The 57,671-nt window shown below is 62.1% G+C and carries 53 protein-coding genes, 2 pseudogenes and 1 other annotated feature (2 of these 56 cut by a window edge); of the genes and pseudogenes, 18 read left to right on the top strand and 37 right to left on the bottom strand.

Translation table 11 applies throughout. The annotated features are described in order from the left end of the window. Positions 1-780, bottom strand: a pseudogene (locus tag SALB1_RS08010) (IS3 family transposase) (it extends 149 nt beyond the left edge of the window). Then, positions 386-502 (bottom strand) — a sequence feature (AL1L pseudoknot). (Overlaps the previous pseudogene by 117 nt.) A gap of 117 nt (positions 781-897) precedes the next feature. Here SALB1_RS08010 and SALB1_RS08005 point away from each other — a divergent pair. Both SALB1_RS08005 and SALB1_RS08000 read left to right on the top strand, forming a co-directional pair. Then, positions 898-1,794 (top strand): haloalkane dehalogenase, encoded by an 897-nt coding sequence (locus SALB1_RS08005; protein WP_109993386.1) that lies wholly within the window; start codon positions 898-900, stop codon positions 1,792-1,794. Positions 1,795-2,497: 703 nt separating this feature from the next. Then, entirely contained in the window at positions 2,498-3,499 is a 1,002-nt protein-coding gene (locus SALB1_RS08000; protein ID WP_370453252.1) for a sodium:calcium antiporter, read from the top strand. Positions 3,500-3,932: 433 nt separating this feature from the next. Here the strand turns inward: SALB1_RS08000 and SALB1_RS19020 are convergent, their stop codons facing one another. The 6 genes from SALB1_RS19020 to SALB1_RS07970 all read right to left on the bottom strand — a co-directional run bounded on the left by SALB1_RS19020 (position 3,933) and on the right by SALB1_RS07970 (position 8,006). Then, complete coding sequence (locus tag SALB1_RS19020) at positions 3,933-4,331, bottom strand: GFA family protein (protein ID WP_158590677.1); 399 nt, start codon at positions 4,329-4,331, stop codon at positions 3,933-3,935. Then, complete coding sequence (locus SALB1_RS07990; RefSeq protein WP_109993383.1) at positions 4,328-4,735, bottom strand: GFA family protein; 408 nt, start codon at positions 4,733-4,735, stop codon at positions 4,328-4,330. The genes SALB1_RS19020 and SALB1_RS07990 overlap by 4 nt, the downstream gene beginning before the upstream one ends. A 10-nt stretch (positions 4,736-4,745) precedes the next feature. Further along, on the bottom strand, positions 4,746-5,390 hold the full coding sequence (locus tag SALB1_RS07985; RefSeq protein ID WP_109993382.1) for a LysE family translocator: 645 nt from the start codon (positions 5,388-5,390) through the stop codon (positions 4,746-4,748). A 6-nt stretch (positions 5,391-5,396) separates the two neighbouring features. After that, positions 5,397-6,032: a hypothetical protein gene (locus SALB1_RS07980; protein WP_109993381.1), complete on the bottom strand. Its 636-nt coding sequence runs from the start codon at positions 6,030-6,032 to the stop codon at positions 5,397-5,399. A gap of 158 nt (positions 6,033-6,190) precedes the next feature. After that, positions 6,191-7,381, bottom strand: coding sequence for a putative hydroxymethylpyrimidine transporter CytX (cytX, locus tag SALB1_RS07975; RefSeq protein WP_158590676.1), 1,191 nt, complete (start codon positions 7,379-7,381; stop codon positions 6,191-6,193). A 52-nt stretch (positions 7,382-7,433) separates the two neighbouring features. After that, positions 7,434-8,006, bottom strand: a complete 573-nt coding sequence (locus tag SALB1_RS07970; RefSeq protein WP_109995338.1) for a helix-turn-helix domain-containing protein — start codon at positions 8,004-8,006, stop codon at positions 7,434-7,436. A gap of 95 nt (positions 8,007-8,101) precedes the next feature. Here SALB1_RS07970 and SALB1_RS07965 point away from each other — a divergent pair, with 95 nt between their 5' ends. The 3 genes from SALB1_RS07965 (at position 8,102) to SALB1_RS07955 (ending at position 11,067) form a co-directional block, all read left to right on the top strand. Beyond that, positions 8,102-9,004, top strand: coding sequence for an EamA family transporter (locus tag SALB1_RS07965; protein ID WP_109993379.1), 903 nt, complete (start codon positions 8,102-8,104; stop codon positions 9,002-9,004). A gap of 169 nt (positions 9,005-9,173) precedes the next feature. After that, complete coding sequence (locus tag SALB1_RS07960) at positions 9,174-10,523, top strand: arylsulfotransferase family protein (protein WP_109993378.1); 1,350 nt, start codon at positions 9,174-9,176, stop codon at positions 10,521-10,523. Next, a complete protein-coding gene (locus SALB1_RS07955; protein ID WP_109993377.1) occupies positions 10,513-11,067 on the top strand; it encodes a cysteine hydrolase family protein in 555 nt (184 codons plus the stop codon). Before SALB1_RS07960 ends, SALB1_RS07955 begins: the two co-directional genes overlap by 11 nt. Before the next feature lie 7 nt (positions 11,068-11,074). Here SALB1_RS07955 and SALB1_RS07950 read toward each other — a convergent pair whose 3' ends face one another. From SALB1_RS07950 to SALB1_RS07920, 7 genes are all read right to left on the bottom strand, one after another. Next, entirely contained in the window at positions 11,075-11,560 is a 486-nt protein-coding gene (locus SALB1_RS07950) for a GNAT family N-acetyltransferase (protein WP_109993376.1), read from the bottom strand. 158 nt (positions 11,561-11,718) lie between these two features. After that, positions 11,719-13,140 carry an amidase gene (locus SALB1_RS07945; protein WP_109993375.1) on the bottom strand — a complete coding sequence of 474 codons (1,422 nt, stop codon included), beginning with the start codon at positions 13,138-13,140 and terminating at the stop codon, positions 11,719-11,721. Between the two features lie 203 nt (positions 13,141-13,343). Next, complete coding sequence (locus SALB1_RS07940) at positions 13,344-14,264, bottom strand: oxygenase MpaB family protein (protein ID WP_370453251.1); 921 nt, start codon at positions 14,262-14,264, stop codon at positions 13,344-13,346. A gap of 307 nt (positions 14,265-14,571) precedes the next feature. Further along, complete coding sequence (locus tag SALB1_RS07935) at positions 14,572-16,341, bottom strand: methyl-accepting chemotaxis protein (protein WP_158590675.1); 1,770 nt, start codon at positions 16,339-16,341, stop codon at positions 14,572-14,574. Positions 16,342-17,177: 836 nt separating this feature from the next. Continuing rightward, the gene (gene mgrA / locus SALB1_RS07930; protein WP_109993372.1) at positions 17,178-18,206 is read right to left on the bottom strand and encodes an L-glyceraldehyde 3-phosphate reductase; all 1,029 of its coding nucleotides are present in this window, start codon (positions 18,204-18,206) and stop codon (positions 17,178-17,180) included. 242 nt (positions 18,207-18,448) lie between these two features. Beyond that, a complete protein-coding gene (locus SALB1_RS07925) occupies positions 18,449-19,066 on the bottom strand; it encodes a PEP-CTERM sorting domain-containing protein (RefSeq protein ID WP_109993371.1) in 618 nt (205 codons plus the stop codon). 531 nt (positions 19,067-19,597) lie between these two features. Then, complete coding sequence (locus tag SALB1_RS07920) at positions 19,598-20,155, bottom strand: hypothetical protein (protein WP_109993370.1); 558 nt, start codon at positions 20,153-20,155, stop codon at positions 19,598-19,600. A 226-nt stretch (positions 20,156-20,381) separates the two neighbouring features. Between SALB1_RS07920 and SALB1_RS07915 the strand changes: the two genes are divergently transcribed. Further along, positions 20,382-20,822, top strand: coding sequence for a potassium channel family protein (locus tag SALB1_RS07915; RefSeq protein WP_109993369.1), 441 nt, complete (start codon positions 20,382-20,384; stop codon positions 20,820-20,822). Between the two features lie 174 nt (positions 20,823-20,996). Continuing rightward, the gene (locus tag SALB1_RS07910; protein WP_109993368.1) at positions 20,997-21,437 is read left to right on the top strand and encodes a hypothetical protein; all 441 of its coding nucleotides are present in this window, start codon (positions 20,997-20,999) and stop codon (positions 21,435-21,437) included. Positions 21,438-21,554: 117 nt separating this feature from the next. Here SALB1_RS07910 and SALB1_RS07905 read toward each other — a convergent pair whose 3' ends face one another. The 5 genes from SALB1_RS07905 to SALB1_RS07885 all read right to left on the bottom strand — a co-directional run bounded on the left by SALB1_RS07905 (position 21,555) and on the right by SALB1_RS07885 (position 27,512). After that, a complete protein-coding gene (locus tag SALB1_RS07905; RefSeq protein ID WP_109995337.1) occupies positions 21,555-22,220 on the bottom strand; it encodes a VC0807 family protein in 666 nt (221 codons plus the stop codon). Between the two features lie 307 nt (positions 22,221-22,527). Beyond that, complete coding sequence (locus SALB1_RS07900) at positions 22,528-23,211, bottom strand: hypothetical protein (RefSeq protein ID WP_145961278.1); 684 nt, start codon at positions 23,209-23,211, stop codon at positions 22,528-22,530. A gap of 158 nt (positions 23,212-23,369) precedes the next feature. Continuing rightward, positions 23,370-24,905 carry a hypothetical protein gene (locus tag SALB1_RS07895; protein WP_109993366.1) on the bottom strand — a complete coding sequence of 512 codons (1,536 nt, stop codon included), beginning with the start codon at positions 24,903-24,905 and terminating at the stop codon, positions 23,370-23,372. 1 nt (position 24,906) lies between these two features. Further along, positions 24,907-26,433 carry an OmpA family protein gene (locus SALB1_RS07890; protein ID WP_109993365.1) on the bottom strand — a complete coding sequence of 509 codons (1,527 nt, stop codon included), beginning with the start codon at positions 26,431-26,433 and terminating at the stop codon, positions 24,907-24,909. Between the two features lie 473 nt (positions 26,434-26,906). Further along, entirely contained in the window at positions 26,907-27,512 is a 606-nt protein-coding gene (locus SALB1_RS07885) for a cysteine hydrolase family protein (RefSeq protein WP_109993364.1), read from the bottom strand. Positions 27,513-27,626: 114 nt separating this feature from the next. Between SALB1_RS07885 and SALB1_RS07880 the strand changes: the two genes are divergently transcribed. Together SALB1_RS07880 and SALB1_RS19170 are read left to right on the top strand one after the other, a co-directional pair. Further along, entirely contained in the window at positions 27,627-28,493 is an 867-nt protein-coding gene (locus SALB1_RS07880; protein ID WP_109993363.1) for a LysR family transcriptional regulator, read from the top strand. Positions 28,494-28,556: 63 nt separating this feature from the next. Then, positions 28,557-28,781, top strand: a complete 225-nt coding sequence (locus tag SALB1_RS19170; protein WP_222843062.1) for a hypothetical protein — start codon at positions 28,557-28,559, stop codon at positions 28,779-28,781. Between the two features lie 59 nt (positions 28,782-28,840). Here SALB1_RS19170 and SALB1_RS07875 read toward each other — a convergent pair whose 3' ends face one another. The 6 genes and pseudogenes from SALB1_RS07875 to SALB1_RS07850 all read right to left on the bottom strand — a co-directional run bounded on the left by SALB1_RS07875 (position 28,841) and on the right by SALB1_RS07850 (position 34,950). Next, positions 28,841-31,150, bottom strand: a complete 2,310-nt coding sequence (locus SALB1_RS07875) for a bifunctional diguanylate cyclase/phosphodiesterase (RefSeq protein WP_109993362.1) — start codon at positions 31,148-31,150, stop codon at positions 28,841-28,843. Then, positions 31,131-32,576, bottom strand: a complete 1,446-nt coding sequence (locus SALB1_RS07870) for an ATPase domain-containing protein (protein WP_199678730.1) — start codon at positions 32,574-32,576, stop codon at positions 31,131-31,133. The genes SALB1_RS07875 and SALB1_RS07870 overlap by 20 nt, the downstream gene beginning before the upstream one ends. Positions 32,577-32,960: 384 nt before the next feature. Next, positions 32,961-33,239, bottom strand: a complete 279-nt coding sequence (locus SALB1_RS07865; RefSeq protein WP_109993360.1) for a response regulator transcription factor — start codon at positions 33,237-33,239, stop codon at positions 32,961-32,963. 375 nt (positions 33,240-33,614) lie between these two features. Then, positions 33,615-33,806, bottom strand: a pseudogene (locus SALB1_RS07860) (Rrf2 family transcriptional regulator); the annotation flags it as partial. 168 nt (positions 33,807-33,974) lie between these two features. Next, complete coding sequence (locus tag SALB1_RS07855) at positions 33,975-34,289, bottom strand: NIPSNAP family protein (RefSeq protein WP_109993359.1); 315 nt, start codon at positions 34,287-34,289, stop codon at positions 33,975-33,977. A 70-nt stretch (positions 34,290-34,359) separates the two neighbouring features. Next, positions 34,360-34,950 (bottom strand): LysE family translocator, encoded by a 591-nt coding sequence (locus tag SALB1_RS07850; protein ID WP_109993358.1) that lies wholly within the window; start codon positions 34,948-34,950, stop codon positions 34,360-34,362. Between the two features lie 117 nt (positions 34,951-35,067). On the opposite strand from SALB1_RS07850, the gene SALB1_RS07845 reads away from it, so the two are divergent. Then, the gene (locus tag SALB1_RS07845) at positions 35,068-35,925 is read left to right on the top strand and encodes a LysR family transcriptional regulator (RefSeq protein WP_109993357.1); all 858 of its coding nucleotides are present in this window, start codon (positions 35,068-35,070) and stop codon (positions 35,923-35,925) included. Between the two features lie 168 nt (positions 35,926-36,093). Here SALB1_RS07845 and SALB1_RS07840 read toward each other — a convergent pair whose 3' ends face one another. From SALB1_RS07840 to SALB1_RS07820, 5 genes are all read right to left on the bottom strand, one after another. Beyond that, a complete protein-coding gene (locus SALB1_RS07840; RefSeq protein WP_109993356.1) occupies positions 36,094-37,338 on the bottom strand; it encodes a mechanosensitive ion channel family protein in 1,245 nt (414 codons plus the stop codon). A 659-nt stretch (positions 37,339-37,997) separates the two neighbouring features. After that, positions 37,998-39,527, bottom strand: a complete 1,530-nt coding sequence (locus SALB1_RS07835) for an alpha-N-arabinofuranosidase (protein WP_109993355.1) — start codon at positions 39,525-39,527, stop codon at positions 37,998-38,000. A 53-nt stretch (positions 39,528-39,580) separates the two neighbouring features. After that, entirely contained in the window at positions 39,581-40,408 is an 828-nt protein-coding gene (locus tag SALB1_RS07830) for a carbohydrate ABC transporter permease (protein ID WP_109993354.1), read from the bottom strand. Continuing rightward, positions 40,405-41,235 carry a carbohydrate ABC transporter permease gene (locus tag SALB1_RS07825; protein ID WP_370453250.1) on the bottom strand — a complete coding sequence of 277 codons (831 nt, stop codon included), beginning with the start codon at positions 41,233-41,235 and terminating at the stop codon, positions 40,405-40,407. Before SALB1_RS07825 ends, SALB1_RS07830 begins: the two co-directional genes overlap by 4 nt. 153 nt (positions 41,236-41,388) lie before the next feature. Next, positions 41,389-42,681, bottom strand: a complete 1,293-nt coding sequence (locus SALB1_RS07820) for an extracellular solute-binding protein (protein WP_158590674.1) — start codon at positions 42,679-42,681, stop codon at positions 41,389-41,391. Positions 42,682-42,716: 35 nt separating this feature from the next. Between SALB1_RS07820 and SALB1_RS18735 the strand changes: the two genes are divergently transcribed. Continuing rightward, positions 42,717-43,082, top strand: a complete 366-nt coding sequence (locus SALB1_RS18735; RefSeq protein WP_145961276.1) for a hypothetical protein — start codon at positions 42,717-42,719, stop codon at positions 43,080-43,082. Positions 43,083-43,780: 698 nt separating this feature from the next. Here SALB1_RS18735 and SALB1_RS07815 read toward each other — a convergent pair. Both SALB1_RS07815 and SALB1_RS07810 read right to left on the bottom strand, forming a co-directional pair. Further along, positions 43,781-44,650, bottom strand: coding sequence for an SDR family oxidoreductase (locus tag SALB1_RS07815; protein WP_109993351.1), 870 nt, complete (start codon positions 44,648-44,650; stop codon positions 43,781-43,783). 31 nt (positions 44,651-44,681) lie between these two features. Next, the gene (locus SALB1_RS07810) at positions 44,682-45,617 is read right to left on the bottom strand and encodes an NADP-dependent oxidoreductase (RefSeq protein WP_109993350.1); all 936 of its coding nucleotides are present in this window, start codon (positions 45,615-45,617) and stop codon (positions 44,682-44,684) included. Between the two features lie 103 nt (positions 45,618-45,720). Here SALB1_RS07810 and SALB1_RS07805 point away from each other — a divergent pair, with 103 nt between their 5' ends. The 4 genes from SALB1_RS07805 to SALB1_RS07790 all read left to right on the top strand — a co-directional run bounded on the left by SALB1_RS07805 (position 45,721) and on the right by SALB1_RS07790 (position 49,308). Further along, a complete protein-coding gene (locus tag SALB1_RS07805) occupies positions 45,721-46,596 on the top strand; it encodes a LysR family transcriptional regulator (protein ID WP_109993349.1) in 876 nt (291 codons plus the stop codon). Positions 46,597-46,848: 252 nt separating this feature from the next. Then, positions 46,849-47,586 carry an AraC family transcriptional regulator gene (locus SALB1_RS07800; RefSeq protein ID WP_158590673.1) on the top strand — a complete coding sequence of 246 codons (738 nt, stop codon included), beginning with the start codon at positions 46,849-46,851 and terminating at the stop codon, positions 47,584-47,586. Between the two features lie 79 nt (positions 47,587-47,665). Continuing rightward, the gene (locus tag SALB1_RS07795; protein ID WP_109993347.1) at positions 47,666-48,379 is read left to right on the top strand and encodes a class I SAM-dependent methyltransferase; all 714 of its coding nucleotides are present in this window, start codon (positions 47,666-47,668) and stop codon (positions 48,377-48,379) included. Then, on the top strand, positions 48,376-49,308 hold the full coding sequence (locus SALB1_RS07790) for a DMT family transporter (protein WP_158590672.1): 933 nt from the start codon (positions 48,376-48,378) through the stop codon (positions 49,306-49,308). The genes SALB1_RS07795 and SALB1_RS07790 overlap by 4 nt, the downstream gene beginning before the upstream one ends. Positions 49,309-50,406: 1,098 nt before the next feature. On the opposite strand, the gene SALB1_RS07785 is transcribed toward SALB1_RS07790, so the two are convergent. Further along, positions 50,407-51,777: an MFS transporter gene (locus SALB1_RS07785; RefSeq protein WP_109993345.1), complete on the bottom strand. Its 1,371-nt coding sequence runs from the start codon at positions 51,775-51,777 to the stop codon at positions 50,407-50,409. Between the two features lie 4 nt (positions 51,778-51,781). Between SALB1_RS07785 and SALB1_RS07780 the strand changes: the two genes are divergently transcribed. After that, positions 51,782-52,693, top strand: a complete 912-nt coding sequence (locus SALB1_RS07780) for a DUF998 domain-containing protein (RefSeq protein ID WP_158590671.1) — start codon at positions 51,782-51,784, stop codon at positions 52,691-52,693. 134 nt (positions 52,694-52,827) lie between these two features. Here the strand turns inward: SALB1_RS07780 and SALB1_RS19475 are convergent, their stop codons facing one another. The 3 genes from SALB1_RS19475 to SALB1_RS07765 all read right to left on the bottom strand — a co-directional run bounded on the left by SALB1_RS19475 (position 52,828) and on the right by SALB1_RS07765 (position 55,508). Beyond that, positions 52,828-53,499, bottom strand: coding sequence for a transposase (locus SALB1_RS19475; RefSeq protein WP_109993344.1), 672 nt, complete (start codon positions 53,497-53,499; stop codon positions 52,828-52,830). An 84-nt stretch (positions 53,500-53,583) separates the two neighbouring features. After that, complete coding sequence (locus SALB1_RS07770) at positions 53,584-54,567, bottom strand: alpha/beta hydrolase (protein WP_109993343.1); 984 nt, start codon at positions 54,565-54,567, stop codon at positions 53,584-53,586. Next, positions 54,564-55,508, bottom strand: coding sequence for an MBL fold metallo-hydrolase (locus tag SALB1_RS07765; RefSeq protein ID WP_109993342.1), 945 nt, complete (start codon positions 55,506-55,508; stop codon positions 54,564-54,566). The genes SALB1_RS07770 and SALB1_RS07765 overlap by 4 nt, the downstream gene beginning before the upstream one ends. Positions 55,509-55,582: 74 nt before the next feature. Here SALB1_RS07765 and SALB1_RS07760 point away from each other — a divergent pair, with 74 nt between their 5' ends. Then, complete coding sequence (locus tag SALB1_RS07760; RefSeq protein WP_179950719.1) at positions 55,583-56,581, top strand: LysR family transcriptional regulator; 999 nt, start codon at positions 55,583-55,585, stop codon at positions 56,579-56,581. 185 nt (positions 56,582-56,766) lie between these two features. On the opposite strand, the gene SALB1_RS07755 is transcribed toward SALB1_RS07760, so the two are convergent. Next, the gene (locus SALB1_RS07755) at positions 56,767-57,357 is read right to left on the bottom strand and encodes a glutathione binding-like protein (protein WP_109995335.1); all 591 of its coding nucleotides are present in this window, start codon (positions 57,355-57,357) and stop codon (positions 56,767-56,769) included. A gap of 125 nt (positions 57,358-57,482) precedes the next feature. Here SALB1_RS07755 and SALB1_RS19865 point away from each other — a divergent pair, with 125 nt between their 5' ends. Next, a protein-coding gene (locus SALB1_RS19865; RefSeq protein ID WP_109993341.1) for a helix-turn-helix domain-containing protein crosses the window boundary here: on the top strand, positions 57,483-57,671 show its 5' portion. The gene runs 183 nt beyond the window's last position; 189 of the gene's 372 nt are visible here — the first part of the coding sequence; it begins with the start codon at positions 57,483-57,485; its stop codon lies beyond the right edge, outside the window.

The following is a 57,671-nucleotide window of genomic DNA, read 5'->3' as shown; positions in this document are numbered from 1 at the left end:
GCCACGGCCCGTCGTGCTGACGGATGACTTCCGTCTTGGACAGGCCGATCTCGGTCTCGGCCAGCGCGTTATCATATGAACTGAAGTCACGCTGGGCGCAATCGGCCGGGCTCGGTTGATCGGGGTCGGCAGCGGTCATTTTCGGCCTGCACCCGCGCACAGCGCCTTGCAAGCCCATCTGACGCATCAGACGCTCGACCGGGCACAGAAGAGCCACCGGCCCATCCTCACGCCACAACTGCCGCCAGACTTTGCGGGCGCCATAGACGCAACGATTGGCCGCCCAGACCTGCTGGATCGCGTCGCGCAAAGCGCTCGCGCGTTGATCGCGGTTCGAACGGCGAGCCGGGTCGGTTTGCCGGGCCTCGGCGGCATCGTAGGTCGACGGTGCGATCGGCAGCACACGGCAGATCGGCCCAACAACGTAGACCCCGCGATAATCGTCGATGAACGGCACCATCACTTGTGCAGGCGGTCGAGGCCCTATTGGGCAAAATACGCCGAGGCCTTTTGCCGGATCTCATTGGCCCGTTTCAACTGACGGTTCTCACGCTCAAGCGCCTTGATGCGCTCGCGCTCCTCCGTGGTCTGGCCATCGCGCATCCCGCGGTCCCGCTCGGCCTCGCGAACCCAACTGCGCAGCGTCTCGGGCGTACAGCCGATCTTGCCGGCGATCGAACCGATCGCCGCCCACTGCGAGCTGTAGCCCGCCTGATGCTCAAAGACCATGGGAACCGCGTGTTCACGGGCTTCCGGGGAATAAAGTTGCCGCTGTTTCATGGTTTCATTGTCTCAAGAGTTGGAGCCTCCGGCATTCTCAGGACAGTTCAACGCCGCCTGCCGGCTTGCGTGCCCTGCACGCACTCAGGTTAACGTTGTGTCAACAAAGGAGGCGCTATGACATCATCCAAGCAGCCCTATACGAAGCAAACAGTCGAAGTGCTAGGCCGGGAAATGGCTTACGTGGAGGCCGGCAGTGGCGATCCCATCGTGTTTTTGCATGGCAATCCGACGTCTTCTTATCTGTGGCGCAACGTGATGCCACACTTGGAGAAACTGGGCCGTTGCATCGCGCCGGATCTGATCGGTATGGGGGATTCCGACAAGCTGCCCGACAGCGGCCCCGCCTCATACCGTTTCGTCGAGCACCGTAAATATCTGGATGCGCTGCTAGAAAAGCTCGATGTAAAAGAAAACGTGACCCTGGTCATCCACGACTGGGGCTCGGGCCTGGGTTTCGATTGGGCCAATCGACACCGTGATGCGGTGCAGGGTATCGCCTACATGGAGGCCATCGTCTGTCCGGTAACCTGGGACGACTGGCCGGAGCAGGCGCGAGGAATTTTCCAGGCTTTTCGCTCCGAGTCTGGCGAGGAAATTTGCCTGAAGAAAAACGTGTTCGTCGAGCGGGTATTGCCAACGTCCATTCTCCGAGAGTTGAGCGATGAGGAAATGGACGAATACCGCCGCCCCTTCCGTGAGCAGGGCGAGGGCCGCCGGCCCACGCTCACATGGCCGCGTGAGATCCCGATAGAGGGCGAACCCGAGGACGTGCACAAGATCGTGACCGAGTATGGACAGTGGCTGTCCCGCTCCGAGTTGCCCAAGCTGTTTATCAACGCTGACCCCGGCATTATCCTGATCGGCAAGCAGCGTGAATTCTGCCGCACCTGGCCCAACCAGACGGAAGTTACTGTCAGGGGCCTGCATTTCGTTCAGGAGGACTCGCCACATGAAATCGGCGAGGCGGTAGCCGCTTTTGTAAGCGGCATTCGCGGGACGAGAAACGCGTAAGGTCCGAGAGGGGCGCCAGCAATGTCGCGCGGGACAGGCCAAGTTTTTACTGCACTCTGTGGCGGTGAATACTTGCCAGCCTGGCCGCCGGATTCATCCATACCGCCGGCACCTCGGCCGGCGGTCACTTATTCGCCCATAACCGGCTTGCACTCCGCGATGCGCGGCGGCAAGCACTACGCCGAGCCCGATGAAGATCGCGCCCAAACCACCCTCGGCCCATACGGTCCAACGAGGCCGGCCTTTAGGCATGTCCGATCTGTATCTCAGCGGGCCCTGCGTAGTCGGGCCCGTCGGGATCGAGCGGGTGATCGAAATAGCGTTCCACGGCCCCGAACCCGCCGCCTTGACGCATTCGGCGAGCGCACCGCGCGAGCCGTCGAGGGCATCACGCGCGGCGCGCTCAGCACGTCATGTTGATTTCTGCTGAGACCAAGCACTCAACGACGCAACGAGCCGAGCGCGGGGTTAGAAGATCTTGTGCCGCGCAAGGTACACAACCGGATTCCATGTGCTTGCGCCGCCCTGGCCTGCTTTAATCTACCTCGCGCGACCGTTGCCCGCCACGCCTTGCGAATGTGCAGCCCGGACAACAAAGCGAATATCTGTAGTCCGGGTTCAGCGCTTCATGCTGATGCACGTCTGCTTGCCCCACCCACTGGAATATGTTTTTTTACGATAAAACGACAGCGCAAATGGCGTTCTGACAACCTCCTACATACTCTTACCGATCTACTTCGCCGGGATCGCGTTTGGCAGCGCCTGGCTTTCGCGTGGATTGCATCGCTTGGGCACCGGTCTTGCGCTGCTGCCTGGCCTGCTTGGCCTCATTACGGCGCTTGCGGCCGACTCGCCGGAGATTACGTCCGCAATTACTGCTTTGTCCGGCGGCGACCATGAAGTCGGAGTCGGGGTTGTGCTCGGCTCGAACCTGTTCAACCTCGCCGCGCTCATGGGGTTCAGTGCCATCCTGGCCGGAAACATCACCATGCAGCGCAACGTCTTGGCGTTTAACGCCGCCGTATCTCTGCTGGAGACCGGTTTCGTCGCCTTGATGATGCTGCATGTGCTCACTCCAGTCGCCGGCATGGCGGCGCTGGCCGCGACTTTTTCGGTCTACGTACTGGCGGTATCGCTGCCCGGCAGCGTGGTTAAGCGCTCGCCGCTACCCAGAGAGATCCGCCGCATGATCGCGGCGTTTCTCGACGATGTGCACACGCATCATCACAAGGATGTCAGCCACGGGAAACAGCAACGGCCGGGTTGGCGCAGCCTTGTCGGTATCGTCTGCGGCCTTGTATTGGTTGTCGCCGGTAGCATGGGCACAGTACACACTGCCATTGCCATTGGGGATGCCTGGAACGTGCCGCATGGGCTGATCGGCGCCCTACTACTGGCGGCGCTGACCGGATTTCCGAACGCCTACACCTCGATCCGGCTGGCGCTGCGTAACCAGGGAACCGCCGTGGTCAGCGAAACCGTCAACAGCAACACCATCAATATGGTCATCGGTGTCGGTGTTCCTGCCCTGGTCTTCGGTATGGCACACAAGCCCGTGGCCCTGACGGAAATATGGTGGCTGCTCGGATTCACCGCATTCGTTTCTGCTCTGACATGGGTCGGGAATGGGCTGTCGCGAACCCACGGCATGATCATCGTCACCGTGTATCTTGCATTTGTGGCGGCACGCGTCATCTGGGGCTGAACGACAAGTTCGCGGCGAACGGTAAGCCGAATATCAGGGCCTGTCGCCGTTTCGGCCGAGTCCGCGCCATGCGGCGTTGCGGCAATTCGCCGTATTCCCTGATACGACTCGTCACCGCACTTTGTTTTTTCGACCGAACTGCTTTTTTCTCGAATAGTTAAAAACGAACACGACAAAATGTGTCCATTATCATCCCCAAGGGCGCGCACGACGATGATTCGATCCTGGCACCGATCCACCGCCACGGGCTCTCGTTTTATATGCGCAAGGCAAGACTTAACCCCGTGCCTTCGTGCCATGGGTGGACTCATGCTCGACCTTTCGCCCAACTTCCGTGGCGTGGCCCTCGTAGCCCATCGTTTATAGCGCTCGGCCCGGCAACCGGCCCCGTGGAAGCCCCCGGCGCCTGCGCGCCACGAATGTCCGGGGCCCTTCAGCCCCGCGGTTCAAACCCCGGATAACGCGGCGCGCCATCGTCCAACCGATAATAGTCACCCGCTTCGGCACAGAAGATATGGGCCGTGGTTGTCTCGCCGGTGGGTTCGTCGAAGGCGCCGGGGCTGATTTCAATCCACGGGCTGTTCGTCTCGTCGAACAACAGACTCGAGCCGCAACGGCTGCAAAAGCCACGCGCCGCCGCTGCTGAGGATCGCCACCAGACCAATGCGCCCGCCACGGTCAGTTTGAATCGCCGGCGCGGGATTTCCATTGCGGCCCAGTAATAGCCCGACCAGCGCCGACAGCTTTCACAATGGCAGGCGCCGACCGGCGCCAGATCGCCGTACACCACAAAACGCACGCCGCCACAGGCACAGCCGCCCCTGTGGATCACGAGCCCGTGTCCGGACCGGGAAACCGCGGCGTGTTCGGATCGATCGCATAATAATCGCCGGCCTCGGCGACACAGATATGCGCCGTGGTGGCGAGATGCGTCGGCGCGTCGAGCGCGCCTGGCGCCACCGACACACGATCGGCGTCGTGCCGCCGATAGAACAGGCTCGACCCGCAGTGGCTGCAGAAACCGCGTTCGGCGAATTCCGATGAGGCCCACCAGGCGAGCTCGGCCTCGGCATCGATGATCAATGCGTCGCGCGGCACATGGGTCGCTGCCCAGTAATAGCCCGACCAGCGCCGGCAGGTCTGGCAGTGGCAGGCGATGACGTCGGTCGGCTGGCCGACCAGGCGGAAACGTACGGCGCCACAGGCGCAGCGGCCGGCGTGTTCATGTTCGCTCATGGCGCCCGCCTCAGCGATGCGCGGCGGCCAGGCGCGCGCCGAGCCCGATGAAAATCACGCCCACGCCGCGCTCGGCCCAGGCAGCCAGACGACGCCGCCCTTTGAGGAATCGAATCAGCCGATCACCGACCACGATCAGGGCTGGTTCTATGACGCCCGCCACCACGAACAGCAACAGCCCGTGCAAGGCCAGCTGTGCCGTCACCGGTCCGGCGCCCTCGACCACGAACTGCGGGATGAAGGCCAGGAAGAACAACGCGACCTTGGGATTGAGCAGATCGACCAGAATCCCCTGTCGATAGGCGGCCCAGCGGCTGGGCGCGGCCAGCGCCGCGGGCGTGTCGGCGGCGTCGGCGCCACGCCCGGACGAGACCAGCGACTGGAGCCCCAGCCAGACCAGATAGGCTGCGCCGACATACTTGATGATCGAGAACGCCATCGCCGAGCGCGCGAGGATCGCGGCCAAGCCGAGCACCGTGGCAACAACATGCACGAGCGCGCCCGTCCATACCCCGAACATGGCCGCAAAGCCATGGCCACGCCCGTGACGCCCGGTCTGGGCGGCAATGAACAGCAGGTCCGGCCCCGGCGCGATCTCGAGCGCGAACGCCGCGCCGAAGAACGTCAGCCAGTGGGCCAGCGAGTAATCGAACATGGCTTTTCAATCCTGAAAGCGATCGATGTCGCTGGTGAGTTTAACCCGAACCAGGGCGGCGACCAGCCGCGGGAAATCATCCCGCCCGATCAGCCGCGCGAGCTTCGCCGCGTCGGCCGGCAGACCGAGCCTGTCGGCGGTGGTCAGGCTCGCCTTGTCGGCGAACGGATAGAACTCGCCCCAGACCGCCTGCACCTCACGCAAAAAGATCGCCGCGCCGGTATCGCCGATGCCCTTGAAGCGCTTCAATGCACGCTTGGCAGCATCGATATCGCCGTCGGCCTCTGCACGCAGCCGGCGCAGATCGCCGCCATAGGCCTCGCGCAGGTGATCGTTGAAATCCATGATCTGGGTCGCGGTCTTCTCATCCACTCGGGCATAGCCGGCGCCGTTGAATACGTCAACGCGCTGGCGCCACGTGCTGGCCGCCAGCTTGTCCGGCGTGGTCCAGCCGGCCGCGGCCATCGCCTGTGCCGCACGCATTGCAATGTCAGCCTGCACCGGCGCGCTGGTCAACAGTGCCAGACACAGCAGCCGAAACAGCGGCGACGGTGTGTTCTTCGCAATCGGCGCGCCCAGTTCGGCGGCGAAGGTACGACCATGCTCGGCCAACAGCGCGTCGATCAATTCGCTTTGTTTCATGGTCACGCCACATCAACGCAGGGACTGATGCCCAGCCTAACGCCTGTACGGTGACGTGTATTGGCGCGCGGCTTTCATCGGCCGGCCGCTCGGCCGGCATACCCGCGCACCGCCCAGGCGCGACAACAGCCCGCCGCGGACCGCGCCGCCGACACGCATCAGACCGCGTGCGCAATGGCTCGGGCGCGGCGGCTGAGCACGTAGAGCAGCGCCGTGACCGCGAACGAAGGCAAGGTCGCGCCGATCGGCGTATCCAGCGCCAGAAAACCGTAGTAGCTCGCTACCCCGACAGCCCATACACCCAAGGCCGGCCAGGCCAGCACGCCGGGCTCGTCGACGCGCTCGCCGAGCGCGAAATAGCGCGCCAGCACCACGGCATACAGCGGGGAGAACAGCGCGCCGATGGTATAGAGAAATCCTTCGTAGGCCGAGATCGGCGCCATCAACGCGATCACGGTGCCGATCGCCGTCATCGCGAGCGCCATTACGCGCGGCGAGGCCACGGGCGCGACATGGCGCAGGCTCACGCCCGCCGAATAAGTGTCCATGAAGGTCGTGGTGACGGTCGAGAGCACGATCACCGCCAGGGCCGCCACGAGCGCCGGGGCGCCCGATACCAGTGCGCCGAGATCCAGCCCGCCGAAATGCAGCGCCATGAGCAGGCCGATCGCATACATCCACGCGCTGCCGATCGCGTACCCCAGCCAGGTGAACACGGCCGCGGTGCCGCCGCTTGTCGCGTGGCGGTTATAGTCGGCCACCAGCGGCAGCCAGGACAACGGCATGACCACCACCAGTTCCAGCGCCGCACCGAAGCGCATCGGCGTCGCCATCGGCGCCGGGGCGGCGCCGGCCACGAAGAACAGGCGCACGAACACGGCCAGTAGCAGCCCGATCAACAACACCACGGCCAGCGTGTTGAGCCGACCGATACCGGCCCGGGCGAAAGCCGCCCAGCCCGCGACCAGCAGTCCCAGCACGCCGATCCACAGATCGATCGGCCCGACCGCCCCGAGGTGCCCGGCCAGGCTCGCGAACTGGCGCGCGCCGGTGGCCAGCATGATTGCCGTCCAGCCGACCAGTTGCAGCACATTGAGGGCCGCGAACAGGCGCCGCCCGGCCGAGCCGAAGGCCGCGCCCGCCGTACCCATCGCGCTTTGGTTCTCGCGGCTGCCGATCAGCCCGGCGGCCACCAGCAGCGTAGTGCCGATGACATGGCCGAGCACGATCGCGGCCAGCGCACGGCCCAGCCCCAGCGGGGCGAGCAGCGTGCCGGCGAGCATCTCCGACAACGACACGGCGGCGCCGAACCAGAGGAAAAAGAACGGAATGTCGCGAAACCCGCGCATGGGCATGCTCTCCAGACAGTTTCAAGCCGGGCCGGCCAGTCGGCCCGCCGACTCAATAGACGACGTTGCGCACGAAACGCAACAGCATATCGCCCTCGTTGGCATAACGATGCGGCCGATCGCTGGGAAAGACCCGGAAATCCCCCGCCGCGATCACGAAACGATCGTCGCCCAGCGTGACCGTCAGTTCGCCGGCCAGCACCACGATCATGTTGGCCCAGCCCGCCGGATCGGCATCCGAGGCATAAACCTCGCCGGGCGCCATCGACCAGGACCACAGCTCCACTTGTTCGCGCGCCGTCTTGCTGGCGAGCAGCCGGGCCTGGCTGTCGGTGCTCGCGCCCGCCCAGGCGACCTCGTCGATTCGGGCCGCGTCGGGGGTCTCCGGCGGTGCCACCAGCGCATAGAACGCCACGCCCAACGCCTCCGCCAGCCGATCGAGGGTATTGAGGCTGACGTTGACGTCACCTTTTTCGATGTTGACCAGCATGCGCCGGCTCACCCCGGCGGCTTCGGCAAGGGCCGCCTGGCTCAAACCGGCCGCCGCGCGCAGGCGACGCACGTTGGTCGCGACATGCACGAGCACATCGGGCCGCCCATCGGGGCTGTGCAATATATTGCTCATCGCATTATTTTGCGCCATCATGCGCGACCGGCCAAGCCGGATCGAGGTTCCGGCGCCAGCGCGCGCCGGCGATACGACGTGGTGTGGAAACGCTCATGCAAGCCCATCATCGTGCCCTCATTGCCCGGAGCTGGCCCGTCGCCCTGCTTCTGATCGCCATGAGCGCGATCCAGAGTGGCGCCTCGCTGGCGAAGATGCTGTTCCCGGTCGCCGGCGCGGCTGGTACCACATCGGTACGCCTGATCATCGCGTCGCTACTGCTACTGGCCGTGCTGCGCCCGTGGCGCAGGACCATCTCCGCTGAGGCCTGGAAGGCGATCGCGGTCTACGGCGTCGCGCTCGGCGCCATGAACTTCCTGTTTTACCAGGCGCTGGACCGGATTCCACTCGGCATCGCCGTGGCCTTCGAGTTTACCGGCCCGCTCACCGTGGCCGTGGCCTCCTCGCGCCGGGTAATCGATCTGCTCTGGGTCATGCTGGCCATCGCCGGGCTCGCCGTGCTGCTGTGGCCGGGCTCCGACACCACCGGCGCGGTCAACTGGCCCGGGGCCGCCTGCGCGCTCGGCGCCGGCGCCTGCTGGGCGCTGTATATCCTGTTCGGGCAGAAGGCCGGCGCGGTTCACGGCATGCACAGCGCGGTGCTCGGCGTGACCATCGCGGCGATCGTGGTCGCGCCGATCGGCATCTGGCAGGCCGGCGCGACCCTGCTCACGCCGCACGTACTGGCGATGGGCGCCGGGGTGGCGATTCTGTCGACCGCGCTACCCTATACGCTCGAGATGATCGCGCTGCCACGGCTGCCCACCGCCATGTTCGGCACCTTGATGAGCCTGGAGCCCGCGGTTGGCGCCCTGTCCGGCTTGTTGTTTCTCGGCCAGGAACTGGATCTATGGCAATGGCTGGCGATCGGCGCGGTGATGTGTGCTTCCATCGGCACCACGCTCACGCCGGGCGCCGAAACCGAGCCGCATGTCGAGGAACCGCCGCGGCCGGACTGACCGGGTCGCCCGCCGCGACGGACGGTCGCGGTGACGGCGCGGGGGCTTGCCAGGGCCTGTTGCCGCTTCACACGGCAACGCGGCGTCGCGTGAAACGGCAACAGGCCCTAGACTCTTCGGCTCATTTTCGCGTCATGATCCGGGTTCATGACGCTGCGCCCGGCCGATCATGAAACTGAGCTATCTTGCGAACGCGTTGTATGTGCTAGCGGTCCTGTTTCTGGCTTTCGCGGCCGGCATCGCCGTCAGTCTGACCCAAGTCTGGCCCTTTCCGCTGTTTCACGATGCCTACAAGGCCGGGATGGCCGAATGGTCGCAGTCGCAGACCGCGGTCAATCCGCTGGCCACCGATCTATGGCGTCGTGCGCGCACCAATGCCCGCGGCGTCACCGTGCACGACGCCGCGAAGATGCAGCCGGGCTATACGCTGTTCACCTCGGGTGACGGCAACGTCGCGCGCCTGATCGATGCCGACGGCCGCGTCGTCCATGAATGGAAGATGCCGTTTTCCAGGGTATGGACGAAAAACGCCGCCGTTCAGCATCCGCAGAAGGACGACCTGATCTACATGCGCCGGGCCAAACTGCTGCCCAACGGCCATCTGCTGGCGATCTATATCTCGGGCAACGATACGCCCTGGGGTTATGGCCTGGTCGAGCTCGACGCTGATTCACACATCGTCTGGCGCTATCTGGCACACGTGCATCACGATCTGGATGTCACCAACGACGGCTGTATCGTCACGCTGACCCACGACTTCACCGATCAACCGTTGTCGGGCTATGGCTTCGTGCCCACGCCTTATCTTGAAGATTTCCTGGTCACCCTGTCACCGAACGGCAAACAGCTGTCAAAGCTGTCGCTCACCCGCATGCTGGCACGCTCGCCCTACGGCATATCGCTGCGTCGCGGCGAGCCCTGGTTCGCCGACTTCGACCCGCTGCACGTGAATACGGTTGATTGGCTCGGCCCAAACGACATCAAAGCGCTCGGCTTCGGCAAACCCGGCGACGTGCTCGTCATGTTCCGCCAGATCAATCTGCTGGCGCTGGTGGACCCGAAAGCCCAGCGTATCGTCTGGGCCATGCACGGCAACTGGCTGGCGCCACACGACCCGCACGTGCTGGCCAACGGCAATATCTTGATGTTCGACAACCGCGGTAACATGAAGCCGCACAACCCCTCGCGCGTGATCGAATTCAATCCGCGCAACGACAAGATCGTGTGGTCCTACGACGGTAGCGCGGCTCAGCCGCTGGACAGCCGCATCCGTTCCACCGCCCAACGCCTGGCCGACGGCAACACGCTGATCACTGAATCCGACGGCGGTCGAATGCTCGAAGTCACAAAGGCCGGGCAGATCGTGTGGGAATACGTCAGCCCGATCCGCGCCGGCGATCATCACCAGTTCATCCCGGTGCTCTCCGGCGGGTATCGCATCGACCCGGCCTCGCTCGACCCGGCGTTCCGCCAACGGCTGGCAGCCCGGGAAAAACAGATCCAGGCTCATGCCAAATAACGCGACGGCACTGCTGCTGGTGGATTTTCAGCGGGCGTTCGACGCGCCCGGGCTGGGACCGCGCAGCAATCCGCGGGCCGAAGACAACGCGCTCGCATTGCTCGCTGGCGCGCCGGTAGTACATATCCAGCACAGCTCAACCGAAGCCGGCTCGGCGCTGGCCCCGAACCGGCCGGGGCATGCGTTCAAAGCCGGTTTCGACCCGGCGCCGGGCGAGTTGTGGCTCAGCAAGGGCGTCAACAGTGCGTTCATCGGCACCGGCCTCGAAGCCGAACTCGAGCATTTAGGCAGCCGATCCCTGGTCGTTGCCGGCCTGACCACCGACCATTGTGTCTCGACCACCGTTCGCATGGCGGGCAATCTCGGCTTCGAGGTGGTGCTGGCCGGGGATGCGAGCGCGACCTTCCAACGCCGGGCGGCCGACCCCACCCGGATCGATGCCGACACGGTGCAGCGCGTCCATCTGGCCAGCCTCGATGGCGAGTTCTGTTGCGTACGCAGTACGGCGGCGATCCGCGACTCGATGATCGGCCGGGCCTGGTGACAACCGGTCAGGCGCCGCTGGCGAACGCCTTCAAGCGCTCGCCTTCCAGCCGGTAACCGATCCACTCGCTCTGCGGGGTGGCGCCAATCGACTCATAGAAAGCGATCGCCGGCGCGTTCCAGTCGAGCACGTTCCACTCGAAGCGGCCATAGCCGTGCTCAACCGCCATGCGCGCGAGATGGCGCAATAGCCGGGTGGCATGACCCTGCCCGCGTGCCGAAGGCGTGATATAGAGATCTTCCAGAAAGATGCCGTGGCGCCCGAGCCAGGTCGAAAAGTTGAGAAAATACACCGCGAAGCCAACCGGCTCGTCTTGGACCTCGGCCATCAGGGCATGCACGGTGGCGCCCGCACCGAACAGACGCTCGCGGATAGCGTCGACCGTGGCCACGACTTCATGCTCGGCTTTTTCGTAGATCGCCAGTTCCCGTATGAAGCCGAGAATACGCTCGGCGTCGGCAGGTTCGGCGGGACGAATCACAAGTTCAGACATGGTTGCGGGACTCGGAAACAGACAATCAGGCGCCCATTATCCCGAAACCGGACAAAAGCGCGAGCCGGAGGCCTTGCGTCCCATGCGCCACGGAAGGTGACATTGATCATCACTGCAGACGCGCGGCCGGTCTCTTCGCTCCCGGCCGCGCGGTTAGATCAGCCGTAAAGCGCCGGATCCGGTACCCGCGGCAAACGCGCGGGATGCGCATCGAGGTAGGCATTGGCCGCGCGCAGTACGCGAACGTCATCGAACATGCCGCCGGCGAGCTGAAAGCCCACGGGCAGCCCCGAATCCGTGAACCCACAGGGGACCGACGCCGCCGGCTGCTGGCTGATGTTGAATGGATAGGAGAATGGCGCCCATTCTTCCCAGTCCGTCATGTCGCTGCCCGGCGGCACTTCGTGATTGATCTCGAACGGCGCGATTGGCACCGACGGCGTCATCAGCAGATGATAGTCCTGGTTGAAATGTTCCAACTGCTGGGTGAGCTTGGCGCGTTCGTCGAACGCTTGGAACAGATCGAGCGCGCTCCAACGCTCGGCCTTCCGGGCATTGCGGACCAGGCCCGGATCCATCAACTGCTTGGTCGCTTCGTCGCATTGCGTCCAGACCGCGAGCGAGGCGGTGAACCAGAGGCGGCGGAACACCTCGATCGGCGAGGAAAACCCGGGGTGAACTTCGACGATCTCGGCGCCGAGATCCTCCAGTTTTTCGGCTGCTTCCTTGACCCGCGCGGCGATCTGCGGGTCGACCTGGGCATAGCCCAGATCCTTCGAATAGGCGATACGCAGACCGCGCAGATCACATTCCAGATCCTCGCCCCAATCATCGGGCTGGCCACGCTTGGCATAGGGGTCGCGAAAATCGTAGCGGCCGATCACGTTGAGCATGCGGGCCGCGTCGCGGGGATGCCGGGTTATCGGGCCGATGTGTGACAGGGTGGCCATCTTCGACGGCGGCCACTGGGGAACCCAGCCGAAGCTCGGCTTGAGGCCGAACACACCGGTGAACGCCGCCGGGATACGGATCGAACCACCGGAATCGCCGCCTTGATGCAGCACCCCCATATTGAGCGCGGCAGCCGCAGCAGCCCCGCCGGAGGATCCGCCGGGCGTGAGACGCGTGTCCCACGGATTGCAGGTGGCGCCGAACACACGATTGTCGGTCACCGCCTTCCAGCCGAACTCGGGTGTATTGGTCTTGCCCAGCAATATGGCGCCGGCCTCGCGCAGGCGCGCAGCCGGCGGGGCATCGGTCTCGCACAGCGCCGTACTGGTCGTCGCCGAGCCTTCCCGAGCCGGCATGCCGGCGACCTCGGTCAGATCCTTGAGGGAAACCGGCACACCGTCGATTTCCGAGCGTTGCGTGCCCTGCCCCCAACGCCGCGCCGACTCGGCGGCAGCTTGTTCCGCGCCTTCGCGGTCGACGTAGACATAGGCGTTGACCTCATCGTTGAAGCGATCGATACGATCGAGCGCAGCGCGGGTGGCCTCCAGGGGGGAAGCCTCGCCGGAGGCAAACAGTTCGGACAACTGGCCGGCGTCCATCAGGCCGAGATCGGTATCGTGATCGCTCATGGTGTCGTGCTCGACGGGTCGAATGATCAATCCTGACCGTAACGCCCGGATGTCAACCCGGCTATCCGTATTGGTACGCAACCCTTTGACAACACAGGCGCCAGTGGTCCGCTGACGCGGCGCCGCTAGCGTTCATTCGGCCCATGCCGAGCCGGCCGGGCGACTGACCGCCGGGAACGCGCAGCACCTGTTCCAATGGGTGATTAGTCGAAGACGAGCGCCTCGCGACCGGCGCCGCAGCGCCGCGCCGAACGCATGGCCACGCCTTCGCTCATGGCAGCCCGGATCAGTGGCGCAACCCGCCCGAGCGCGGCAGCCGCGGCCCGGTCGAGCACCCGCTCGCGCCGTGTCCGCCCCATGTGGACACGCGCCCATTCCGGCAACAAGGCGCCTCCCGCGCCGAGAAAGGTCCGGCGCGATACGCCGGCCACCGGCACCGGCAGCTCCATCGCCTCGAGCACCGCCAATGTGGCGCGCGAACGTTCATCGAAGCGCAGCTGGGGCTGGACGGCCGCGAAATAGTCGGTCATTTCGGTTTTCGACGCCGGTACGTTACGCGCCCCGAGACGTTCGGCGATGCAGCGCGTCTCGTCGAAATAACGGTCCTCCGCACCGGCCGGCAGATCGGCGCGGCGATAGCGCTTGTAGCCTTCGATGAACATCGCCATCTCGGTGCAGTGCACCCAGGTCAGCAATTCCGGATCGCGCGCGTCGTAGGGCTCGCCTTCCGGCGTCTCGCCCACCACACGGGCATGCATGCGATCCACGATGTCGATCAGGCGTTCGGCGTCGGCCGTCGGCGCGTAGCTGGTCGCGGCCACGAAGGTCGTGGTGTTGCGCAGCCGGCCGAGCGGGTCCTCGCGAAAACGCGAATGATCCCACACACCGGCCAGCGCGCGGGGGTGCAGCGTCTGCAGCATGAGCGCGGCGATACCGCCGGCCATCATGCCCGGGAAGTCGGCATGAATCTTCCACGTCACCGAATCCGGGCCGAACAGCCCGCGGTCACCGACCGGCGCATCGTAGTCGATGCCGAACTTGTCGTGCGTGGCCACGGTATCGATGATCCAGCCACGAACGCGCTCGTGTACGGGGTCGAGCCAGCCACGAGGTAGCCAAGGCACTTCGGAGCGCAAGCCTGTTTCTCCGCACTGAAAGAACAATCTGGCAATGACTATAACGCACCGCCCCTTTCGTCGGGGCGGCCCTACCCGCTTTGGGGCCTGTGGTGGATGCTCACCCGAGCGAGCACCGCTGGACGGGCCGCTAATCAGTCAGCTTCGGCAAGACACAAGGGCCTGTTGCCGCGTAAGCCGACGGCCAAGCCGCAACCCCGGGCATTGCGCGCCGGATTACGCGCTGAGCGCCAGGGCATTGTTTTAACGTCGGTGGACGGAACAAGCGTGGGTCGACACCCGCGAGGAAAACGCGCTAAAACGTCGCCCACTCGTCCGCTTCGGCGGCCGGCTCGTCGGCCGCCGGTGTCTCCGCCGACTCGCGCGTTCGAGTCGGCGCCCGCCGGGCCTTGGGCTGCTCGGACGCCTCGGACGCCGCCGAAGGCTCGGAAGACGCCGCAGGCGGGACCTCAGCCTGCTTGTCCTCGCGCACCGGGGCTGCATCGGCCGACTCATCCGATGGCTGCTCCTGGCGGGCCGGCGGCGCATGCTGCCCCAGGTGGAAGACTGACATTTTGGTGAACAGTTCCTGCGCACGGCTTTGGAGGTCGTGGCTTGCCGCGGCGGATTCCTCGACCAGCGCCGCGTTCTCCTGCGTGCTCGAATCCATGTCGGCGATCGCCAGATTGACCTGTTCGATGCCGCCGGCCTGTTCGCGACTGGCCGAGGCGATCTCGGCGATCAGCGCGCTCACCTTGTGGATACGCGTATTGATGGTCTCCAGCGCTTCGCCGCACAGGCTGACCTGCTTGGAGCCATCGGCGACTTTCGAGGCACTGTCGGCCACCAGAGCCTTGATATCGTCGACCGCGCTGGCACTGCGATTAGCCAGGTTGCGCACTTCGCTGGCGACCACGGCAAAGCCCCGCCCCTGCTCGCCGGCCCGCGCCGCCTCGACCGACGCATTGAGGGCCAACAGATTGGTCTGAAAGGCGATATCTTCGATCAGGCTCACGATGTCGGTGATCTGGCGGCTAGAGGCATCAATCTCGCCCATGGCCGCCACGGCGCTGCGCGCCACCGAACTGCCGTCGTCGGACCGGGTCTGCACATCACGCGCCAGCGTTTCCGCCTCGACCGCGTTATCGGCGTTCTGCTTCACGGTGGCCGTCATCTGCTCCATGGACGCCGCAGTCTCCTCGAGACTGGCCGCCTGGCGCTGGGTCCGGGCATTGAGTTCCTCACTGCCACTGGCAATCTGGGACGCGCTGGCGCCGACCGACTCCGAACTGCTCCGGACGTCGCTCACGGTATCGACCAGGCGCTGCTGCATCCCGCCGAGGGCGGTCAGCATGGCGCCGAACTCGTCGCGGCGCGAATGGGCGATCTCGTTATCCAGGTGGCCATCGCCGATCGACTCAGCCAGCTGCCGCGCCTGGGCCAGCGGCCGCGTCACCAGACGCACCAGGATCACGGCCACGATCACGCCCGCCAGGAGCGCCGCCGCGCACGTACCCGCGATCAGCAGCGACAGCCATTTCGCAATCTGCCCGCTTTTGGCGTGAACACGCTTGGCGGCCGACATTTCACTATCGCGCAAATCGTAGAGCTTACGCGCGGCCATGGTCAGCGGCAGCGACAGCTGGGCATTGTAATAGGCGTTGGCGAGAAAGGTCTTGCCCTGGCGCAGCACTTTCGCGAACTTGTCGAGCTTGGGATTGAGCTTGTCGAATGTCTTCTGCAGCTTGTCGGCCTGCTTGCGCTCGGCAGGCGACGAAACACGCGCCGGGTAATAATCGCTCCAATGGGCCTGCAGCGACTGGCGCGCGTCCTTCAATTCATCGGCCAGGGCCTTGATGTCGCCGGGCTGGCCGGCATGCAGACGGCCACGGATATTCTGCAGCATGGTCGCGTAGGTCTGGCTGGTCTCGGCCAGCGCACTCACGCCCCGCAGATTGGTGGAATACAATGCATCGTTTTTCGCATTGAGCTGTGCCACTGCGTAGAGCGACAGCGCGCAGAGCACCACCCACGCCAGAATGGTGCTCCCGAAGGCCCAGGTGATTTTCGCTTTGACACTCGACAAGAATTGCACAGCTCCTCCCTTCGTGTTCAGAACAGGCACAACCTGGTCCGGGTGGCCTGCCCGATATGTCGCGTATCGGCGGGCCGGCTTTTTTCTTGAGCGCCTCGACCGCCCGGCCGAACGTCAGCGATCGGTGCTACAGCCGTCCGGCTCGCGTGAATTCGCGGGCAGGCGTCGTATGCTGATCTGTGGATCCGGGCGGTGCACCTCGGGCCGCGCGGGTCGCGGCGGCCACCGCTCCGCCCGAACCCGTCCGACACCTGGCTACGTCGTGATATGAGTTCGTGTCAGGCAAGGCAACGGGATGTGCCGTATTTGGCGGAGGCAATACGGCGAATAGCCACAACGCGCACCGGCGCGATTGCTCGTGCACCTGAAGCGGCAGCGCCTTGATCTTCCTTATTGTTCGCGCGCATTCGCGTGCATTGGTCGACCCAATGCCCTGGCTTATTCAGCCCGCCGCGTGTCGGACAGCATCAAGACCGACGCTGAAGAACAGAGCGCGCCGCCCCCGATGCCGGGCGCAGGCGGCCCGAGACCATCGGGAGTCGCGCATCGTGGCGATTTCGCGTCCGATCCGGACCGCTTCTTCGCGGCTCGGCGCGGCGCCTTGCGCTCCGGGGCTTCGGCGACGTGCCGTTATCGAAGCGGACTTCGACTTCCCAGCCGCTGTGGCCTTCACGGCCCCTGATTTCGTCGCCGCGCTCGGCATCGCGCTCGAGCGATTGCCAGTCGGTCAGATTCGGCTTCGTGACGTCTGCAAGCGATTCGGGATAACGACCCCGCGCCTTCGGATCAGTAAAGACCCGGGCCGGGCGCGGCACACACCGGGCGCATCAGGCATTGCTGGACGCCGCCCAGAGGTTGATGTCCTCGTCGGTGGCATAGTTGTCGATCTCGTCCAGCTCGGCCTCGGTAAACGACAGATTGCCGGCGGCCCGGGCGCAGTCCTCGACCTGCTCGGGCCGCGAGGCGCCAATCAACGCCGAGGTGATCCGCTCGTCGCGCAGCACCCAGGCAATCGCCATCTGGGCCAGCGTCTGCCCGCGTCGTCCGGCGATATCGTTGAGCTTGTTGAGATGCGACACCGCCCGCTCCGAGAGCATGTCCGGATCCAGCGACTTGCCTTGCGTGGCACGCGAGCCTTTCGGGATACCGCCGAGATATTTCGAGGTGAGCATCCCCTGGGCCAGCGGCGTGAACGCGATCGCGCCCATGCCGATCTCGGCCAGGGTATCGGCCAGCCCGTCGCGCTCCACCCAGCGATTGAGCATGTTGTAGCTCGGCTGGTGGATCAGGCACGGCGTACCCATCTCGGCGAGTAGCGCCGCGGCCTCGCGCGTGCGCTCCGCGTTGTAGGACGAAATACCCACGTACAGCGCCTTGCCCTGTTTGACCAGACTGTCGAGCGCGCCCATCGTCTCTTCCAGCGGCGTTTCCGGGTCGACCCGGTGCGAATAGAAGATGTCGACATAATCCACACCCAGGCGCTGGAGCGATTGATCGCAGGAGGCGATCAGGTACTTGCGGCTGCCCCAGTTGCCGTAGGGACCGGGCCACATGTCATAGCCAGCCTTGGACGAGATGATCAATTCGTCGCGATAGCCGGCGAAGTCGGTCTTCAGGATCTGGCCGAAGGCGCGCTCGGCCGAGCCCGGCGGCGGACCGTAGTTGTTGGCCAGATCGAAATGCGTGATGCCGTGGTCGAAGGCCGTACGGCAGATCGCCCGCTTGGTTTCGTGCGGCGTGTCTTCACCAAAGTTGTGCCACAGTCCGAGCGATACCGCGGGGAGCTTCAGCCCCGAGCGCCCACAGCGGCGATAGACCATGGACTCGTAGCGGCTCTCCGACGGGGTATAGGACATCGCGTGCTCTCCTGTTCGCGACACAGGCACCGTGCGACCCGATCGATCTTCGCCTAACCTTGCGGCTGCCGATCGCACGCTGCATGCAGAATTGGTCGGGTGACTCTATCACCGACGATTCTCCAGCGCGGCGCAGGCGAACCGAAGGCGATCGCATCGGCGGCCGAGGCAGGCCATAAGCTTAAAACAAATCGGCCGGTGCCCGAGGAGGCACCGGCCGATTCGCAGCCTGCGCGACAGAACTACTCGGACAACGAACGACGCCGATAGGCCGCAAAACCGAGCAGGCCCAATGCGAGGCCGAACAGTGCGAAGTTGCCAGGCTCCGGCACATCGGCGGGGCTCGGGTCAGAGACATACTTCAGCGTCGCCTTGACGGTGGCGCCGTCACAGGGGCCGCCGTAGAGACTCAGAAAGCCTTGGTTGAAGGTCTCGTCCGACAGGCTGACCTGGATCAGGCCGTCGCCATTGGGGCCGAAGGCGAAGTTCAGCGGGTTATCCCAATGCACCACGCCCTCCTCGTTGAGGAAGCCGGTGAAGATGCCGTAGGTTTGGCCGTTGATCGTACCTTGGCCGCTCGTGGGCGACGTGAAGCCGAATTGCACGCTGATCGGCTCAGACGTGAACCCCTGCAAAAGGCTGTATTCATTTGTCCAGATATCGAACAGACCGAATGTTTTCGACTGTCCGACGTTCAAGTCATAGGTGAAAGGGTTCGCGGCATGATCCTGCGTATGGACTACCAGACCGGGACTGGAGGAATTGGCGGTAACGCTATAGGACGACGAGATCATCGTCGCATTCGCGCTGACCGACACCAGAACTAACAAAGCAAGCGCGCCCCACTTCAACATTTTCATGCTTAACCCTCGTGAATTTTCGGCGCTGAAGCGGCAGCATACCGCGCGCCATTCCCGGGCGTAGAGCAAGCAATGTGCCAAAGACCGATTATTTAATGTACTGAATCGACATCGACACGCCACAAAATCAAAAAAACGAAAAATATTTAATTAGTACAATATGATAAAAGTACGCGAGGTAAGTGGATATCTTGTTTCTCTGAGCGGGCGAGCCGCGGATAGGGGAGAAACGGGCGCCGCCACAGCACGACGCTGTAAGATGAACCGACGCCCGGGGCATCACCCGAATCGGCCCGGCCGGGTCGTACTGATCGGATTACGGCCTTCAGTCGGGCGAGCGGGCGGGCCAACCCTCGAAGCCAAAACGAATTATTGGCCGCCCAACAATCCGGCACCGGCCTGGTCTGACGTATTGCGCTGACGGACCGCATGACAACCGAGCCGACACCACAGGCATGGCGCGGCGTCCACCGCAGGGGATGCCATTGGATCGGGCCGCAATGCGCTGCCGACCCAGCGCCCGGCGGCTTGTTACAGAACCCTGCCGGGCGCGGTCCGGCCCGCGGCCGGGGGCGACCGGTCGTGCCGCGGCGCCGAGCCGGGCGTGGCCGCCAACTGCCTGATCGCGGCTTCCAGCCGTGCCTGGTGGCTTTGCAGATCGGCAACCTGGGCGCGCAAACGCCCGACCTCGGCCGAATTGGCCGGCGGCTTGTTCAGGGCGAACAGCGATACGACCACGGCCAGCGTGGAGATACCGATATACGTCCAGTTGCGGATCCTCTCCTCGGACTCGGCGCGCGACTTCTTGCGAACATACGGCCCGAGTCCGCCCGTGCGCATCACCCGCCTGGCCTCCACGCCCAGGCGAAAGTAGCGGATGTTATCCTCCGCGTGGCCGCAGTCCTCCAAAAGCCCCGGATCAACCCGGGCCAGCCAGGCGATCATGCGCTTGACCTCTTCGCCGTTATTACCCATGCCGCAACGGTCGGCAATGTGGGCCCAGTAGAAGTACGGCTCGTGCTGATCGGTAAAATCGATACAGGCCTGGAGCACGCGATCGAGCTCACTTATCGGGAACGGCGCTTTCATCGGTTGGGCCTCGCTCAACGCAATCGTTCAACACCCCGCCTCGGTCGATAACAAGGAATACGCCGCATTGAGCGCGGTGGCAATATTCGGGCGGCGTGGCATGCCATGCGCCACTGACCGCGCCCCGCTCGCGAGGGCAGGCGCCGCCGTCGCCCCCTGTGCCGAGCGCGCACCGGCATGCCGAATACGGCAGAATAACCGTGACAAGACACTGTGGCCGGTTGCCGTGCTCGGCATTATCGTGATCAATATCGTCGTGGTCACCCTCGCTGTGGGTATCCACTACGAATTACTCTATCGCATGACGACCATCTTGCCGCGGCTGCCGGTCCGGCATCGCTTCCGTATCGTGCTCGGCGTATTCGGCGCGCTTTGCGCCCACGCGGTCGAAGTCTGGATATTCGCGATCGCCTACTACGGCATGCTGCACTGGGCGCATATCGGCTATTTCTCGGGCCATTTCAACGGCACAGTGCTCGACTGCGCCTATTTTTCGTTCACCACCTTCACCACGCTCGGCTTCGGCGATATCGAGCCCATGGCGGGCGTCCGCTATCTCACCGGTATCGAATCCCTCACCGGGCTTTTGCTCATCACCTGGTCGGCTTCGTTTCTTTTCCTCGAGATGCAACGCTACTGGACCCGCCGGGATGTGGGCGACCGTTGAGACGGCGACCCGCCGCAGGGCGCCCCTCGATCTGCGGCTCGCGCGAGCCGGCCACAGACCCAGGCACGCGACCGTGGCCCGCGCCACGCCGGGGCGCGACTGGAATTTTCCCGCCCATGCCCATAGCGTTGTTTCCAATGCATCGCAGACCAACGCCCGAGCCGCAAAAGACCCATGAGTGAAAACGACCTCGTCGAAGCCAGCCCCTGCAAACTGCGCAATGGCAACTGGGGCTGCAAGACCCAGCAGCCGGTGCAGGTGGGCGACACCGTGCGCATCGTCACGCGCGCCAACAAGCAGTGGCGCGCCGAGATCACGCAGGTCGTGTGGACCGACGACCAGACCTGCATCTGCGAAACGGCCAGCGAGAACAGCAAGCCCTCCGCGGCATCGCAGCCCGGGATGACCCAGCCTGCGGCCCAAACCGGCCCGTCCCGAGCGGGCGCCCGCGGAACGTCGCCAGCCCGCGACGACGACGCGCCGGCGCCGCCCCGTACCGAAAATATCCCGACCGACGATCTCGATGCCATGGCCGATTCAGCGGCCGAACACGACGGCGAGTTCGACGACCTGATGAGTGCACTGCAGGAATTCGAGCGGGAGCCGCGCCAATAAGGCGCCCAGCTGCAGCCCCACGACACGCCCGGCAACCGGCGCCGCACCGACATGCGGCTCACGCCGGCCGATCATTCGCGCCCGGCAGCGTGGCGGCCGATCTGCCCCGGCCCGTGGCTACGGATCATGCGCGCTCTCAAGCACGGAAGCCCAGTCGGCGCGTTTTCGCAAATAGCGCCGGTATCCGATTGTCCAGAGCACCAACAAACCCATGGTGCCGTAACCGATGAATGGCTGGACGATGAGGTATTCGTGGATGCTGACCGAGAAAACCAGCACGCATGCCGCGGCGGTCGACAACAGCAGGCCCACGCCCCAGGTGAGTGTCATGACCGTCATCGCACGATGAAAATGCGGCTGGTGGCGAAGCGCTTCGAACACGGCGGCCTGATCCGGAGCGCTGCGCTCGATGCCGGCCCGGGCGAGATAATAGATCAGCGGCCTCCGGACCAGCACCGAGCCGAGAAAAACCATACCGATCAGCGCGGTCACGAGATTCTCGCGCAGCTGAAGAAACCGCGCCGACCCCGAGCCGATCATCGCAAGCAGCGACAGCGCGATACCCCCGAGCACCATGACGGAAACGGCATCCAGCCGTCGTCGCCGCACGAACTCGATGATGGCCCACAGCATCGGCGGCACCGATGACGCCATCAGCGCCCGCACATCCCCCATGGTCGGCGCCAGCTGATCGTAGATCAAAAGCGGCAGCACACAATTGACGCCGAGCTCCGCGGCGAGGCGCGCACCGTGATGCCAAAATGGATGGATAAAACGGCTCATGAGCATTGGCCCCGCGTCGGCCGCGTCGGCAATGGCTAGTCCCCGACCGATGGTACGCCCAACCCACGCTGCCATACAGACCCGGCCGGGTGAAGCGCGTCGACCGCCGCCGGCCGCCCTTTAGCGGGCCGACCGCGCCTGGCCGTGGATTGGCCCGGAATATCCCGCGCACCCCGAGCAAGCGGCGCCTCGCGTGTCGCCACGTCCGAGTGGGCCACATGCGCTGGCGCGGGTTGCTCAATGCCGCGCCGGCCATACGACGGGCCGCGGCTGCCCCGACGCCGGTACCGCTACGCCGCTTTCGGCACTACTGCAGATCGGTCATCAACTCCGGCTGCCCCCAACCCGCGAGTCGGGCATGCGAGCGCTGGAAATAAGCCCGCCAGAAATCTTCGAGGCTTTTAAGCGTGTCTTCGCCGCGATAGCCCCTGTCAGCCGCGAACCCAGCCCCGATCACATAGACCCTCGCGTTACCCCAGTTGGAAATAAATCCCGCACCGGCGATCTTTTTCAACGCATCGCCCGCGTCGATCGACTTCACGTGGCCATGACGATAGAAGCTGGTGACGTCGGAGTTTTCCAGCATGTCGGATACGATCAGCACATCCACATGACCGGCTTTCGACTTGCCGATCAGGGTTCGGCCAAATTGTGCCAGCGAGCCGGCGAGCTCTGTTTTGGGCAGGTTCGTACTCGCGTGATCCAACGCCGCCTTGAGCTTTTCGCCAACCTGATGGTCGACATAATGTCGCTGCTCTTGCATGCAGTGGTCGAATTTCTTCAGCGCTGGAATGCTGGTCCGGTAGCGAACGTCTTTGGCCAGCGGGTAATCCAACTTGCCCGTCAGCGACATCGCGGCATAGCGGTCCTTGGCGAACGCGCTGAAAGTGAGGAGGGTCAGGCGATCGCCGGCCTTCAGGAAGCGATGCACCTTGCGATAAACGCTGCGCTTGAGCGATCGATTCAGGGGCACCGTTTGATCCACGATCACGAACAATTCACGGCGCGCCGGCCTGGCGGCCAGATCCGGGCGATTGAGTATCGCGTAACAGCTCGGAAAATCGTCGCGCCGGGCGGCCTGCGCACTCGAGCTCAACACGCCGGCCATAATCAATGCGCTGACCAGGCCAGTGAATAGAGCGACGCGCATCAGTTACGGCCGAACTGCTCGGCGATCAGGCGCGCCGCTTCCTCTTCGGACACGGGCGCTCTTTCCGCGCTGCGCGCCTGCTTTTCATGCCTGGCCTGCAGCAACCGCTCGACCGTCCGTTCGCGATCCCAGCCCAGGCGTTCCATCCAGGCTTGAATCTCCTGTTCGTCGAGTACGGCCTGCTCCACCTGATCCGCTGGCGCGACATCCTGCGGCACGCGCGGGGCCGGGCCAGCATCCCGGGCCTCCGGGGCGGGTGACGCGAACGCACTCGCCTCTGTCGTACCGGCTGTCGCGCGGCCCTGCATATAAGCCAGGAAGTGACGGCCGCCCGGATTATCAAGATGGCGCTTTTTATCGCGATCGATGCCCGGCCGCGCCGCCATCTTGCTTTGCACCTGGCCCAGGTTCTTGTCGGCCAGACGCACAATGCGGTCACGTTTACGCTGGTAGTAATTGGCGAATTCCTCGCGCGTCTTGAACCGGCCGATGAATCTGCGGGCCGCTTTCGACTCATACCCGGCGAATCCGGTCTTGTACCCCACGACGATGCCAATGAACTGCAGGAACGTGAAGATCACGGCCAATACCGCGAACGTCATCCAGCCGCCCTTGCGTTCCGCGGAGTCGACAGCGTTGTCGACCTGCGTATCGACCTTCCGCTGCGCATTCTTGAGTTCCTGCGGCGCGGCATTGGCGTAAGGATCGCCGCTATCGCCATAGCTGGAACCGGCGTTGTCCAAACGGTGTTGTGCGGCAAGCTGCTGCTCGAGCACCTGACCACGCACGTATGTCGCACCGGTACCGATAAGTACGATCGCGATCACCGTGGCAATCGTCAGCTTGTACGACGGGGTGACGTTGGCATTGTGCGGAATACGGCTGAGCAGATGCCGCCAGGATTCATCGTCATCGTCTACGGAGTCATGCTCGAGCGAGACATGGGTGTTGGGTTGCTTATGACGCCCGTCGACGCTTTCCCACCAGGCATTTACTTTTTTTATCAACGAGTTGTGATGCAGCTCATGGCCGGTGGAGTGGGTCAGGAATACGAGAATCGTGGAAATCAGCAGCGCGATCCCGACCGCCCCCTGCTGCTTGAGTTGCTCACTGGCCCCCGGAATCGTCCATCCCGCGAGTACATAGGAAAAACCCATCGCTTCCAGGAAGACCATAACCGCCAGCCCAGCCCAGCCCGCCAGCGGCAACGTATTGCGGCCGATTTCCCTGGCCTTGCGCAGATAACTCTTGCAGTGATCGAAGAATTCCGGGCTCAGATCCGACTTGCTGTAATGCGGCGCATAGGCTTCGCAAAGATTCTTTTCGCCGTGAAACCACTGGGTCTGGCTGTCGAATCCACTGCGTCGGGCATAAACAGCGTTCTTGCCGATCAGGGGCAGACTGCAGGTGACCTGAAGCCACCACAGAGACACTGTTTCCCACCAGCGGTGGATCGCCACAATCGTCAGCAGGGCCACGAGGATCGCGCCGATGATGATTCGGTAATCGTTGATGAGCGAAAGAATGCTGTCCATGTTAGTCGCTGGCCCCGAGACGGTGGAGTCGAATATCGTTTTCGTAGAGTTGCCGCCCGCGGTCGTAATACAGCACGCCGGCCTTGGCTACACGCTGTGACGTATTGGCCATCACCACGTCCATGCACTGCATCGGGTTGCCACGGCCGAAGTAACTTCGGATGATCACGCCGTCCTGCCCCTTATAGCTGCGCGTATGCGCCGCCATGCGATAGTCGGGGTGCTTCGCGGCGCCGTGATAGTGGCGATAGACCAGAACCTGCGGCTGCCCGGCAACGGTGCCCGAACCCGCCATCACCCGTAGATTCTTGACCGCCACAAGATTGCTGTGCACGGTCGCCAACCACACATTCCCGTTGAGTCCGGGCCAGTAGGAGGATTCGGAAATCGCCGAAGAATCCAGCGCCTTCCCGCTGGCGAGATTGTGCACTGCCGCCGTTTGGCGCGGACTGTTCATATAGCAGGGCGAAATCGCTGCCGGCTCGGCCGCCCGAGCCGTACCGATGAATGACAGCCCGCCACCCCCGCCAGCCCGAGGGCCCGCTGCGGCTACGATCTTGCTGATGTCCGAGGTGGCCGGATGCCCCCCGAAGTCGACTTCGCTGGCGGACGATGACGCGCTCGACGCCGTGCGAGTCCGGCCGGCGTGTGGCGACTGTGGGCCCGCCTCCGCAGCGCTGGCTTTGGCCTGGTTCGCGGCAACCCGGGGTGACGACGGGCCAGCCGGCGCCGGTTTGGGTGCCGATATCTGTCGCTGTTCCGCGGCGGTCTTGTTCGAGTAGGCCAGAAACCGGGGATCGGACTCTTGTTCCAGGCTGTATGCAGCGATCGAACGCTCGCTGTCGGTCTCAACGATTTCCACCCGGCGATTGGCCAATCGGCCGGCGGCGGTATCGTTGCTCGCGATCGGCTGGGACTCGCCAACCCCCTGAAAATATATGCGCGACCTATCGATGCCTTGATCCGCGAGCAGCGAAGCCACTGTGTAGGCTCGCTTTTGCGACAACGTCAGGTTGAAACGGTCGCTACCCGTCGAATCGGTATGCCCGATCACCAGCAGACTTTGCGGGTTGTCCTTGTATACGGCCGCCAGGGCGCGCATCTTGCGTGCCGCCGCCGGCTTAAGCCGGGCCGAACCGCTGGCAAACATGCCGCCATCATTGATTGCGGTCGCAACGCCGTTATCCTTCGCGGCGTTGAATGTCTTGATCTTCGAGGTCGTGATCGGCAGATCTTGCTGCTTTGCGATGCGGCGAAGACGCGCTTGGCGCTTGTCCCAGAGATAACCGAGCGCCGCGCCGGCGGCGCCGCCCACCACCGCGCACTTCACCCGATCGTTGTTATCGCACAGCAACGCCCCGGCAGCAGCGCCCGCGGCCACCCCCACCAGCGTACCGCCGTGATTGCGAACGGCATCGCCGGCACGGGCCATCGTTTGCTGCATACCCGCGCAACCGGTCATGACGACGATTACGGCGAATACAGCCCCGGTGGCGAGACAACGCCCACTGCGCAACCACAACTTCATCGCACCCCCAATTCCCCAGGAACCTCGCCGCCGGCAGCTCGAAATACCGGCGGCACCCTATACGGTTCGAAGAACGGCGGATCACGACTTATCTTGAGGGATGAATTCGGCGGAAAGTCCTTGAAGGGAAAAAACTACGGGCATGTCTCTGCGGCAAAGACCCGAGCGTTGGTGCCTTCAGGGCCACCTGCCCCGCCACTCGAGGCTCGGCACACGCGACGGGCGGTCGGCACGACACTGGACGCCACACCCGGGCACGCTGCGATGCGCCGGGGCAGTTACCGGGGCACAGCCCGACTATTAATCCGGCGTCAAAACAGCTGACTTCATCAGCTGTTTTCAACGCCTTCAAAAATAAAAGCCGGCGCCTGTCCGTCTTTTATTTTCAAAGGCTTAGCGGCCAATGGCCGCAGCGAGCATGCGGCCGCATACTCGCGCTATTAACCCGAAAAATCATCTATTTTTGTGCCGGGTTAATAAGCGGCGATTATCGCGTCAGTGGCGACCACCCGGGCGAAGATGTCCGACAACATCGCCAGTTCGGCGCGCTGCAGCTCGGCGGCCGGCAAGATCCCGTCGCCGTCAGCACACGGCAGGTCACGGGTCGCCACCGCATCTTCCGCGATCGTGACCGGATAGCCCAACTCGTTTGCCATCCGAGCCGTGGTCGACACGCAAACATGCGTCATGAACCCGGCCAGTACCACCTGCCCGACGCCTCGCTCTTGCAGGCGTGCCTGAAGATCGGTCCCGCCGAAGGCATTGGGTACGTGTTTGACGACAACCGGCTCCTCGCCGCGCGGCGCGACTTCCGGCATGGTCGAAACGTACGGCCCGTCCGGATCGAACATGGGGCCGCCGGCCTCCCCATGATGCGCGATATGGATCAGCGTACCGCCATGAGCCCGCCAATGCGCGATCAGACCTGCCATGTGTTCGAGCGCCGGGGCGAGACCGGATAGCGGCAATGCACCTTTGCGGTATTCCTCCTGTGCATCGATCACGATCAACGCGGCGGTTGCCGGTGTCCCGACGGGCAGGCTTGCGCCGGCAATCTCAAACATTGTGTGTGTAGCCATGTCTCGTCTCCTTGATTGGGAAAACAGATTATGATCCGGCCAATTTGCAATTCAAATCCGTTCGTTTGCAGGCATGCTCTGCGTATACGCAGACGCTAGAGGAGACGAACCGCGATGAGCACATTGGATTGGGAAGGGCTGAAAACCCTGGCCCTGGTTTGCCGCGGCGGCACCATGAGCGCCGCCGCCCGTGAGCTCGGCGTCAACCAGACCACCGTGGCACGCCGCCTCCAGCGGCTCGAGGCACAGCTGGGGTATTCCCTGCTACGCCGCGACGGTCAGCGCTTGCGCGCCACCCTGCGCGCCGACCCCCTACTGCAGACCGCCCGGGCAATGGAAGATCAACTTGCCGCCACTCTGATTCATACACAGGCAGAACCGCGGCGCGAACGGATCACCGGCGTGGTCCGCGTGACCGGGGTGGACGGCGTACTCGAGTACGCGGTTGGGCCGAGGGTCGACAGCCTGCTGTCGGCCCATCCGCGTCTACGGCTCGACTTGATCGGCGGAAATCGCAATTTCCGTGTCGCGCAGCGCGAGGCCGATATTGCCCTGCGCCTGGCTCGCCCGACAAGCGGCGCCTTTCATGCCCGGCGACTGGGCGATCTCGCCTACGGCGTCTATGCCACCGCCACGGAAACAGACCCCGACAGCGCACCCTGGGTGGATTTGAATGAACAATTCATCGACAAGCCCGAGCAACAATGGCTGGTGGCGCATTTTCCGGATCGGCGAACCATCGCACGCGGCAACCGCGGCGGCATCATGGTGCAACTGGCCCTGGCGACCGGCGCCTGTTGTTTGATGCCGCGCTGTATTGGCGACCATGTCGCAGGTTTGCATCGGCTCGACATGACACCGGCCGGACGCGAACTCTGGCTACTGACCCATCAGGACATGGCCCATCTGCCCCGTGTCCGCGTGGTGGCCGATTGGCTGGCCGCCACGTTGTGCGACGGCGTGACCGTGACGCCTGCTTGATGATGCCTTCATGCCCGGACCGCTTTACTGCTCGCACGATCACAAGCCGAACATCAAACTCCGATGCGCCAACAAGCCCGCCGCCGCACCATCCGCTACCGCAAAGATAACCGAGCCCGTCGCACGCGTGCGTATGTAACAAGGCCTTACTTGGTTATGGGTGACACGCAGCGGCTGAAAAAGCCAGGGCATTTGTCCGCAAATGCACGCGAACGAAAAAAAAGACGCAAAATCAATGCATTACTGCGCCAGGTGCGCGAGCAAGCGCGTCGTCAAGACTTTGACTGAACTTTATACATAATAAAGCGACCTTATCTTGGCATACGCGTGTAAAGAGGCATCCTGCACTAAACAGATCGGCCCACCTTGGCTGCCAGCAAGCGGGCCATGTCGTCTGCCGGCAACGGTCGGCTGAACCAATACCCCTGGCCGTATTCACAGCCCCATTCCCTGAGGAAATGGCATTGTTGCTCTGTCTCGATACCTTCGCCGACCGTGCGTAGGGAGAGGTTGCGTGCCAGCTGGATGATGCTACGGGTTATCGCTTCGCCCTTGCCTGAATGCTCAGAGCCACTAACAAAGCTTCGGTCAATCTTCAGCGTTTGGAACGGCAGATCCTTGATCCGACTGAGCGAGGAATAGCCGGTACCGAAATCATCGATCGCGAAGCGAAAACCCCAGGCGTGCAACGCGGCCAGATTGGCCTCGGTGGTCGACGGATCCGGCATCAGCGCGCTCTCGGTCACCTCGAATTCGATTGCCGACGGATCCACATGCGGGCGCACAAGATCGGCCAGGCCGCTGATCTCGCCGGCGGCATGCAATTGACGCACACTCAGATTCACCATCATCTGCAACGAATGACCCGCAGCCCGCCACGCGCACAACTGGCGGGCCGCCGTGGCCACCACCCACTCGCCGAGCGGCACGATCATGCCGGTCTCCTCGGCCAGCGGCAGAAACGCCGCCGGCGACAGCAGACTGCCGTCCGGCTGCGGCCAACGGACCAGGGCCTCGACACCGGTGATCTCAAGCGTGTCCAGGCGGAAAATCGGCTGATAGTGCAGGGTCAGCTGATCGCTCTTGATCGCCTGATAGAGCCGACCTTCCAGCGTGAGACGCTGCTGGCGCCGCTCCAGAATTTCGCCGTGGAACTGGCAGATATGCCCGCAAGCTCCATTCTTGGCCTCGTACATAGCGGTATCGGCGCGCTCCAGCAGCGTGTCCGCGTCGTCGCCATGGTCCGGAAACAGACTGATACCGATGCTGGCGCCCTGGCGATGCTCATGTTCGCCCAGGCGGATCGGCTCACGCAGATGTTGAAGGATACGCTCCGCAATGCGCTGAACCTTGATCTGAAACGCCTGCTTCGTAGCCACGCTATCCGACTCGCGTACACGCCCCCGCGAAACATCCGATAACGCCACCACGAACTCGTCGCCTCCGTGGCGCGCCACGACATCGCTGCCGCGGACCAATCGGCGTAGACGCTGGCCAACCCAGCGCAGCACCTGGTCGCCGGCCTGGTGGCCCAGGGCATCGTTCACCACCTTGAACGAGTCCAGATCGATGAAAAGCACCGCCCCCGCGATGCCGGCCTCCTGCCACCGCGTGACCCGATCGCGCAGGTGATTCAAGAAACTCAGCCGATTGGGCAATTCGGTCAGACTGTCGGCGTAGGCGAGGGTTCTAATTTCTGCGGCCTGTCGCTTGCTCTCCTGATAGACATGCAGTGCGCGCAAACCGAAACACAGATTGCGCGCCAGTCGCTCCAGCAGTTGCTGTGGCTCGCGATCGAAGTGGCCGACGTGTTCCGAGTAGATGACCAGGCAGCCGAGCGTGCCACCGTGCAGGGGCAGCGGCAGCACGATCACAGACCGCAGATTGAATTCCCGGGCACGAACGCTCGACAACATCCGCTCCGGATCCTCAGTAATATCAGTAACCACTTGTGTCTGGCGGCTTTGTAGCGCGCTGGCCAAAACCCCGCTGCGCCAGTGCACCCGTACCCCGTCGAGATAACCGCGGGCCGGCCCCGCACTGGCCTGGATCGCGAGTTGTCGATCCGGGCCATCCAACGCGAAACCGATCCAGGCCAGACGGTAACCCTCGGTCGCCACGATGGCCTGGCAGATCCGGGCGAGCAGGCCCTCTTCTTCGCGGGCGCGTACCAGGATCTCGTCGCAGGTGTTGAGAGTGCGCAATGCCCGCACGACGTTATCGCGCTCGCGTCCGGTCGCCGACTGCAAAAGCGATAGCGAGCGCAGACGCAGCATGTTCTCAACCCGGGCGGTCAACTCGATTTCGGTCGCCGGGATGCGCAGCACATCATCGACCGTATGCCCGAGTTCCTGCCGTATCCAGGATGCGGGCGTCTGGCTGCCGGTGACCAGCAGCAGCACCGGCAACACCACAGGCGAGCAGCGCTCCCGGTATCGACGCAATCGATCGCGCAGATACTCCAGAGAGAGGGGGTCGACAAGTACGATATCGAAGCGGCTGTGGTCATCATCCTGCAGGCGTTCATCGAACGCCTCAGTGAGCTGATATCGCCCCGTCAGCAACCGGCGTAGCAACTTGGCGTTGCCCGGACTGGACAGCGCACAGGCGATGCGCGCCTGCGGCGCGTCCGAGGATTCAACGTGATCGAGCCACATCGTGCGCACGTTTTTCCTCCAGAATCTCGGGGATGCCACTCAAGATCCCGCGCAATCCCGATAGCGGCCGCCCGACCTGTACACCGTGGTCGGTAATGGCCAGCTCGCGCAGGGTTTTCTCGAAATCGCCGGTGCGTTTCTTGAGCATGCCCACCGTCTTGCGCAGTTCGCCGGCCAACTCCATATAACGCAGGAGCACGATGGCGTCGGCAAGATAGCTGATGCCGTGTTGGGACACCTGCAATTCCGGGCTGGCGATCGTATTCACCTCGTTGATCAGCAGCACGGTCACGCCCATGTTGACCAGATAACGACACAGGGCGTGTACCCGCTCTTGCAGGTCCTCCCCGCGCATCGACTGCTGGTAACCCGACAGGCTGTCGAGCATCACGACGCGGGTGCCCAGCGTCTCGACCTCATGGCGCACCTTGAGCGCGAACCGATCCGGGTCATAGGCCAGAGGCTCGACGGCCTCGAACATCAAATGACCACTCTCAAGCATCTCCCGAATCGGCAGGCCGACCTGGGTGCTGCGGCGGACAAATGTGTGTCGATGCTCGTCGAAGCTATAAATCACCGAGCGCTCGCCGCGCCCTGCGGCCTCTTTCATGTAATGCGCGCCCAGCGTGGTCTTGCCGACGCCGGTGGGCCCGGACAGCAAAGTGACGGTCCCCCGCTCGATGCCGCCGCCAGTGAGTGCATCCAGCTCAGGCACGCCACTGCCGAGCGACTCCGGTTCGAACGAGCGCTGGTGATGGCCTGGCAGCAGGCGTGGATAAACCGCCATACCGTTGGCGCCGAGGTCGTAGTAATGCCAGCCGCCAGCGAAGTCCGAGCCCCTGAGTTTGCTCACCGCGCACATGCGGCCGCTGGGCACCTGCGCAAGCTCGACCACGCCATCACTGAGGAACTGCAGGTCATCGTCCGAGGCGCTGCCCGCTTCCGCGGTGCAGACCACGGTCGCGCCCAGAGCTGTCAGCTGACGCAACAGCGAAAGCACCTGCTTGCGGAACTGAAAGGCGTCGGGCGACATGTGACGCAATTCACTGAGCGCATCGATGAACACGCGTTGGGGGCGGTGCTTGCGCACATATTCGAGAATCGAGTCGTGGATCGAGCCCGCCTCGACTTCCCAGGTTTCCAGGAGATTGAAGGTTTCGTCGGCACCGGACAGGTTGATCGACGGCGACACATCCAGTACCGGTACGCCGTCCAGCGCCAGCCCCCTGAGCTGTGCATTGCGACGCAGTTGCCCCTCGGTCTCGCCGAGCGATACGAGCACCCCGTCCCCGCCCCGGCCGGCGGTCAGAAAATGCATCCCGAGGGTCGTCTTGCCGGTCCCCGGGCCGCCGCGTACCAGGCAGGAATAGGTTTCCAATAAACCGCCGTGCAGGATCTCGTCGAGTCCGGGCACTCCGGTTGTCATGCGTCCTGGGTTAAGCATCGCGCGTCTGCATCTGGTTTCGATCCGCTTGGCTGATGGGATGGATTGCGCTTGACGGATGCCGTCGCGGCATTCCAAAAAGCAGGACAGGCTGTGGCAGGCGCTGTCGCCGTCTCATACGCGGCGAGGGGTGGTCCGAACTCGACCCGACAAGAAGCCAGCCGCCGGCAGTGGCTTGTGTAGCGCAAAGGCTGTGCGCTCGCTACGCTTCTTTTTGCGGCTCGTGGACCGTTGTTGCGGACTCATGTGAAACGGCCACAGACTTCTGTATACGCGCCTGCCGTGTGCGTATGAGTGCGTATGCTCGCACGGGGTATCGGGCCATCAATACCGTATTTACACGGCAAACGGCCGCTTCGTTGTCGGCTAATTGCCGGATTTATGGTGCCGAACCGCGGTCACCAGTGTGACCAACTCGGCCGAGGTTCTGGCGCCCATCTTGCGTTTGAGGGAAGCCCGGTAATCCTCGATCGTGCGCGGACTTAGCTCCAGATGATGGGCGATTTCCTTGTTCAGGAAACCACGGAGAAGCAGGTCCAGAACCTGCTGCTCGCGGGGTGAAAGCGAATCGAACGCCTCGATCAGTTCCTCTCGACTACGCGCGGCACGTCGGCGTAGTCCATTGTGTGCGCGTTTGTCTGCCATCTCTTTGTAATACCAAGCCGTTCCGCCTCGTGCACACCCTATGGTGGGATAACAATACAAGTTCTAGTTTCATCCAAGGTGCTCCGGCAATTAAAACGCTTCGAATTCATAACGTTAAGTATGATTCCAATAAACTGAACGTCAGTGCGAAAAATGCTCCCGGGAAAGTACGACCGTGGAAAAGAATGACCCCGAAACAAGTTCGAGACGCGGCATCCGCAATCCACCTGAATCACGGATATTGCCGCCACAGCGACACAAGGCGATTTAAACATTCGATAATCGGTCACATTGCCCGAGAGACCAACACCGTATTTATACGGTGAATCGAGCCAAGTTAACCGCCGCTTTCTAGCGCGTCTGGTCTCAGGCGTTACGCCAACCGCCGTGGCGCCCCTTTTCGGCATCAACATAGCCGGCCTTGCGCAGACCGGCCATCGTACGCCGCACCACGACCGCGTTCGTGCCCAGCATGGCGCCGATCTGCACCGACGTCATCGGCTCGGTCGCACGCGCCATATGCAGAAGAACGTGCAGCATTCGGGACAAACGGCTATCGGTGCGCATCGCGTCGCTCGCGTTTACGAAAACGGGCGGATACGAAGAGAGGATACGCGAAGGGCAAGCAGATCGAGCCGTTGCCGACCGGGCGGCATTTCGTATCGCGCTGCCGTTCCAGGTTATCCACCCCGGTGGGCGAGGGGCTTGCACATCGCCAAACCTGACCTCAAATGCTCACCCATATGCCTGTAACACCGGGCGCATGAATGATCGCTCATAACTCAAATAGCACTGTGTTTTTTCGTAATGGCGCATGGCGTCCTGGCAGTCCGGGTCATCCGCGGCTTTCTCTCGATAGGCTTCGTAAGCCGCCAGCGTCGGAAAGGAAAAAAGTGCGACCGCTATATTGTTCGGGCCTTCGTGAGGCAGGAAGTAGCCGTGATGCGCGCCGCCAAAGCGTTCGACCAGCGGGATCCAGAGCCGGGCGTAATGTTCGAAATCGTCCAGCTTCAGCGGGTCGATCACATAACGTAGATAGCAGGTCACCATGGGATATCCTCGATTGATTGCCATTCGTTGAGACATCAGCACCGTGCGGCGGCGAAAGTATTCGAACGAGCTACTCGAGCCACAACCCGACGACGGACGCGGCCAGCAGAACGCCAAGCGCCCTATTGACTGTTTGCCATTGTCGGTCGCTGTGCAGCAACTGGCCGAGCGCCTTACCGATCACGCACCATGACGTGAGCGATATGACGGCGGCTATGCCGAACGCGGCGCCAAGCTTCACGGCGAGCCCCACGGGGGTGTCCGCGAGCGCACTGAATGTAACGGCGGCGCTCAGTGTCATGGCCCAGCCCTTGGGATTCATCCAGAGCAGCACCGCCCCGCCCGCAAACGAAATGGGCCGGCGCATATTCTTCGAGTCCGGATCGGGCCGGCCAGGCGAGGCGACTTGCCAAGCGAGATACAGGAGATAGCCGGATCCGGCGATTCGCAACACGAGAGCGAGTGCCGGAAAGGCGTGTAAGAGACGGCCAAGTCCCAGCGAACTGGCCGCAGCCAGGCTAGCCAGGCCGGTCGCGATACCGGCAATCAGCGGCAGGCTGCGTCGCAGGCCGTGCTGGGTACCGGATGCCGTAGCCAATGTCGTGGCCCCACCCGGGGTAATGGTCGCCACAAAGACAAAGACCAATAACGACGGCCACATCCTGCGTCCTTGAGTGAGCCCATGAATCAGGTGGATTCTGTAAGACCCGGAAGCACGCGAAAAACGAATGTTTATAATGGGCGCCATTAGGCTTGCTTAAGCCTGGACGATAGACCGATGCCTCAAAATCTCGAGATTCGCCTTCTACGCACCTATGCCGCGGTCGTGCGCTACGGCAGCATGGTCAGGGCAGCCCACGCGCTGTATCTGACGCAGAGTGCCGTCAGCCAGCAGCTCAAACGCCTCGAGACGTTCCTGGGGCACCGTTTGCTGCAGCGTGATAACGACGGTTTAAAACTCACGGCCGATGGCGCCCGATTGCTGCGTCATGCGGAGGCGATGGTCGAACTCAATGATCGTTTTCTAGTCGAGACGACGAGCCGCCAGAAAATCGAACGCGTAAGACTGGGCATGCCTTGCGATCTTGTCGGTCGCTACATGCCGGCGATTCTTAAATCCCTATCGACAGCAGATCCGGACATCGAGCTATCAGTGCATAGCGGCACATCGGCCGAGCTTGAGGCCCTGTTGCTTTCCGGCAAAATTGATTTGTCGGTGCTGGAAGCGCCTGGGGATCACGCTGGGGCGACTCAACTGGTCTCCGAGCAGCTGGTCTGGGTCGGCAGCCCCGCGGGCCAGGCCCATGCAAGGCGGCCGCTCCCGCTTTCGCTGGTCAGCGAACGATGCGTGTTTCGTGACTCGGTCTTCGGCGTATTGCGGGAACACAATATCTCGTGGGTGCACCGGTTCGAGGATGGCAATCTCGATGCGGCCATGGCCGCCGTAGCGGGCGACTTGGCGATCACCGCGTGCCTTGAGTCGGCCGTGCCATCCCATTTGCAGACGCTCCCGCCTGACTCGGAATTGCCGGCGTTACCGCGATTTTCGATCAGCCTGCATCATGCGCCTGGAACAGGCTCCGCTTCGATCAATCAGACCACCGATTCCATACGCGGCGCCATACGAGCGGCCTAGACCGTTCGCTTTTACGCCTGCGTCAAATGCTCGCAAGACGCATGCGATAGCGGCAGACTTTGTCCATGCGCGCAGGTCAAAGCCTGTCCCTTTCTCCGAGATACCGACGCCAGCACATCGGGTTGCTTCCTGTGGTCCGAGCGAATGCAAAACCGCATGTTGCGATATTTAGTGCCCTGTCGCATCGTCACTCGCCAGGCCGGCAGACGGGGGCAGGTTACGATGCCAGACATCCAGCTGCGGGAAAGCGACGGTGACATTGTGGGCACGGAAGGCGGCATCGATCGCGCAGTTGATCTCCGAAATCACGATGAAGCGTCGCGTGATGTCGCGGATGAAGCAGCGCAATTCGAAGTTCAGGGCCGAGTCGCCGAAAGCCAGGAACAGCGCCTGCGGCTCGGGCATGCTCTTCAGCCCTTCGCTGAACACTTCGCGATGGGCGTGGGCGACCTCCAGCAGCAGGCGCTGCACCAACTGCACGTCGCTGCCGTACGCCACGCCGACCGGGCAGCGAAGGCGGCCATAACGGTCACGCAGATTCCAGTTCTTCACGTGCTGCGTTAGCAATTCGGAATTCGGCACGACCACTGTAATCCGGTCCAGCGTCTCGATCTCGGTGGCGCGGATGCGGATGCGCCGCACGAAGCCCTCGGTTTCGCCTACGGTGATGTAGTTGCCGCTGCGTACCGGTTGTTCGAACAACAGGATCAGGCCGGAGACGAAGTTGTTGACGATCGTCTGCAACCCGAAGCCGATACCGACCGATAACGCACCGGCGATGAAAGCCAGCTTGGTGAGATCGAGCCCGATATAGCTGAGCACCAGGAGCGCAGCGACCACGAACAACGCGTAGCCCGTGAGGGTGGCCACCGACTCACGGGTGTGTATCTCCATCGGCGTGCGCGCCAGCCAGCGGTTTTCCATCACGCCGGTCAGCCAGCGGATCAGCGTGGCCAGCATCACCAGCAGGATCGCCCCCATGAGCAGCTGCGCCGGTACGAGCTGCATCTTGCCGATGGGAAAGCCTGTCCAGGCCATATGGCGCAGCAGGTCCAGGCTGGCGCGCGACAATCCCCAGAAGTGCAGCACAACCAGGGGCAGCGGCAGCCATACCGCCAGATGCAGCAGCGCCGCCAGCAGGTCGGCTTCACGAAAACGCTGGTCTGGCTCGACGCGGAGCGCGTGGCGGATACGCCGCTGCCAGGCATGGCGACCGATGTTCAGGCCGGTGGCCAATCGTTCGATGCCGCGGCTGGCCAGCCAGGCCACGAACACGGCTGCAAGGCTGGCAGCCACCGGCACGATGGGCAGATGCGCCAGCGAGCCCGGCCGGAAATACTGCAACAGCGAGGCCGCCGCGGCCGCGACGGTCAGAATCAGAAGCAGGCCCGTGACCAGCGGCGCGCGACGCATCTAGGGCGCAGTCGCGCGCCTTGTGCTGCGCGCACACAGGCGTTCTGAATACGGCAAAATACCCGTGACAGGACACCTGTGTCCTGTCACGGCGCGTGTCGGCGGCTGCTCGGTGATATCGCCTATAGGCCGACGTTGCCGGCCACCAGCCTCGCGGCTCGCAATACCGGCCGGGCGAAGGTTCAGATCCGCTGCGATGCTTTCGATCGCCGAACGGGGTACCGTCTTGCGCACGACCGCATCGACCGTTGCAGCACAGGCCGGCCAGTCTTTGACGGCCACCGCCGCTGTCCACAGCCCCGGATTGTTGGTCACCACTGCTACCCCCGCTGCGCGTCGGGTCGACGCCTTGCCTCGTTAGCGTACGCGTGCCAGCCCGGCGCTGCGCCGCATCCGGCTACTCGATCACACGCCGCCGCAGATGCTCCCACACCACGGCCGATGCCTACTTAGCGATCGTATCACGCGGTATCGCGGTTACCGCTTTTCAACGCAACGCCGCCTGCAAGGGGCTCTGCCCGGGCATTCCAGGGACAATCGTCAAAACCGTGCCTGCGACGAGGGCGCCAGCTCAAGCCCCACCGGATCGACGGCGCGCCAACGCAGCGCGCTACGCGCACGGCGCGAAAAAGCGCCGAAATCGGACGACGAATGGGCGGCTAGGCTTCAGTGTGCGATACGTCCCGTGTGCGCAAGACGATGATATTCCACGACGCGGGCTGCAATGTGGCCTGTACGATCGCCCCGCTCAAACGTGCGCTCGCGAGTCGACGGGGCACGACGCGATCGGGCTCGTCGGCCGTGTTGGTGGCCTTGGTGTCCTGTTCGTGGAGTTCCGTGGCGCTCACCAGCTCTTCAAGACCATAGCCGCGTAGCTCGGCATTCAATTCCAGCGGCTCGCTCTGGTGTCGATTCATGGCCATCAGCGTCACCGTGCCATCCGCGCGGTTGTCGATGGCGGTGGCGTAAAGATAAGGCACCTCGATGCCCGCCTGTGTCGTGTAGCCCGGGCTGGCGGTATGCAACTGCAAGACGCGGCCATGGCCGTGGCGGGCGGCGAGTGCGAATGGCCAGAAGATGGTCTGGCGCCAGGCGGGCCCGCCGGGTTCGGTCATGATCGGCGCAATGACGTTGACGAGTTGCGCCAGGCAGGCAATTTTCACGCGATCGGCATTGTTGATGAGTGTGATCAGGGCACCACCGACAATCAGCGCGTCCTCGAAATCGTAGACTTCCTCGATCAGGCGCGGCGCGGTCGGCCAGCCCGGCTTGTGCATGTACGGTTCGCTGTGGGTGCGGTACCACACGTTCCATTCGTCGAACGACAACATCACGCGTTTGGGCGAGCGCCGCTTGGCGGCCACGGCGTCGCAGATCGATACCACCTCGCGGATGAACATATCCATCAGTTCGATCTCGGCGAAATATTCGCCGAGATCGTCGTGGTCGTTGCGAAAGTAGGTATGCAGGGAAATAAGGTCGACCTGATCGAAGCAGTGATCGAGCACTTCCTGCTCCCAGTGACCGAAGGTCTGCATGCCGCGGTTTGACGAGCCACAGGCCGCAAGCTGTACATCCGGGTCCACCCAGCGCATGACCTTGGCGCTTTCCTGGGCCCGGCGGCCATACTCGGCGGCGGTCAGACTGCCAATCTGCCAGGGCCCGTCCATCTCGTTGCCGAGACACCAGTATTTGATGCCGTGCGGCTGGCGGTAGCCGTGCTCAACGCGCCAATCCGCCAGCGCGGAACCGGGCGCGCCGTTGCAGTATTCGATGAAGCGCCGTGCCTCATCGATGCCGCGCGTGCCCAGGTTGACCCCGAACATCGGCTCGATGCCGGTAACGCGGCACCAGTCGATGAACTCGTTGGTGCCGAATTGATTGCTTTCCGTGGAAAACCAAGCCAGATCGCGACGTTTCGGGCGTTCGGCCTGCGGGCCGACGCCGTCCTCCCAGTTGTAGCCGGACAGGAAATTGCCGCCGGGATAGCGCACCAGCGTCACACCCAGCTCTGCTACCAGCGCGAGCACATCGCCGCGGAAGCCGTGGGCATCAGCGGTGGGATGATCCGGCTCGTAGATGCCGGAGTACACGCTGCGCCCCATGTGTTCGACGAAGGAACCGAAAAGCATTCGATCCAGTTCGGAAACGACGAAGTCCCGGTCAGCAATCAGTTGCGCGTTCGGCATGTGAAACCCGTGTCGTCAGTTGCATCAGTCGCGTCGTGCGTCGTGGAACGGTCTCACTTGAGCGTGGTGGTCGACATCACGCCCTCGGTGATCCGCTTCTGGAAGAATAGATAGGCGATCACCACGGGCACTGCGGCCAATACGGCCGTGGCCATCTGGTTGGCGTAGGTCACGCCATAGGCCGACTGCACCTGGGTGATGCCTACCGGGATCGTCATCTTGTCGGTCGACGTGATGATCACGAATGGCCAGAAGAAATTGTTCCAGGCCACGATGAACACGATGATCGCGATGGCCCAGGTGATACCCCAGTTGATGGGCAGGTAGATACTGAACAGGATGCGAAACTCACCGGCGCCGTCCAGACGGGCCGCGTCGCGAAAATCCTGGGGCACATCGTCGAAAAAACGCTTGTAGATGATCACCGCAGCCGGAAAGGCGAGCTGCGGCAGAATGATGCCGGCGTAGCTGTTTACCAGGCCGAACCGGTTGAGCAGCATGTAAAGTGGAATGGCGTTGGCCTCGAGCGGGATCATGAAGCCCGCCAGGACCAGCCAGAACAGCATCGTCCGTCCCTTGAAGCGGAGCTGCGATAGCGCATAGGCACACATCGCTGACAGCAGCAGGGTCGCCACGGTAATGATCACGCCAGTAATGACGCTGTTGATGTACCAGACCACGATCGGGCTGTTTTCCAGCACGTTGCGAAACGCAGCGAAGGTGATATGCGTCGGGAACCAGGTCGGCGGGCGGGCAATGGTCTGGGATTCGCTGATCAGCGACGTCTTGACCGCCCAGTACAACGGAAACAGCCAGAACAGAGCCAGCACACTCGTGACCATGAACAGGGCGGCGGTCGCCAGATGGCGGCGTATCGTCATGCGTCACTCCCCTTGCGGCTGCTCAACAACCGATATTGAATGAAGGAAGTGACCAGGATGAGGACAAACACGCTCACCGAAATCGTGGCGGCATAACCGCCGTTGTGCTGGTTGAACGCCTGGCGGTACATATACTGCAAGAGCACGATGGTGGAGTTGTACGGCCCGCCGTGGGTCAGCAGATAGACCTGATTGAAAATCTTGAACTGCAAGATCAATTGCAAGGTGAATACCAGCACCGTCACCGGGTACAGCATCGGCCACGTAATCGACGTGAACAGCCGGACGGGACCACAGCCGTCCAGGCGTGCCGCCTCATAGATCTCGTTCGGAATGTTCTGTAGTCCGGAAATGAACAACACCGTGTTGAAGCCGACCATCCACCAGATCGTGACGAAAGCGACCATCGGCATGGCCCAGCTGGCGTTGTCCAGCCAGGCAATATTGGTGCCGAAAAGATAGTTCGCCACGCCGAAATTGGGGTCGAGGATCCATGCCCAGATCATCGTGACCACGCTCACCGGCAGGATATAGGGCAGGAAAAAAGCGGCGAGAAAAAACGGCCGCAATCGGTTCCATCGCAGAACGAGAATGGCGAGCAGCAACCCCACGGCAGTGCTGGGTGCGGCCGTCAGCAGCACAAAGTAAACGGTGTGCCAGACGGAAGCCCAGAACAGCGGATCGAAGATGAGTCGGGTGTAATTATCCAGACCGACGAATGCGCCGCCGTTGCCCGTCAGATCGGCGCTCGTGAAGGTCAGCCAGAATACGCGGATGGCGGGATAGATCAGGAATACGCCGTAAACGACCAGAAACGGCGCGATCATCAGCAACGCAGACCGCGCGTTTTTGCGACGGATGGCACGCCGCGACCACGCCTTGGCCCTCACCCCCGCCGATTCGGCTCGTTTCGTGCTCGACGATTTCTCGGCCATGATTCCCGACTCCGCGCCTTGTCCCGGGTCTGCGGTTGCGTCCAGCTAGTGCTGGCTGGCGCTCACAAGACTCTTGCGGAAGTGCGCCATGGCGGCCTTGGGCGTCATCTGTCCGGCCATCGCCGGCACGAAGAAGTTGTCTACCGCGTTGTAAGCCGGGCTGGCGACGCCGAAGACCGGCAGGCTGGGCGCGAATACGACGTCCTGGGCCGCCTGTGGCGTGTACTCGTCGTTCGGCACCATCTGCTTGAACTGGGCGCTGTCGAGCACCGGCTTATAGGCGGGAATATGCCCGCCCGCGGCCCAGATCGTCGCGTGTTTTTCAACGTAGTCGATAAACGTGTATACCGCCTTGCGCTTGGCCGGCGACATCGGCTGGCCTTTATGCGCCGGAATGGCGAGGTTGTGCGAGTCCGCCCAAGTGTCTCGATTGGCATACATTTTCGGGAACGCCATGATGCCGTAATCAAATCCAAGGGTGCCCTTCTTCTTGCCGTCGACCAGCGTGGGCACCTCCCAGTCGCCGTTGATCATGAACGCCGCCCGGCCGCTGCTGAATAAAGCCACCATGGCCGGATACGAGGTGTGATGACTGGTGTAGCCCCGCTTCGACCAGTTAGCGATAACGCGCAGGCTCTTCAGGCCAGTCGAATCAAGATCCTTCAGATAGAGCTTGTTGTTCTTTTCGAGCGTGCCGTGCTGCTGCTTGAACAGCGTGTACCAGGTGCGCCATACGGTGGGCGCATCATTCGACGCGAAAGCGATCGGCAACGCGTTGGTCTGGGTCTTGATCTTCTTGAGCATCTTGTCGAACTGCTTGATGCCCTGGATCTTGAGCTGCCCCGACTGACCGAGCACGCCGGCCTTGCGCAGCACGTCTTTGTTGTAGTAGAGCACCAGCGTGTGCGTATCCAGCGGCACCCCGTAGAGCCGACCGGGTTGGCCATATGCCTTGCTATCGGCCAGCGACTTATCGATCAGGGTTTTCAGAAACTGATCCTTGTGCAGGCCGACCTTGTTCAGTTCTGCGGTGGTGTTCGGGCGTAGATCGCCCTGTTTGATCCCGATCGGAAAATGCGACAGGTGATAACTGACGACATCCGGCGCGTTGCCCGATGCGACGGCGCTGTGCAGCTTGGTGTAGAACGGCGTACCCCACTTGAGCGTGGCCGAGTCAACCTGAATGCCGTTGTGGCTTTTATTGAAATCCTGAACCAGCTGCTTCATGCGAATGCCGTCGCCGCCGGTGAAGAAATTCCAATAGCTAATGGTCACCGATGCCGCGAAAACACAGGGCGAGCAAATCAGTAGCACGATGGCAGCAACGGCATATTTCATCATCGACTCTCCTCCGCTACCGCCGGAAAACGACGGTGAGCGTTCGCGATGCAGATCGCCCTGCCCAAACGCAAATCGGCCAGCCCGGGCGACAGTTGTCTTTATATGATCGACCCTACCGCCGCGCCATCGCCATGTACATCAAAAGTCCGACATTTCATACCTATGTATTACTCGGCCGCTCGATAGGCGCACATTCTCCGTCAATTATTCGACTTTTGTATAAATTCGCTGATCTTTGCATGATCGTGTTTTCAATGACGCAACAAAAAGCGACTGCTTTATCTACGGCTTCGATCCCCGAAACTCGTAAAGCAATCACTCGGCTCTTAAATCATGCCAATTCGGGCGTGACAATGCCTAGTGCGGTCGCAACCGCCGAACCGGCGCAATGCCATTGATGACTCAATGGAAATAAAACTGTAAAGCCAAAAACGGCCCCTTGCGCACCTAACGCCTTATCTATTTGCGCGATATTTTGCCCCCATCATTTTCACGCCCGATTCTTGGATAAAAAAAGAGAGCATTCGGGATTGGGGCTTGCATCGGCCCGCTCGATAGCCTGCGCTAACGTTTGTGGCGTTCACACTGACCGCTCGATGAAAACCCGCAGGCGACGATTCCGACAGCGACATCATGGCCGATCCGAACCTGACCACACAGACCATCCACGGCCCGGTATCGGCCGGCGACAGTTGACACCCAAAACGATGAAATAGGCCGGGCGCAGGTCACTGCGTCGAGCCTTGTTTTCGGCGCTGTGCGGGCGACTTGCCCGCACCAGTCGGCATCCGCCTCACGGGCGCCGGCCGAAGGCCTTACTCCAAGCAATCGCGGTATTCACAACAAGATCCGACCCGGGGCTCCTTCGATATCAAAACCGGGGGCTGCGCCCCTGAGGGTTGGGCCACAGTGGCGAACTTGCGCCAGCCTTGATGGATGACCTCTGGGCTAGGGGGAAACGGCTTTCGACTGTGCTCCGTAAAAAAAGAGCGATGGCGACCGCCCTGTGTATTGGACGGTTGCCACCTGTCATACGGCCTTCTCTTTTGAAATCGGAGCCGCGCTATTGCTGGAGCGCCGCTTCCTCCAGGTGCACTCAATCCGCGCCGGCCACTTCCAGGACGAACTCGGCGTAGCTGCGCAGCGGACGTCCCAGAATGCCCTGAAGCTGTTCCGCCGCCCCCTTCGCCCCGTGCATGCCGTGCTGCTGGATGCCTTCCATCATCAGCCGCATGTCGTAGGCCAGCCAGGTGGGTCCGAATGAGGCCATCTGCTGTTCGAAGGCAGCGACGTCGTTGCCACCGTAGGCCACCTCACGACCGAGTGCCTTACTCCAAGCTTCCGCTGCCGACACTCCGGTGAGTGCCTCGGGGCCTATCAGGTCCAGCGTTAGCCGCGGCAGTGCAGCAGGAGCCCGGTCGCGACGGAGCAGCTCGGCCGCCGCGACGTCGGCGATGTCGCGCACGTCGATCATTTCGACGCCGGCCGTACCGATTGGCATCGGGTAGATACCGTAGTCCTGAATAACCTGCTGGACCATGTGCTCGTTCTGCATGAAGTAGGCCGGACGCAGGATGGAGGCTGGAATGTCCAGGCTCTCGACCATGCGTTCCACTGTGTGCTTGCTGGTGAAATGCGGCACATTGGTGAACCTGTCCGCATGGATCACCGACAGGTAGACGATGCGCTCAACGCCTGCCTCGCGAGCGAGGTTGAGCGCGACGAGCGCCTGTGTCAGCTCGTCGGCAGCAACAGGGTTGAGCAGAAACAGCGTGCGTACGGATGAGAAGGCTGCTCGCAACGAAGGGACGTCCGAAAAGTCGCCCACTACTTCGGTAACGCCGTCGGGAAAGCTCCGTTTGCCCGATTGACGCACGAGTGCCTTGACGTCTGCACCCGCAGCAGCGAGGCGCTCGACCACGAGAGAACCCACGGTGCCCGTGGCGCCGGTAACCAAAATGCTCATGTGAATCTCCTGGATAGAAGGAATAGAAAGATCAGAGGGAAAAGTTCGCCACGACCTTGCCGGCGTGCGAGTCGGTCCGATTGCGCTCGATGGCCGCAGGAATCTCCGCGAAACCGACCACCTCGCTGATCTTGGACTCCAGGGCGCCGGTGGCGATGTCCATTGCCAGCTTCTGCAGCAGCCCGGCATCCGGCTGATTGATGAACCACAGGCCACGACGCCCGGCGGGCGTGCGGACCAGAATGTCCGGCGAGGAAGTGCCGACGATGGCGCCCGTGCTTTTCAGCACCTGCCACGAGCGGTCGAGCACCTCGCCGCCGACATAGTCGAGCACCAGGTCGATGTCGTTCGCGACGTCTTCGAACCGCTGGACCTGATAGTCGATGACATGGTCGGCACCGAGCGAGCGGACGTAGTCGACATGCGCTGTCGCCGCCGTCGCGAACACCTCGGCACCGGCCGCTTTCGCGTACTGCACGGCATAACCGCCCAACCCGCCAGCGGCCCCATGGATCAGGATCCGCTGCCCCGGCCGGATCGGCCCGGCGTGATGGAGGCTTTGCCAGGCAGCGACGGCGGCCACCGGGATGCCGGCCGCACTGACATCGTCCAGCGCGTCTGGAATAGGGGCCAGGTTCGCTTCGTCGACCGCCACGAACTCGGCATAGGCGCCAAGACCGCCCGAAGGTCCCATGACGCGGTCGCCGACGCGGAACCGCGAGGCACCTGGGCCCACGCCCACCACCACGCCCGCCAGCTCGATGCCCAGCACGGCCGGCAGTTGCAGCGGAAACGCATCCCGCACATAGCCCTCGCGAACCTTCCAGTCAATGCCGTTGATGCCGGCGGCCCGGACCTGGACCCGCACCTGGCCCGGCCCGGCCTCGGGTTTGGCGATCTTCGCCACCTCGGCGGCGTCGGCGCCGCCGTAGGCGCGGATCAGTACAGCGTGTTGCGTCTTGTTCATTGCCTTGTCCTCGTTGCAAGTTGGGGTGACGAGAACAATAGGCTGTTGCACGAACAAAACTAAGACTCGAAACTCAAGACATCTCGTCTCAAATGTGAAACACATGGATCTGAACGCATTGACCGACTTCGCGCTGGTGGCGGGGCACGGTGGGTTGGGGAAGGCGAGCCGGGCCAGCGGCAAGTCGAAGGCCACCTTGTCCCGGCGCATTGCCGGGCTGGAGGAGGAACTTGGCGTGCGCCTCATCGAGCGCAGCGCCCGCGGCCTGAAGCTCACCGAAGCCGGCGAAATGCTGATGGAACGAATCGACGGCCCGATGCATGAGGTTGCAGAGGCCATGACATCGACGCGCGAGGGGCTATCGACGCCTCGCGGGCGCCTGCGCATCGCGTCCCCGATCTTGTTCGCCCAACTGGCGATGGGACGGCTCTGCGCCGACTTCTGCGCCCGCTATCCCGACGTCACGGTCGAGGTGATTGCCGAAGACCGCATGGTCGATCTGGTCGAAGAGCGATTCGACGTCGCCATCCGCATCAACCCGCGCCCGGACAGCAGCCTGGTCGGTCGCTGCTTCGCGAAAGATCGGCAGGTGGTCGTCGCGGCACCCTCGGTGCCCATGCCGGCGCCAGGCGACGTCCGCGAGGTGCCTGCCATCGTGTATTCCACCTTCCAGCCAACCCGCTGGAACCTCGATGACGGGCGCCTGGTGCTGGAACCGGTGCCGCGGCTGAAGCTGTCCTCGTTCCTGATGATCCGCGACGCAGCCGTCGCCGGTACCGGTGCTGCGCTCATCCCTCAGTCAATCGCCTGGAGCCAGCTGAGCAGTGGCGAGCTGGTGCAGTGGGGCACGGTCAGCGGCGCAGAAGCCGCGCTCTGGGTATTACACACATCGCGACGACTGCCTGCACCCAAGGTGCGCGCGTTTGTCGAATTCATCAGCGAGCAATACCCGCAGATGTCGCTTGTTCTGAGGGGATGAGCGGCGACGAGGGAGTGCGGTTTGGTGGCGGAGCGGCAGCTCCTCCGAAAAGCCAATTACACTTAACCGTGGTTTGCCCCTGGGGGTTCTGCGTTTGCTCGCGCCCCTGGCGCAGAAAAGCTCGAAATGTGTGATGCATAAAACAAGAACCGACGCCGGGTTTTCACGAGCTTTTCGGTTGGCCTATTTGATGGTGTGATCTAGGTGTGATACCGCAACACAATGAATGACCATACGGACCGCGGGGTGGCCATGGAAACGTACACGACGATTGCGTATCGACGTTATCGTCCGGTAACGGATACCCACAGGCACGACTTTGCTCAGGCGATCATTCCGCTGCGTGGCCTGATGGAGATCGAAGTCGACGGCTCCCTTAAGCGCTTGACCCATGAAACGGCTGGCATTGTCACAGCCGAGAGTCAACACGATTTCGCGACATCACGTGACAGCGAATTCTTGGTCCTGGACCTTTCCGCGCAGCTCATAAGAGCTCGATTCGATGGTCTGCCCCGTCTGTTTACAGTGCATACCAGCAATGTCCTTCGCCAGTATGCACGGTTTCTGGCAGCAGCCACGACCTCTAATCCAGGCGGAATTCTTCCGCAATCCATATCTGCTGCAACGACGGCCCTGGAATTACTGGAAGAGGCCACAACGGCTGTTGATCAACCAGTGATTCCGGCCTATTTAAGCTTTGCTAAGCGGCAGCTAGAAACCGATATCACCACGCCGAATCTGGTTAGCGTGCTCTTGACACAACTGAACATGTCCTCTTCTTTTTTTCATCGCCAGTTTCGAGCCGCTTTTCAGAAAACTCCGAAGCAAGTCCAACTGGAAGCGCGGCTACAGGCAGCAATCGAACGTCTTCAGAATTCAAATGATACGGTAACCGAAATCGCTCGACAGCTCGGTTACGAGAATACCTCGTCGTTAACCTATCTTTTCAAAAAGCATCTCGGCGCCACACCATCCTTTTACAGAAACTAAACTGCGGTTCACCTTTGCCTAATGACATCGTGACTCGATTATTGCAGCGTCTGCTGAGTGGTTGGCGACGCTGCGAGACATGGACATACGATATCCGGAACCGTGGTATGAAGCATACGAGCGCGGTAACAAGTCCGATAATCTCGTCAAGGCGCTAGAATTTGGCGCTTTTCGTGAACTTCCAGATTCGATAGACGCGGGCCGAAGTCTGGATATCGGTACCGCGACCGGACGGTATGTCAGGGCGTTGTCGAAGTTAGGGTTTGATGCCTACGGCGTCGATCATTCACAGCATGCGGTCAACGCCGCCGCACGATTACTCGCTCAGGTCGACCTCGACACCGATCGTATCAAGCGCGCAGATGCGCGGGCTCTTCCCTTCGAAGACGGGTGTTTCGATCTGGTGACCTGCATGATGGGCACCATCGTGCACTCACACGATACGCGCAGCATGCTGCGCGAAATCAGGCGCGTTCTTCGAAGTGACGGCGCCTTTATCTTCTCGATCTGGCGTCCCGAAGCCGTCGAATGCGGTTTCCTGTCGGTGAATACACCGGAGATCAATCGTTGGCTGACGCATATATGCACTGAAGTGCATCCGATTGAGTCATTGCTCGGCGAGCCAGGTTTTTCCTTGGTCGAAATCAAAGAATGCGTACTAGCTAAGCGCAATATCTATTTGAGCACGAGTTCGGAATGTGCAGTCTGGCAGGATTTCGAGGTGCATCTCAGAGCGCGTCATCATGGGCTGCAGGGCGAGCTTGGCTTGTACCTCTGCAAGAAGCCGCGATGAGATATACCGACACAGTATACGTCGCTGCCGCTGCGGCAATCTGGGGCACGCTCGGCGTCATTGCGTCGCTTCTCGCCGCGCGGGGCTATTCGCCTGCAGAAATATCCGCTTTTCGGGTCGTGATCTCGGCTGCGGCCATCGCGGCAGCCTCGTTCGTATTCCTCCGAATCGATATTCGCGGCTTGATTGGTTGCCTACCGATAGCAATCGCTCAATCGGTTTTTGGCGTGCTGCTTTACAACCTCGCGTACTTTCAATCTGTCAAGGCTTCCGGCGTGACCTATGCCGTTTGTCTGCTCTACACAGCGCCGGTATGGGCGCTGTTTTTCAGCATTTGGATTCTAAAAGAAAGTTTCGAGTGGCGGAAGATGCTTCTGGCAATCGCCGCGTTGCTCGGCGTTGTACTGGTGGTTTACAGCGGCGAAGGCACGCAACGTATCGGCGCCTTCGGCCTGAGCATGGGACTCGCGTCAGGCGCGAGCTACGCCCTATACCCAACGCTAGGCCAGCTCCTATTGCGGCGAATCGATTCGAGCACGCTGCTGGCCAGTTCGTTCGGCATCAGTGCACTAGTATTCCTCATCACGCCGTTTTTCTGGCATGGCGTACACCGACTCTGGCTGTACTCCGCCGCCTCATCGTGGGCTTTGGTCCTGGCGATTAGCCTGTTCGGCACGCTTTTTTCGTATTTTTTGTTTACACGCGGATTAAGAACCGTTCGCTCCTCTGCCGTAGCGGTAATCACGACCATCGAACCTCTGACAGCGATGCTGCTGATGGCGGTGTTTTTCGGCCAGACGCTCGGTTTTACCCAATACGTGGGCGTCGCACTCATCCTGGCTGCGAGTATCCGTAGCGGACAGGTTGGGAGCCGGGCTACCGTGCGCCGCGCCAACAGTCCGCGCCAGATTCACGACGGTCGAAGCTAAGTCGAATCGAGCGGAGAGAGGACAAAATATAGAGATAGGCGAAGAAGTTTTGGCTGGGTTTGAGAGCCGTGGCCTAACCGAACTGGATCCGGCTGAGCGTTGCGATTATGGCGATGGGCCGCATCAACAACTAATCTTACGTGGCGCGACTCTTATCGACGGCACCGGCGCACCCCTTGGCGGTGTGTCGATATCGTTATCGAGCGTGATCGTATCAAAGAAATTGTCAGCGTCGGCGTGCCCAGCCTACCAATCGACGCGTCGAGACAGCCTCGAACCGAAGGCGTAGAGATCGATCGTGAGGGTCGATTTGTGACGCCGGGACTAATCGACTACCACGCTCATATCGGCGCGCCCTTCCACGCCGCGCGCCATCGGCCAGGTTGAATGCGGCGACCAGGCGACACAGTGGGAAACCCAGGCCGGGCTGTTGTGAGCGCGGCTGTGGATAACGCGCCTGATTGGCCGGCGTATCGGCCATCGAGAGGGTCGTGCCGTCGACGACGCGGACTCGCCGACCGGTCGGGTGCCAGTCTTGCGGCGTTCGGGCGTCTATCGACTCGGCGGTCATGCGCGTCAACTGCTGGATCAGCGCCGTCGGCAACCGGGCCCGCGCCCGACAATAACCTCCCGTGGCTGTGCTGCAGCCGGGCAAGCCGGATAAGAGTCGGAACGTCGCCGCCTGATCGACAGCCCATCGACAGGAGCCATCCGCACTGAGCGCCTGCCTGCGCCACAAACATCGACAATGTTTCAGTCGGCGGGAATACACGCGCGCGATGAGCCGGTAAGTGCGCTTCGAGATAGTCAAACAACTCCGGTGCGGTCAACGTGCTGAAGAAGTCGGCTGCCGAGCAATGCGCGGCGTGGTATTGAACGCGACCGAGCAGCGGCCTACGCTTGGACATGGCGAGTCTCCAGATGCCAAGCAGGGTTTGTGTGGTTACAACCAGCTTAGCGTTGAGACTCGCCTTTTTATTATATAGTTCAGAATGTTAGCGCTTAAGTAAGTGCCATTCTGGTCTGTCCTTTATTTTCCTATTACACGCGCGAAAAGTATCACTCGACATCCATAACTTGAACTTGCGTTACGGAATACTAGCCGCTCTGGGCCGCCGCCGGCCTCGCATGCAAAGCCGACGAACCGGCCAGAGGCACCCCCGCCGTTTCGCGGATCGTCAACACCGTCGCAACACCGATCGCTCCCGCAAGCATCAGATAAAACGCAGGCATATATTGGTTGCCGGTAGCCCCCATTAATGCGGTCACGACATACGGCGCCGTACCGCCAAATGCCGATGTGGAGAAGTTATAGGAAATGGCAAACCCACCGTTGCGGATACGGGTCGGGAAGATCGAGGGGAGCGTCGACGGCATGGTGCCCGACAGCAATACCGTGAGAAAAGCAAGAACACCCAAACCCACGAAGGTATATACCATGTTACCCGTCGAAAACAGCCAGAATACGGGATACGACAACAGAATAAACCCGATTCCGGACGTGATGATGATGGGTTTCCGCCCGATACGATCAGAAATACGCCCGACAAATCCGATGACGATCATCATCCCGATATATACGGCGATAAGCATCTCGAGCGACTCTGCGGTCGAGAAATGCAGATGTTTCTCAAAATAGCTCGGCAGGTACGTGAGCACGATGTAATAGGCTATATTCAGCAATATCACCAGACCAACGCACCGAAGCATGCGTTGCCAGTGCTCGGTGATCAGCTCACGCAAGGGGGCGCGGGACTGCTCGCCTTTACTCGATAGCTGAGTGAATGCCGCGCTATCTTCCAGCCGGAGCCGCAGAAACAAGCCGAACAGCCCAAGCGGCGCCGCACACAGAAACGGGATGCGCCAACCCCAGTTGTGCATCGCTTGGTCGGGCAGCAGCACCGTCATGATGGTGACCAGGCCGGCACCCACCGAATAACCACTCAGCGTGCCGAATTCCAGGAAACTGGTAAAAAAACCGCGGCTTTCGTCAGGCGAGGACTCCACCATGAAGGTCGCCGCTCCGCCATACTCGCCACCGGTCGAGAAGCCCTGCACCAAACGGGTAATGATTAACAAAATGGGGGCCCAGATCCCGATTGTCTGATAAGTCGGTAAGACCCCCACGCCCGTCGTGCCTGCCGCCATCATGGTAATGGTTATGATCAGCACGCGACTACGCCCGATCTTGTCGCCTAACGGCCCGAAGAAAAGACTGCCGAACGGCCGGGCGAGGAATGCGATCGCAAACACGCCGAAAGCAGCCAGGAGGGAATGACCGCCATGGCCTGCCTTGGAAGGAAAAAACAACTGGCCGACCGTTGTCGCCAAGTAACCATAGACGCCAAAGTCGAACCACTCCATGGCATTACCGATGGCCGCAGCACCCACCGCGCGGCGGATTTGCGTTTTACTCAGCGTGTCATCGTTCTGCCCTCCGGCGGCTTCCACTTGTGCCGACGTATTCATGCTTATGCCCCATGGCGACCGATTTTTTTCAAGCTATCAAGCGGCTGCGAAACGCTGCAATAAGCAGTATTACGGAATATATTTGTCGGATATGGCGCGTTATATTGAGACGGATCTTGAATGTCCGGCGCAGCAGTTGCGCTGCGCTTTTAATACCGTGCCGTTAACGCTCGTGCTTGGTTTGTGGAACGGCTCCGGCCGGGTCGATTCGCCGCCATGTCATGTAACGGAAGATGCGATGCCTGATCGCGAGACGCCTACATTTACCGCGACGCCGGTAGGCCTGATTCGCCTTCAGCAGTTCTCGCGCGCAGGTTCACTCGTATTCGTCGTCGTCTGCGCCGTGGCGCAGGTCCGCCAGCCGAACCGGCCACTGGCCACGCCCGTCAGCGCCTATCTGGCCGGTCCGTTCGCGCTCTGGCTGCATCTCGTTTTCGCCATGTTCGCAGTGGCCGTGATCCTTTTCGGCCTGTCTATTAAGGCCCTGATCCCGCGCCGACGGGCCACGCTGGCCGCCGGGCTGTTCCACTTCTGCGCGCTATGTATTTTCGTGACCGCCTTCTCGGCAGGACCACCACTGCTCAAGTCGCCATCGGTACCCCAGTTGGTGCATACCGTGCATGTGTTCAGCGCCATCTTCGCCTTCGTATTCGGCCTGCTCGGTATGTCGACACTCACGCGCGCGCTGTGGCACGACAGAATCTTGAACCACGCTCGCGGGCTCGTGAGCGCGCTCATTCTCGGCTGCTTCATGGCGCTGGCGCTGGATCCCTGGCTACCCGCTGTTCACGGGGCGCTCGAAAAACTGGCGATTGTCTGCATGATTACCTGGCAGTTACTCATCACGCCACGATTGATTGCGGCCTGCGATGTCGGCACCCACGCCTCGGATGAAACGTCACGCCCGAGTCCCTGATATGGATTGCATCGTAACCATCTGTGGCAAAATGAATCCTTGGAGCTAATCTTCGCCAACTCAAAGGGCATCATGGATTGCAATGCAATCCAAAGAGGAATTCGGCGACAGACCACGGTTCCCGCCACTCTATCCTACTTCTTTTCTTTCCTCGGCCTACCCGGCGCCCCGCGGCTCACGCGTCGTCCCAGCATCGCCGCGACTTGCTGCTCGAATCGCTCGGTGCCGAGAACATAGTTGCCGTTGGTCGCCTTGCGGATTTCATCCACTAAACCGGGGTCCAGTTTGTATCGGAATAGTTCGCGATACGCGGCCTGGCGAGCGCCCGGGCTGTCGCCCAAGGCGTCATAGAGGGCGTGCGAGGTGATCAGGCGGCTTTGTTCGCCCTGCCCGTTCACACGGTAACTGGACCACCGGTATTCGGCCGGGTGCTCGACCATCTCAGCTCGGACGGGGTTGAGTTCGATATAGCGGTAGCATCCCATCACGTAGTGCTCTCCCTGTGCCAGGCAAGAGCGGAACCGTCCCTCCCAGAGCGTGCCGCTGCGTCGATAGGTGCGGTTCACATATTGAACATAGCGCTGGCCGAGTCGTTTCATGAGCCGACCGGCGCCGGCGGCCGTCTGCGCACTCAAAAGCAGGTGCACGTGGTTCGTCATCAACACGTAGGCATGTATGGCCACGCGCTCAATGGCTGCATAGTCTTGCAGCCATTCCAGATAGAAGCGGTAATCGTCGTCAGCGAAAAAACAGGCTTGACGGTTGTTGCCCCGCTGGATGATGTGGACCGGTATGCTGGGAAGCAGGACGCGCGGACGTCTATTGTTTGAGGACGACGAGCCGCTCGCGCCACCGAAGCAAGTAGCGACGTCACGAGCGGCCCAGCGCGGTCATTGAGTGTTCCGCTCTTCGGCTAGAAAGCCGGTGATCGCGTCAAACGCCTGCTCGCGTTGCCGTTCGAGTAGAATACGATGCGTGCCGCCGCCGATTTCTAGCCAGCGGCGATAACGTGCGTGCTCCAGCTGGCTGAACAGATTCTGCATCATGTCGATACGCACGTCGCGATCCCATTCCGCATGCACGATCAGGGTCGGGCTCGTGATGTCGCCCGGATCGTAGAGGGGTTTTCCGGCGTGCCAATGGTTTCGAATATCGGCGATCGCACCTCCCGGTGCGCGAACGGTGGCCGCCGAGTTGACGTCGGTATCGCTGGCACGCGTCACCTCGAGCCACTGCTCGAATCCGTCGTCGGGCAGTAGATCGTGGCGTGCGGCCTTGGGCGCATCGGCCAGCCAGGCATCGCGTGCCCCGTGCAGCGAGACGTCGCGCCAGGCAAGCAGCGGGCCGCCTTGATCGATACGCAGCGGCTGCTCGGAAAGCCAGAGCGGGGCGACCAGCACGAGCTTCTCAACCCGCTCCGGATGCCGACTCGCATATCGTCCGGCCACCGAGCCGCCCCAGGACATGCCCAGCAGATTGAGGCCGCCGATGGCTTGGCGTGCGCACACTGCATCGATCGCCGCGGCCAGATCTTGCTCGGCCACAATGGCCGGCGTCTGCGGGGGATTCGCGTCGGCGGCTTCGCGGAATGCGGCCGGCCGGCTCGAGCTGCCATAGCCGCGCACATCCACCGCCCAAACATCGAAACCGGCGCGTGCCAACACGTCCATGAAGGATTGGCCTTCGAGCGGAACATCGAACAGGCTGGCGGAGGAAAACGTCGCGCCGTGCATCAACATGATCGTGCGAGGCGACGACGCGATGCCAGCATCGCGCCGGGATCTATGCAGTAACTGCAATGTCGTGCCGGTACCCGGGCCGGGAACGCGTACGACTTCCCGGAGTAGATCATCGCTGTTGAAGAGCTCGTTCATGCCGCATCCCCCTCGCTGAAGCACCAGTCGAAACCATCGCCATCGCGGACGACATGGCCGACGGACCCGCCACCGAAATGAGTGGTGAATACCGTTGCCTCGTGATCGGCGGCATAGCCGAGCGCCCAGAGGCGCGCCTCGACCGCTGCCTCGGGGAACTCGCAGAACATGGAATTAACGCCGGTATGGCGAACCTGCAGCGGGTGATGACATACGTCGCCCCAAAACAACGCGGTTTCGCCGTTAGACGTGAAGGAAATGGCGGCCTGGTCGATGCTATGGCCAGGAACGCGATGAAAGACAAAGCCTTCGAATGCGGTCTCGTTGATATCAATCGGATGCGCAAGGCCGGCGTCGGCGACCGGCTGTACGCTGTCTCCGAAAAAACCTCGCGAAGGTAGCCGGGCGCGAGGCCCGAGATCAGCCTTTTTTCGGATGCGCTCGGCCAGAGCCGTGTCCTCCGCCAGCGCGGCGTTGTAGTCGTATTCACGTTTCGAGAATACGTGCAAGGCGTTGGTGAACGTGGGCTGCCATCGGCCGTCATGCCAGGTCGTGTTCCAGCCGACGTGGTCGGAATGCAGATGCGTGAACAACACGTGATCGATGTCGGCCGCACTCGCGCCGGCGGCTTCAAGCCGCGCCAGGAAAGGCTCGTCCAGCCGATGAAGCGCCGGCGCCTCCGGCCGCTCCTTGTCGTTTCCGGCGCCGGTATCGATCAGAAGGGTATGCGCCGGCGTTTTAACCAGCCAGGCGTGCACGCTCTGGCGCAGCTTGCCGGTGCGGGCATCGAAATGGCGTGGTCCCCAGCGTTTGGCATCCGGAGCAAGGCTGTCCGGCGCGCTATCGGGAAAAAGGGTGGCGATATCGGCGTCTTCGAACGCGATCTCGGGAACACGGGTGATCTCGGCATTGCCGATGCGATAGGTCGGGTTCGCGGGCATTACGTACTCCACAATTGACGAATGTGCCGAGCGAACGTATTGCTATATCTCGATCAAACAAATCGATTTGAAGAATGCAGTCCATCGACCATTTCGATCTGCGGAGTTTCGACCTCAATCTGCTCATCGCATTCGACGCGATGATGCATGAGCGCAGCGTGACCCGTGCCGCCGAGCGGCTGAAGATCCGCCAGCCGGCCATGAGCCATAGTTTGTCCGTGCTGCGCACGATGCTGGACGACAAGCTGTTCGTACGCGTCGGCACGCAGATGCAGCCAACGGCTCGGGCACAGGCGCTGGCGGAGCCGATCGGCCAAACGCTGCGCATGATGCAGGACATCATCCACACCACCGCCAGCTTCGATCCAGCGACTGATGAACGCCTGTTTCGGCTGGGGTTTTCCAGCGAGGTCGAACTGCTGCTCATGCCCGAGCTTGCCACTGTATTGCGCGAGCGCGCACCGGGCGTACGGCTGCACGGGCGCCCGGTGAAGCCGGACGAAGCCTACCGGATGCTCGACGATCGCGTGCTGGATGTTGCCGTCGGCTGTTTCGACAGCCAGGCGAAGCGCTATCGGCAGCAGCCGCTTTACGAACAATCTCTGAGCTGCGTATTCCATCCGGATCGGGTTGGCCTCGGCGACGCCATCTCGCTGCAAGACTATCTGACCCATCCACACGCGTTGGTCAGCCTCAGTGACAGCCTGCACGGCTGTCTCGAGTCCGCTTTGGATCGCGTTGGTGGGCGGCTCAACGTGGCCGCCACCTCATCCGAGTTCCTCGGCGTGCTCGGCATGATCGCCTGTGCGCCTCTGATCGCCACACTGCCCACGCGGATGGCGATGCGCTACGGCTCTGCCTTCGGCCTCCGGGTGGTGCCGGTACCGATGACCTTCGACGTGCCCGACGTCTCTCTCGTCTGGACTGCCCAGACCGACAACGACCCCGGATCGGAATGGTTGCGTGGCTGGATCGGGGGCATTCTGGGTTCGACCCGGCCGGAAACGGGCGCGAGCCGCGGTGGAGGCAATACTAGCCGGGCGCCGGCGCCGGCGAAGGCGCCTGAAGAATAGTCTCTCAGCATTGGGGACAGACCAGAATGGCGCTAAGTTAAGGCTGTTTAGCGCGGTATCGGCTGCGGTGCGTTATCTCCTCCATTTCGCGTGAGACGTGGGTAGAGTAGAGAGCGGGGTAGAACCCAGCGGGACGCTCGGATCGTTGTTGCCCATGACGGTTACATCCCGCCGCCGGGGATCAATCAGCCTGACGGCAGGTTTTCCTCAGAAAACGCACGGGCTACGGACGGTCGCAGCTTCATCCGGTCGTAGTAGCTTTGAAGGCGCTCCGTCAGTTCAAGGCCGCTTCTGGCAGACGCCATCAGAACCCAGAAAAGGTAGCAGTCGGCGATCGTGAGATTCTCGCCCACAAGATGCTTTTTGTCGCCCATCTGGTCATCTAGGAGAGAAAAGGCTTTTGCGAGCTTTTTTCGAGCCCGTTCCTTCTCCATCTCTGGAAAATCCATGAAGAATGGCGCGTAGTTTCCATGAATTTCAGACGCCATGAAGGCAAGTGCTTCCAAGGAGCGCCATCTTGCGATGCCTTTTTCGGGAAGAAGCTTGCCGCTCTTTTCGGCAATGTAGTTAAGGATAACCGGATTCTCCGTGAGCACTTCTCCATCGTCGAGTTCGAGCGCCGGGACGTAGCCCTTGGGATTGATCGACAGGAAGTCACGACGATCTTCGGTTTTTTTCTCATGGGTGATGCCAATGAGCGTGTAGGGAAGACCTGCTTCGATCAGCGCGATGTGATCGGCGAGGCTGCAAGCTCCCGGATAGTAGTAGAGGACCATAGTAGTCTCCATATGATGGACCTCCCCTCACCAATTCCTTGCATTGAGGAAGTCTCGTTTGTTGGCAGCCACAACGTATGTAATCTAAAAAATTCCGTCAAAGCATATCTTTAGGAGCAGGTCAAATGAATGTGAGCACCCCAGATGCCCGAAGCGAATGCAGCAGCGTAAGAGAAATTCTCAGCCGGGTCGGCGAGAAATGGACAATCCAAGTTGTAGTCGCGCTTCGACTCGGCCCACGGCGCTTCAACGAGATCGCACGGCAAGTGAGTGGTATCTCGCAACAGATGTTAACGAGGACACTCAAGACCTTG

The organism is Salinisphaera sp. LB1 (genome assembly GCF_003177035.1).
Taxonomy (GTDB): Bacteria; Pseudomonadota; Gammaproteobacteria; order Nevskiales; family Salinisphaeraceae; genus Salinisphaera.
The sequence above is the reverse complement of the archived record's forward strand: the minus strand, read 5'-3'. Positions and strand labels throughout refer to the sequence as shown.

Coding starts and splice junctions, on each gene's coding strand:
- SALB1_RS08005 (WP_109993386.1), top strand. CDS start 898: ATGACATCATCCAAGCAGCCCTATACGAAGCAAACAGTCGAAGTGCTA.
- SALB1_RS07990 (WP_109993383.1), bottom strand. CDS start 4,735: ATGAGCGAACATGAACACGCCGGCCGCTGCGCCTGTGGCGCCGTACGT.
- SALB1_RS07985 (WP_109993382.1), bottom strand. CDS start 5,390: ATGTTCGATTACTCGCTGGCCCACTGGCTGACGTTCTTCGGCGCGGCG.
- SALB1_RS07980 (WP_109993381.1), bottom strand. CDS start 6,032: ATGAAACAAAGCGAATTGATCGACGCGCTGTTGGCCGAGCATGGTCGT.
- cytX (WP_158590676.1), bottom strand. CDS start 7,381: ATGCGCGGGTTTCGCGACATTCCGTTCTTTTTCCTCTGGTTCGGCGCC.
- SALB1_RS07970 (WP_109995338.1), bottom strand. CDS start 8,006: ATGAGCAATATATTGCACAGCCCCGATGGGCGGCCCGATGTGCTCGTG.
- SALB1_RS07965 (WP_109993379.1), top strand. CDS start 8,102: ATGCAAGCCCATCATCGTGCCCTCATTGCCCGGAGCTGGCCCGTCGCC.
- SALB1_RS07960 (WP_109993378.1), top strand. CDS start 9,174: ATGAAACTGAGCTATCTTGCGAACGCGTTGTATGTGCTAGCGGTCCTG.
- SALB1_RS07955 (WP_109993377.1), top strand. CDS start 10,513: ATGCCAAATAACGCGACGGCACTGCTGCTGGTGGATTTTCAGCGGGCG.
- SALB1_RS07950 (WP_109993376.1), bottom strand. CDS start 11,560: ATGTCTGAACTTGTGATTCGTCCCGCCGAACCTGCCGACGCCGAGCGT.
- SALB1_RS07945 (WP_109993375.1), bottom strand. CDS start 13,140: ATGAGCGATCACGATACCGATCTCGGCCTGATGGACGCCGGCCAGTTG.
- mgrA (WP_109993372.1), bottom strand. CDS start 18,206: ATGTCCTATACCCCGTCGGAGAGCCGCTACGAGTCCATGGTCTATCGC.
- SALB1_RS07925 (WP_109993371.1), bottom strand. CDS start 19,066: ATGAAAATGTTGAAGTGGGGCGCGCTTGCTTTGTTAGTTCTGGTGTCG.
- SALB1_RS07920 (WP_109993370.1), bottom strand. CDS start 20,155: ATGAAAGCGCCGTTCCCGATAAGTGAGCTCGATCGCGTGCTCCAGGCC.
- SALB1_RS07910 (WP_109993368.1), top strand. CDS start 20,997: ATGAGTGAAAACGACCTCGTCGAAGCCAGCCCCTGCAAACTGCGCAAT.
- SALB1_RS07905 (WP_109995337.1), bottom strand. CDS start 22,220: ATGAGCCGTTTTATCCATCCATTTTGGCATCACGGTGCGCGCCTCGCC.
- SALB1_RS07895 (WP_109993366.1), bottom strand. CDS start 24,905: ATGGACAGCATTCTTTCGCTCATCAACGATTACCGAATCATCATCGGC.
- SALB1_RS07890 (WP_109993365.1), bottom strand. CDS start 26,433: ATGAAGTTGTGGTTGCGCAGTGGGCGTTGTCTCGCCACCGGGGCTGTA.
- SALB1_RS07885 (WP_109993364.1), bottom strand. CDS start 27,512: ATGGCTACACACACAATGTTTGAGATTGCCGGCGCAAGCCTGCCCGTC.
- SALB1_RS07880 (WP_109993363.1), top strand. CDS start 27,627: ATGAGCACATTGGATTGGGAAGGGCTGAAAACCCTGGCCCTGGTTTGC.
- SALB1_RS19170 (WP_222843062.1), top strand. CDS start 28,557: ATGCGCCAACAAGCCCGCCGCCGCACCATCCGCTACCGCAAAGATAAC.
- SALB1_RS07875 (WP_109993362.1), bottom strand. CDS start 31,150: ATGTGGCTCGATCACGTTGAATCCTCGGACGCGCCGCAGGCGCGCATC.
- SALB1_RS07870 (WP_199678730.1), bottom strand. CDS start 32,576: ATGACAACCGGAGTGCCCGGACTCGACGAGATCCTGCACGGCGGTTTA.
- SALB1_RS07865 (WP_109993360.1), bottom strand. CDS start 33,239: ATGGCAGACAAACGCGCACACAATGGACTACGCCGACGTGCCGCGCGT.
- SALB1_RS07855 (WP_109993359.1), bottom strand. CDS start 34,289: ATGGTGACCTGCTATCTACGTTATGTGATCGACCCGCTGAAGCTGGAC.
- SALB1_RS07850 (WP_109993358.1), bottom strand. CDS start 34,950: ATGTGGCCGTCGTTATTGGTCTTTGTCTTTGTGGCGACCATTACCCCG.
- SALB1_RS07845 (WP_109993357.1), top strand. CDS start 35,068: ATGCCTCAAAATCTCGAGATTCGCCTTCTACGCACCTATGCCGCGGTC.
- SALB1_RS07840 (WP_109993356.1), bottom strand. CDS start 37,338: ATGCGTCGCGCGCCGCTGGTCACGGGCCTGCTTCTGATTCTGACCGTC.
- SALB1_RS07835 (WP_109993355.1), bottom strand. CDS start 39,527: ATGCCGAACGCGCAACTGATTGCTGACCGGGACTTCGTCGTTTCCGAA.
- SALB1_RS07830 (WP_109993354.1), bottom strand. CDS start 40,408: ATGACGATACGCCGCCATCTGGCGACCGCCGCCCTGTTCATGGTCACG.
- SALB1_RS07825 (WP_370453250.1), bottom strand. CDS start 41,235: ATGATCGCGCCGTTTCTGGTCGTTTACGGCGTATTCCTGATCTATCCC.
- SALB1_RS07820 (WP_158590674.1), bottom strand. CDS start 42,681: ATGAAATATGCCGTTGCTGCCATCGTGCTACTGATTTGCTCGCCCTGT.
- SALB1_RS07815 (WP_109993351.1), bottom strand. CDS start 44,650: ATGAGCATTTTGGTTACCGGCGCCACGGGCACCGTGGGTTCTCTCGTG.
- SALB1_RS07810 (WP_109993350.1), bottom strand. CDS start 45,617: ATGAACAAGACGCAACACGCTGTACTGATCCGCGCCTACGGCGGCGCC.
- SALB1_RS07805 (WP_109993349.1), top strand. CDS start 45,721: ATGGATCTGAACGCATTGACCGACTTCGCGCTGGTGGCGGGGCACGGT.
- SALB1_RS07800 (WP_158590673.1), top strand. CDS start 46,849: ATGGAAACGTACACGACGATTGCGTATCGACGTTATCGTCCGGTAACG.
- SALB1_RS07795 (WP_109993347.1), top strand. CDS start 47,666: ATGGACATACGATATCCGGAACCGTGGTATGAAGCATACGAGCGCGGT.
- SALB1_RS07790 (WP_158590672.1), top strand. CDS start 48,376: ATGAGATATACCGACACAGTATACGTCGCTGCCGCTGCGGCAATCTGG.
- SALB1_RS07785 (WP_109993345.1), bottom strand. CDS start 51,777: ATGAATACGTCGGCACAAGTGGAAGCCGCCGGAGGGCAGAACGATGAC.
- SALB1_RS07780 (WP_158590671.1), top strand. CDS start 51,782: ATGCCCCATGGCGACCGATTTTTTTCAAGCTATCAAGCGGCTGCGAAA.
- SALB1_RS07770 (WP_109993343.1), bottom strand. CDS start 54,567: ATGAACGAGCTCTTCAACAGCGATGATCTACTCCGGGAAGTCGTACGC.
- SALB1_RS07765 (WP_109993342.1), bottom strand. CDS start 55,508: ATGCCCGCGAACCCGACCTATCGCATCGGCAATGCCGAGATCACCCGT.
- SALB1_RS07760 (WP_179950719.1), top strand. CDS start 55,583: ATGCAGTCCATCGACCATTTCGATCTGCGGAGTTTCGACCTCAATCTG.
- SALB1_RS07755 (WP_109995335.1), bottom strand. CDS start 57,357: ATGGTCCTCTACTACTATCCGGGAGCTTGCAGCCTCGCCGATCACATC.